The sequence below is a fragment of the Micrococcus sp. Alg238-R198 genome (assembly GCF_900537135.1).
In the GTDB taxonomy this organism is placed as follows: Bacteria; Actinomycetota; Actinomycetes; order Actinomycetales; family Micrococcaceae; genus Micrococcus; species Micrococcus luteus.
This window is the reverse complement of record NZ_UNRH01000005.1, coordinates 56,138-112,260: the sequence shown is the minus strand read 5'-3', so window position 1 is coordinate 112,260 and position 56,123 is coordinate 56,138. Positions and strand designations below refer to the sequence as shown.

Here is a 56,123-nt window from a genome sequence, read left to right as displayed (position 1 = left end):
ATCGCGGACGTGCCCGCCTTCGTGGCCCCGGGCGGCGCCGTGGACGCCGAGGCCCGCCGCCGCGGCCAGACCGTCTACCTGCCCGACGGCCGGGTCCCCCTGCACCCGGAGGTGCTGAGCGAGGACGCCGCCTCCCTGCTCCCCGACCGCGAGCGCCCGGCGTTCGTCTGGACGTTCCTGCTGGACGCCGCGGGCGCCGTCGTCGAGACCGGCCTCGAACGCGCCCGCATCCGCTCCCGGGCGCAGCTGACGTACGGGCAGGTGCAGGCCTTCCTCGACGCACAGCCGGGGGCGCAGGCGCAGACGACGCCGCGTCCCGGGGTCACCGACGCGGACCGGGCCGCCGCCGAGGGGTGGCCGGCCGAGGTGCGCGACTCGCTGACGCTGCTGCCGGAGGTGGGCCGACGGCGGGCCGCGCAGGAGGCCGCCCGCGGCGGCGCCTCCCTGAACCTGCCGGACCAGGAGGTCCGTGTCACCGAGGACGGGGCGCACGAGCTCGTGCACCGGGCGCCGCTGCCGGCGGAGGAGCACAACGCCCAGCTCTCCCTGCTGACCGGCATGGCCGCGGCCGAGCTGATGCTGGCCGCCGGGGTCGGGATCCTGCGCACGATGCCGGCGCCGGACGCCGAGGCCGTCGCCGCCTTCCGAGAGCGCACACGCGCCCTGGGCGCCCCGTGGGACGAGGGCCAGGACTACGGCGCCTACCTGCGTTCCCTCGACCCCGCCGACGCGCGGCACCTGGCGGTGCTGCACGCGGCGACCGGGCTGTTCCGCGGCGCCGGGTACACGGCCTTCGACGCGCAGGCCGAGGACCCGGCCCTGCGCACACCGCCGGATGAACCGGCCCAGGCCGCGCTCGCCGCCCCCTACGCCCACGCCACCGCTCCGCTGCGCCGGCTCGTGGACCGCTTCGTCCTGGCCCTGTGCCACGCCCATGCCATCGGCGCCCCCGCCCCCGCATGGGTCCGCAGCGCCCTGCCCGCGCTGCCCGCCCTCATGGCGGACTCGTCGCGCCGGGCCTCGGCCGCCAGCCGGACGGCGGCGGACCTCGTGGAGGCGGCGGCGCTCGAGTCCCGCGTCGGCGCGGAGCTCGAGGGGATCGCGGTGCGCGAGGCGAAGGACGGCACGGAGGTGTGGCTGCTCGACCCGGCCGTGAGCCTGCGGGTGCCGGGCAGCGTCCCGGCGGGCACCCGGGTGCGCGTGCGGATCGAGGGCGTGGACCGCGCCTCGGGTGCGATCACGGCCGCGGGGGTAGACTGGCCGCACAGCTCACGCTGACCCAGGATGACCGGTCGCTCTCTGATCACCCTGACCCGCCGCCCGCGCCCCTGACGCCCGGGACGGCACCATGACCTGCCGGATCCGGCACGGCCCGCCTCGCACGGCGCGCCCGGCCCGGTTCCACGGGGCGCCGCCCGTCGGCCGCTCCGCGTGCTTGCCTCGCGATCGGCTTCCGCTTGAACCGCGCGCACGGCGGAGCCGGGCCTCCCGCCCGCCGTGACGACGCCCGACCAGGAACGCGAGTCGCCATGACCCAGAACTCCGAGCACACCCCCGCCTCCGCCGACCTCGACCCGACGGTCGCCGCGATCGCGGAGGACATCGTCACCGAGGACGCCGTGCCCGTGGCCCCCGAGCAGACCTTCGCCGACTTCGGGGTGCACCCCGCGATCGTCGAGGCCCTGGAGGCCAAGGGCATCGTCCATCCCTTCCCCATCCAGGCCATGACCCTGCCGGTCGCCCTCGGCGGCCACGACATCATCGGCCAGGCCAAGACCGGCACCGGCAAGACCCTCGGCTTCGGCATCCCCGCACTGCAGCGCGCCATCGGCCCGGGCGAGCCCGGCTGGGACGGCCTCGAGGCCAAGGGCACCGCGGGCGCCCCGCAGGCCCTGATCGTCGCCCCGACGCGCGAGCTCGCCGTCCAGGTGGCCGGCGACCTCACGGCCGCCGCGGCCCGGCGCCCCCTGCGCATCGCCACCATCTACGGCGGCCGCGCCTACGAGCCGCAGATCGAGGAGCTGCAGCGCGGCGTCGAGATCGTCGTCGGCACCCCCGGCCGCCTCATCGACCTGATGCGCCAGCGCCACCTGCGCCTGGACCTGGTGAACACGGTGGTGCTGGACGAGGCCGACGAGATGCTGGACCTCGGCTTCCTCCCCGACGTCGAGACCCTGCTCGCCGCCGTCCCGGCCGTGCGTCAGACCATGCTGTTCTCGGCCACCATGCCGGGTCCCGTGGTCGCGATGGCGCGCCGCTACATGACGCAGCCGACCCACATCCGCGCGGCGGACCCGGAGGACGAGGGCCTGACGAAGAAGGACATCCGTCAGCTCGTCTACCGCGCCCACCACATGGACAAGGACGAGCTCGTGGCCCGCGCCCTGCAGGCCGAGGGCCGCGGCCGGACCATCATCTTCACGCGCACCAAGCGCACGGCCGCTCGCGTGGCGGACGAGCTGACGGCGCGCGGCTTCGCGGCCGGCGCGCTGCACGGCGACCTCGGCCAGGGCGCCCGCGAGCAGGCGCTGCGCGCGTTCCGCAACGGCAAGGTGGACATCCTCGTGGCCACCGACGTCGCGGCGCGCGGCATCGACGTCGACGACGTCACGCACGTGTTCAACTTCCAGGCGCCGGAGGACGAGAAGACCTACGTGCACCGCGTGGGCCGCACGGGCCGCGCCGGCAACAAGGGCGTGGCGGTGACCCTCGTGGACTGGGAGGACATGCCGCGCTGGTCCCTGATCGACAAGGCGCTCGGCCTCGGCCAGCCCGAGCCGGTGGAGACCTACTCCTCCTCCCCGCACCTGTTCTCCGACCTCGGCATCCCGAAGGGCACGAAGGGCCGTCTGCCGCAGGCCAAGCGCGTGCTCGAGGGCCTCGAGGGCGAGACGCTCGAGGACCTCGGCGGCCCCGAGGCGAAGCAGCGCGACGGCGGCCGCGGACGGGGTCGCGACGGCGGCCGTTCCCGTGACGGCGAGCGCGGCGGCCGAGGCCGGGGCGGGCGCTCCGGCGAGGGCCGTGACCGGGCGCGCGGCGGAGGCCGTGGCGAACGGAACCGGGGCGGCCGCTCCGGCGAGGGCCGTGACGATGCACGCGGCGGAGGCCGCGGCGAGCGCTCGGGCCGCGGGCGTGGTGAGGCACCCGCCGAGCAGCGCGCCGAGGGCCGGGGCCGTGGTCGCGGCGAGGGCCGCGAGCGCACCGCCTCGCGCTCCGAGACCCCCGCGGCCCGGACGTCGGAGCCGGTGGCCGGCGTCGAGCTCACGGAGGCCCGCCGGGCCGAGCGCGCCGAGGCCCGGGCCGAGGCCCGTCGTCGCCGGGGCGGCCGCTCCCGCACGCGGCGCCGCAACGGCGAGGTCGTGGACGGCTGACCCTCCCTTCCGGGCCCCCGGGAGTCTTCTGCACGAATGACCCTTCCGACCGCCGTGCAGGCGGCCGGAAGGGTCATTCGCGCAACGGATCCTCCGCCGTCGCCCGGGCCGTCCGGGTTCAGCCGCGGATGATCGCCGTGCCGGTGCCCTGCCGCTCGATCTCGGCGAGCACCTCCGCGCCCGTGGTGTGCTCGCCGATCGGATTGGGCTTGCCGGTGCCGTGGTAGTCGGACGAGCCGGTGACGAACAGTCCGTGCCGGTCCGCGAACGCGCGCAGCCAGGTGCGCTCCTCCGCCGGGTTGTCCCGGTGCTCGACCTCGACCCCCGCCAGTCCGGCCTCGGCCATCTGCTCGAACACCTCGTCGCCCACCACGCGGCCCCGCATGCGCGCCCGGGGATGCGCGAACACCGGCACCCCGCCGGCGGCCCGGATGAGCGCGACCGCCTCGGCCGGGTCCGGGGCGAAGTGCGGCACGTAGTACTTGGACCGGCCGGCGAGGATCTCCCGGAACGCCGCGGACCGGTCCGGGACGGCCCCGATCGTCACGAGGGCGTCGGCCAGGTGGGGCCGGCCGATCGTCGCGTTCTCCGCCGCGTGCTCCTGGACCAGCTCCCACGTGATCGGGAAGTCCGCCCCCAGCCGCCGCACCATCTCCTGCGCCCGGATCAGCCGCGCGTCGCGGGCCAGGCCGACCTCCCGCAGCAGGGCGGGGTCCTCGGGGTCGTGCAGGTAGCTGAGCACGTGCACGCTCACGCCGTCGGCGGAGGTGCAGGACATCTCCATGCCGGGCACGAGCGTCAGTCCGGTCTCCCGCGCGGCCTGGGCGGCCTCGGCCCAGCCGGCGGTGGTGTCGTGGTCGGTGAGCGCGAGGCCGTCCAGCCCGGCCCGCGCCGCCGCACGCACCACGTCGGCCGGCGGCTCGGTGCCATCGGACTCGGTCGAGTGCGTGTGCAGGTCGTAGCGGGCCATGGCGGCCATGGTACCGAGACCCGCGCGCGGCGGCCCCGACCTGCCCGCGCCCACCGGTGCCATGATGGAGGGCATGACCGATGCCGCACAGCACCCCGCCCAGACCACCCCCGACCAGCCCGCCGCCACCCCCGAGGCGGGCGCCGACGGCACCGGCGCGGTGAACCCCCAGCCGCTGGCCGAGCGCGTCGACAACCGCTCGCAGCGCCCCGCCTCGAACGCCTTCCGCGACTTCATGGCCTCCGGCTGGGCGCCCTCGTCGCAGGCCCTGCCCGATCCCGACGCCTCTGCCCCGTACGCCGCCCGGCGGCGGGCCGCCGTCTCCGCGCGCTTCCCGGGCGAGCGGATCGTGGTGCCGGCCGGCCGCCTCAAGGTCCGCTCGAACGACACCGACTACCGCTTCCGCGCGCACTCCGCGTTCGCCCACCTGACGGGCCTCGGCGTGGACCACGAGCCGGACGCCGTGCTCGTGCTCGAGCCCACGGACCCGGGCGCCGGCGACGACGGCACGGACCACACCGCCACCCTGTACTTCCGTCCCCTGGCCGGCCGGGACACCGAGCAGTTCTACGCGGACTCGCGCTCGGGTGAGTTCTGGATCGGCCCCCGCCCGACCCTGGCCGGCCTGGCCGCCCGCACGGGCCTGCGCACGGCGGGGCTCGAGGAGCTCGAGTCCGCCGTCACCAAGAACGTGGCCGCGGACGGCACCGCGGTGCGGCTGCTGGCCGAGACCGACCAGGACGTGGACGCGCTGCTGGCCGCCGTCCGGACCGAGGCCGGCGTGGACCTGGCCGCCGCGGCCGAGGCCGACACCCAGACCGCCGAGTTCCTCTCCGAGCTGCGCCTGGTGAAGGACGCGTGGGAGGTCGAGCGGATGCGCGCCTCGGTGGCCGCGACCATCGCGGGCTTCGAGGACGTCGTGCGGGCCCTGCCGCGCGCCGTGGGACACGACCGCGGCGAACGCGTGGTCGAGGGCGCCTTCTTCGCCCGCGCCCGCCTCGAGGGCAACGACCTGGGCTACGACACGATCGCGGCCTCCGGCAACAACGCCACGATCCTGCACTGGATCCGCAACACGGGCGCCGTGCGCCCGGGTGAGCTGCTGCTGCTCGACGCCGGCGTCGAGGACGACTCCCTCTACACCGCGGACATCACCCGCACCCTGCCCGTGTCCGGCACGTTCACGGACGTGCAGCGCCGCATCTACCAGGCGGTCCTCGACGCCGCGGACGCCGCCTTCGCGATCGTGCGCCCCGGCATCCGGTTCCGCGAGCTCCACGCCGAGGCCATGCGGGTGCTCGTCGACCGCCTCGACGGCTGGGGCCTGCTGCCGGTCTCGGCCGAGGTCGCGCTATCGGACGAGGGCCAGCACCACCGGCGCTGGATGCCCCACGGCACCTCGCACCACCTCGGCCTCGACGTGCACGACTGCGCGCAGGCCAAGCGGGAGCTCTACCTGGACGGCGTGCTCGAGCCGGGCATGGTCTTCACGATCGAGCCGGGTCTGTACTTCAAGGAGGAGGACCTGGCCGTCCCCGAGGAGTACCGCGGCATCGGCGTGCGCATCGAGGACGACATCCTCGTGACCGAGGACGGGGCCGAGAACCTCTCCGCGGTCCTCCCCCGCACCCCGGACGAGATCGAGGCCTGGATGGCGCGGCTCCAGGCGTGATCCGGCGCGGAGGGCGCCCCTAGGGTTCGGACCATGGGTATCGACCTGACCACCGAGCTCACCGCCCTCCGCGACCGCCTCCTCTCCGCCGAGGCGGAGCACGCCGACCTCATCTCCCGCGTCCGGGAGCGCCACCGGGCCTCGGCCCGGAACCTCGTGCACTACGTCGCCCTGCGCGGCACCGACCTGCGGCCCCTGCAGGAGGCGCTCAGCGACGCCGGACTGTCCTCTCTGGGCCGCATGGAGGCCGGCGTGCTGGGCCACGTGGACGCGGTGCTGGCCGCCGCCCGCGCGCTCGACGGCGACCCCGCCCCCGCGCCCGAGGACGACGCCCTGACCTCCGCCGAGGGCCGCGCCATCCTCGCCCGCAACGCGGCGAGCCTGCTCGGTCCGGCCCGCGGCGACCGGGACGCGCGCATCATGGTGACCATGCCCTCCGAGGCCGCCACGGACCCAGAGCTCGTGGCCCGGATCGCCGAGGCCGGCATGGACCTGGCGCGCGTGAACTGCGCCCACGACGACGAGCAGGCGTGGGCCGCCATGATCGCGGCGGTCCGCCGGTGTGCCGGTGCGGGCCGGCCCGCACCCCTGGTCGCGATGGACCTGGCCGGGCCGAAGGTGCGCACCGGCCCCATCGAGCCGGGACCGCGCGTCGTGAAGGTGAAGCCCGCCCGGGACCCCTCCGGGATCGTCACCGAGCCCTCCCGCGTGTGGCTCGCCGCCGGGCCCCACGACGCCGTGGCCGCGACGGACGGGCCGGACGGCGCCGTCGTCGTGCCGCTGGCGGCCCCGGAGGGGAGGACCCTGGCGGGCCTGCAGCGCGGCGACGAGATCGAGCTGACCGATGCGCGGGGTGCACACCGCAGGCTGGAGGTCGAGCAGGTGGACGGCGAGGGCGTGCTCGTGCGGGCGGAGAAGACGGTCTACTGGGCGACGGGCACGGCGCTGACGACGCCGCACGGACCGCTCGAGGTGGGCCAGCTGCCCCCGCTCGAGCAGTCCATGCGCGTGCACGAGGGCGAGCAGATCGTGCTGACCCGCTCGCTCGAGCCGGTCCCGGCGGTCGACGCGCCGCCCTACCGGATCGGCCTCACCCTGGCGCAGGCGTTCGCGGACGCGGAGGTCGGCGACCGGGTCTCCCTCGACGACGGACGGATCGGCGCGCGGATCACGGCGGTGTCCGACGACGAGATCACCCTCGAGGTGACCCAGGCCGGCCCGCGCGGGGCGAAGCTCAAGGCGGAGAAGGGCGTGAACTTCCCGGACACGCACCTGGCCATCCCGGCCCTCACGGACGAGGACCTCGCCCACATCCCGTTCGCGGCCCGCCACGCGGACATGGTGAACATGTCCTTCGTCCGCTCGGCCGAGGACGTGGCCCAGCTGATCGATGCGCTCGAGGCCGAGGACGCGCCGGACGTGGACATCACGCTGAAGATCGAGACGGTGGAGGCCTTCCGTCAGCTGCCGCGGATGCTGCTCGAGGCGATGCGCTGGCGGGACGTCGGGGTGATGATCGCCCGCGGCGACCTGGCGGTGGAGGCCGGCTTCGAACGCATGGCCGAGCTGCAGGAGGAGATCCTGTGGCTGTGCGAGGCCGCGCACGTGCCCGCGATCTGGGCCACCCAGGTCCTCGAGTCCCTCGCCAAGACCGGCCTGCCCTCACGGGCGGAGATCACGGACGCCGCGATGGCGCAGCGGGCCGAGGCCGCGATGCTGAACAAGGGCCCGTACATCGACCGCGCCGTCACCGTCCTCGGCGACATCCTGGGCCGGATGCACGGTCATGCGAGCAAGAAGCGCGACATGCTCCGGCGACTCGAGTCCTGGTCCCTCTGACGGGGCTCAGCCGCGCGGTTCGTCCTGGGGCCGGGGCGGGTGGCCGCCGCGCGCCTCGATGAGCTTGGCGACCTCCTCCGGGGGCAGGGTCACGCCGTAGGAGCGGTCCAGGCCGGTGGGCGCGGTGTCCGCCTCCGGAGTGGGCCGGGCCGACGCCTTGGCTCCGCCGGGGGCCGGCGCCGCGTGGGACCCGCCCGACGACGGCGCGGCGGCCGGGGTGGCCTGCACGGACCCGCCCCCGGCCTCCTCCGCGGCGGGGGCGGGCGCCGGCTGCGGGGCCGGCTGCGGCGTCGGGGCCGCGGCACCGCCCAGGCCCAGCTCCTGGCGGGCGCGGGCGGCGTGGTCGAACGCGACCACGAGGTCGAAGGCCGTCGGCACGACGGCCTGCGAGGACGCGAAGCCGTGCTGGCCCCGACGCATCGCGAAGCCGATCACGCCGAAGATCAGCCACACCGCCAGGCCCAGCAGCATGGAGGTGAGGATCTGCCCCGGGCCGGCCTCGGGGGCCAGCAGGTAGAGGAACATGCCGATCAGTCCGCCGAAGAACACGCCGCGCACACCCGCGGACAACGCCACCTGGGCGTAGTTCAGCCGGCCGCGCACCCGCTCCACGACCCGCAGGTCCTTGCCCACGATCGACACGGCGCTCACGGGGAAGTCCGTGGCGGCGAGGCGGTCCACCTGCTCGCGCGCCTGCGCGTAGGTGGCGTAGGTGGCCAGCAGCTCTCCGCGGGGCAGGCCCTGCTCGGCGCCGGGCTGAGGGTTGGACATCATGAACGACATGGACCCATTGTGCCCGGCCCGGCGCCCGGGCGGGCGGCGGTCCGCCGTACGCGGACACGGAGCCGCGGTCCGGCACGCCGTAGGCTGGGTCGGTGAGCTCCCCCAAGATCTTCGTGGCCCGCCTGCTGGGCCTGGACGTCTTCGACCCCCTCGGCGACCGCCTGGGACGGCTGCGCGACGTCGTCGTGCTGGACCGCGGCCCCGCCGCAGCCCCGTTCGCCACCGGCCTCGTGATCGAGGTCCCCGGCAAGAAGCGCGTCTTCGTCCCGATGACGCGGGTGACGTCCATGGACTCGGGCCGGATCATCACGACCGGGCTGATCAACCTGCGCCGGTTCTCCCGCCGTGGCGCCGAGCAGATGGTGGCCGCCGACCTCTTCGACCGGAAGGTGCGCCTCTCCGACGGGTCGGGCGAGGCCTTCCTGGAGGACATCGGGCTGGAGCAGCAGCGCAACGGCGACTGGCTGGTCTCGGACCTGTACGTGCGCCGCATCGTCGGCCGCGGCCCCTTCGGCCGCGCCCAGCGGGGCGAGCACCTCCTGCTGAACTGGGACGAGGCCCGCTGGACGGCGCAGGCCGACCCGCAGGGGGCCACGAGCTTCCTCGCCGCGCACGAGGACCTCAAGCCCGCCGACCTGGCGGACATGCTCCACGACATGTCGGAGAAGCGCCGCGTCGAGGTCGCCAGCGAGCTGCAGGACGAACGCCTCGCGGACGTGCTCCAGGAGCTGCCCGACGACGACCAGGTGCAGATCCTCTCCCAGCTGGACATCGACCGCGCCGCCGACGTCCTGGAGGAGATGGACCCGGACGACGCGGCGGACCTGCTCCACGAGCTGCCCGACTCCCAGCAGGAGCTGCTGCTCGAACGCATGGAGCCGGAGGACGCCGAGGACGTCCGGCGCCTGCTCGAGTACGAGGAGGGCACGGCGGGCTCGCTCATGACCCCCGTGCCGGTCATCCTCCCCCCGGAGGCCACCGTGGCCGAGGCCATGGCGACCATCCGACAGCAGGAGATCTCCCCCGCGCTGGCCTCGCTCGTGATCGTGGCCCGGCCGCCGTTGGAGACGCCGACGGGCCGGTTCCTCGGCGTCGTCCACTTCCAGCGCCTGCTGCGGTACCCGCCGCCGGAGGCGATCGGCAACATCATGGACAAGGATCTCGAGGCCGTCTCGGACCTCGCCCCCATCGCCCACGTGACCCGCGAGCTCGCGACCTACAACCTCACGTGCATCCCCGTGGTGAACGAGCAGGACCGCGTCGTCGGGGCCGTGAGCGTGGACGACCTGCTCGACCACATCCTGCCCGACGACTGGCGGGCCATGGACCTCGACGACGCCGAGACCCGCCCCGCAACCTGACCCCGCGGCCCGCCGCCGCACGACACCGGAGGTGTGAGCATGACCCAGACCGCGCGAGACCTGCGCCCGGGCCGCGGCACCGGCCTGGACACCCCGCTGAGCGCCAGCGGGCGCCGCGTGCCCCGGCTGGCCCCGAACCCGGACGCCTTCGGCGAGGCCACCGAGGGCATCGCCCGCTTCATGGGCACCCCGCAGTTCCTCGTCTGGATGACGCTGTTCTGCGCCGCCTGGCTGGGCTGGAACACGTTCGGCCCGATGGAGTGGCGGTTCGACTCCGCCGAGCTCGGCTTCACCGCGCTCACGCTCATGCTCTCCCTCCAGGCGTCCTACGCCGCACCCCTGCTCCTGCTGGCGCAGAACCGCCAGGACGACCGGGACAGGGTCGCGCTGCGCGAGGACCGTGACCGCGCCGAGCGCAACCTCGCCGACACCGAGTTCCTCACCCGCGAGATCGCCGGTCTGCGGCTGGCCGTCCAGGAGGTCGCCACGCGCGACTTCGTGCGCGGCGAGCTGCGCGGCGTCCAGGACGACCTCAGGGACGACCTCCGCGAGGCGCTGCGCGCCGAGCTGCGGGAGGAGATCCGGGAGGAGATCCGGGAGGAGCTGCGCGCCGGCCTCCCGGGCGCCGGCCTCCCGGGCGCCGAGGCTCAGCCCCGCAAGAGCAAGAAGTCCAAGGGCCGGGGCCGGGACGCGCGGCGCGGCGACGCCGGCGCCGAGCCCACGACCACCACGCTCGCGACCCTCGCGGCGCAGGAGGCCCAGGAGGCCCGCGAGGCCGGGGGGTCCGGTCCGGTGACCGGTCCCGCCGGCGGTGCGGGCCCGGTGGACGGGGGCGGCCGATGAGCGCCCTGGGCCTGCCCGTGCCCGAGGTCCGCACCGACCTCGAGCGCCGGGTGCTGGAGCGGCTCGCCGCGGTCCAGGACCCCGAGATCCGCCGCCCGATCACCGACCTCGGCATGGTGGAGTCGGTCGTGGAGACCGCCCCGGGCGTCGTCGAGGTCGCGGTGCTGCTCACGATCGCCGCGTGCCCCCTGCGCGGGACGATCCAGACGGACGTGGCCGCCGCCGTCGCCGACGTGCCCGGCTGCGGGTCCGTGGACGTGCGCGTCGGGGTCATGGAGCCCGAGCGCCGCCTGGCGCTGCAGGACGCCCTGCGCGCGGCCCGGCCGACGAACCCGTTCGGGAAGGACACGCTCACGCGCGTCCTCGCGGTGGCCTCGGGCAAGGGCGGCGTGGGCAAGTCCTCGGTCACGGCCAACCTCGCGGTCGCGCTCGCCGCGCGCGGGCTCGCCGTCGGCCTGATCGACGCGGACGTGCACGGCTACTCCATCCCCGGGCTCCTGGGCGTGACCGCCACCCCGACCAAGCTGGACCGGATGATCCTGCCACCCGTGGTGCGGGACGTGAAGGTCATCTCGATCGGCATGTTCCTCGACGCGGACCGGCCGGTGGCCTGGCGCGGGCCGATGCTGCACCGCGCGCTCGAGCAGTTCGTCACGGACGTGCACTGGGGCGACCTGGACGTGCTGCTCGTGGACCTGCCCCCGGGCACCGGGGACATCGCGATCTCGACGGCGCAGCTGCTGCCCGCCTCGGAGCTGCTCGTGGTGACCACGCCGCAGCACGCCGCCGCGCAGGTGGCCGCGCGCGCCGGTCAGCTGGCGGAGCAGACGGGGCAGACCGTGGCCGGGGTCGTGGAGAACATGGGGCCGATGACCCTGCCGGACGGCACCGTCCTGGATGTGTTCGGGACCGGCGGCGGCGCCGAGGTGGCGGAGCGGCTGTCCGGGGTGCTGGGCACCCAGGTGCCGCTGCTGGGCACCGTTCCCCTGGACCCGGCGCTGCGCGCGGGCGGCGACGCCGGCGAACCCGTGGTGATGTCCGCGCCGGAGAGCCCCGCGGGCCGGGCGCTGACGCAGATCGCGCAGCGGCTGGCCGTGCGGCCGCGCGGGCTGGCCGGGCGGCGCCTGCCGGTCACCCCCCGCTGACCTCGGGGGCCGGCGCCCCGGTCAGGGCCCCCGGCGCGCGCGACGGCGTCAGGTCGCGTCGACGTCGAAGGGGGCGGGCGCCAGCCCGAGCAGCTCGAGGGGGTCCGGCTCGGTCTCGACGGCGGCAGGACGCTCCTCGGCGAGGGCCTCGGCGCGGCCGGAGGCCATCAGGGCTGCGGCGGCGCCGCCCACGGCGGCCGCCCCGGCGGCGGGCGCGGTCGACCGGGTCTGTGCGGCGGCGACGGACTCCGCGGCGGCGGTGCTGCCGCCCCCGGCGGGGCGGCGGAAGAGCGTCCGCGGATCCATGTCCGCCAGGTCCTGGTGGGTGAGGCCGCCGTGCACGTCCTCGGCGCTGATGCCCGTCGCCTGCGCCGCCCGGGACGCGGGCGTGGACGAGCCGTCGGCGGGCTCGCGGAGCGCGTCGCGGATGATGCGGCGCGGGTCGTACTGGCGGGGGTCGTACTTGCGCCAGTCCACCTCGTCGAAGTCCGTGCCGGTCTCCTCCTTGAACTGCGCCTTGGCACCCTCGGCCTTGTCGCGCATGACGCGCAGCCAGTCGGTGAAGGCGCGCGTGTACTCGGGGAGCTTCTCCGGCCCGAGGATGACGATCGCGAGCACCGCCAAGATGATGAACTCGCTGCCGTTGATACCTAACACCCTCCGAACTCTACTAGAGCGGCACCGCCCCACAGCCCGGAGCCGCGGGGGCGGGGCGGCTCAGCCGCGGGGGCGGGGCACGGCGTCCGCGATGCGTTCGAGGCCTCGCTCCAGGCGCTCCTCGACGGCGTCTCCGCCGCCCAGCTCGAGCACCCGTGCCCGCTCGGAGACCAGCAGGTGGGTGAGGACCGCGTCCGCGCGCTCGTCCGGCAGGGTGGCCTCCACGCGGTAGGCGGCCTGCGGCGTGGTCAGCTCGGCCGTCCAGCCGTCCTCGCCCCCCGCCGGGACGATCCGGTAGACGCCGCCGCCGGCCAGTCGACGCTCCTGCGCCCCCGTGCTCAGGGGCGCGGTCGAGGCACAGCCCTCCGGGGCGGCTCCCACGATCCGGGGTCGGCACTCGCGGACGGTCACGGTCGGCTCGTCCCGACCCCAGCCGACGACGACCTCCACGTCCTCGGCCGTCTGGGCGGTGTCCACGGTGAGCGGCTCCAGGCCGGCCCCCACGAGGGAGGGCACCGTCCAGCCCTGACCCCGCAGCTCCGCGACGGTGCCGCGCCGGTCCGTCGACGCGGTCCCGGCTGCCGGCAGGGCGACGGTGTCCGTCGGGGTCGGGGCCGTGCGCACGGCCGTGGCGCGGGGCGCGCCGGCCACCCAGACCGCGGTGAACAGCCCGCCGAGCAGGACGACGAAGGTGAGCAGCCCCACCACGAGGCGGCCGGAGACGCCGCGGGCGCGCAGCACCGGGGCGACGACGGCGCCCGCCGGACGCTGGTGCACCGTGCGGGCGGCGTCGAGCACGCGGGCCCGGGCCTGGACCGTGGCGCGGCACTCGGGGCAGCGGTCCAGGTGGCGGGCGATGCGCGCCCGGGACGCGGCGGGGAGGGCGCCCTCGAGGTAGGCGTCCATGTGGCGCTGGGTGTGTCGACGTCCCATGCGGCCACCTCCTCGGTCCTCGCGTCCTCGGCCCGGCGAACGGCCTCCCACATGGCGGGAGCCGGTTCGTGCCATCTCCCATCATCGGCCCGCCTCCTGGGAGAACTCTGGGTCGCGGCCGCGTGCCGACCCGTACACTGGCCCGCGTCGCCCGTGCCGCGGGCGAGGTCCCGCCGTCGTCGTCCCGGAGTCACCCATGAGCGCCCTGCAGCCCCAGCCCACCGACAAGCACGCGTCCTGGGCCTGGTCGGAGAGCCGGGCCACCGAGGACGACGTCGTCCTGCGCGCCCGCGAGCGCGCCGCCGAGCTGGACGTGCCGCCGGTGAGCGAGGGGACGGCGGCCCTGTTGACGGTGCTGGCGGCCACGCGTGCCCCCGCGGCGGTCGTGGAGGTGGGCACGGGCGCCGGCGTCTCGGGCCTCGCCCTGATGCGCGGTCTGCCCGAGCGCACGGTCCTCACCACCGTGGACCCGGACGCGGAGGCCCAGCGCGCGGCCCGCGAGGCGTTCTCGGAGGCCCGCCTGCCCACGAGCCGCACCCGCATGATCACGGGGCGCTCCCGGCTCGTCCTCCCCCGGCTCACGAGCGGCGCCTATGAGATGGTCCTGGTGGACGGGGACCCGGCCGCGCGTCAGTTCGACGTCGAGCAGGCCGCGCGCATGCTCGCCCCCGGCGGCGTGCTCGTCGTGGTGGACGCCCTCGACGGCGACCGCGTTCCCCGGCCCGCCGTGCGCGACGAGTCCACCGTGTCCGCCCGGGCGGTGGACCGCCTCATCCGGGAGGACGAGCACTGGCTGTCCGCCGTCGTCCCCTCCGGCACGGGCGTGCTGATCGCGGTGCGCCGCTGATCCGCGGCGTCGCCGGGAACGCGGACGCCCCGCGCACCGTGACGGTGCGCGGGGCGTCCGCGTCGAAGGGGTCCGGGCTCAGGCCTGGATGACGCCCTCGAGGCACTCCTTGAGCTCGCGGGCCTCGTCCGCGTTGATCTCCAGCACGAGACGGCCGCCGCCGTCGATCGGCACGCGCATGATCAGGCTGCGCCCCTCCTTGGTCACTTCCATGGGACCGTCCCCGGTGCGGGGCTTCATGGCGGCCATTGCGACTTCCCTTCTGGATGATGTTCCCGTCACGGCGTCCGGCGACCGCGGGAGCGGGCGCTGTCCGGACGCCTCCGGCGCCCCCGCACGCGAGCGTGCGCGAGGCCGGTCACATCACCATTATCGCGGATTCCGCGTGCTCGCGCCAAACGATGGCCCGCACCGAGCCCGGCCCGCGACTCAGGCACGCCCCGCCGGATCGCTCCGGGACGGGTCGGCGGCCTCGAGCTCGGCCACCCGGGCCCGCAGGGCGGTCACCTCGTCCTCGCACTGCGCCAGGGCGTCCCGCAGCCGCAGCAGGACGGCGTCCACCTGGTCCCGCTGGTAGCCGGGCACCGCGACGGCCAACCGCAGCAGGTCGACATCCGCCGCGCGCGGCCGCTCCGGCAGCAGCACGGGGTGCCCCGGCGTCCGCCCGGCCGGGTCGTCGGCCCGGAGCGTGAGCCGGCCCGCGAGGGCGGCGGCCAGGGCCGCCAGCACGACGACGAGCACGGCCACCAGGACGATCCACTGCGGCCCGCTCACGCGTCGGCCCTCCCCGCCGAGCGGAGCACGCACGCGACGGCCTCCTCGGCCGTGTCCACGAGGTGGAACAGGTCCGGGTCCTCGGGCGAGATCATGCCGCGCTCCACGAGCGTGCCGCGGATCCAGTCCACGAGCGGGCTCCAGAAGCCGCGGTCCACGAGGACCACGGGAAAGCGGGTGACGGTGCCGGTCTGCACGAGGGTGAGGGCCTCGAAGAGCTCGTCCAGGGTGCCGAGGCCGCCGGGCAGCACGATGAACCCCTGCGCGTACTTGAGGAACATGACCTTGCGGACGAAGAAGTAGCGGAAGTCCACGCCCACGTGCACCCAGGGGTTCAGGCCGGTCTCGAACGGCAGATCGATGCCCAGGCCCACGGACTCTCCACCGGCCTCGTGGGCACCCCGGTTGGCGGCCTCCATGGTGCCGGGCCCCCCGCCGGTGATGACCGTGTACCCGGCCTGGGCCAAGCGGCTCCCGACCTCGTGGGCCAGGGCGTACTCGGCGCTGCCCTCGGGCGTGCGCGCCGAGCCGAACACGGAGACCGCGGGACCCAGCCCCGCGAGGGTGCCGAAGCCCTCGACGAACTCCGCCTGGATGCGCAGGACACGCCAGGCCTCGGACGTCGTCGAGGTGACGTCGGCGGCGGGGCGTGCGGCGTCGCCGGGCCGCCGGCCGTCGAGGAGGAGCTGGTCGAACGTGGGGGTGTGCGCCGCCTCCCCGCGCAGGACCTGCCCGCCGCGACGGACGTGCTCGGGTTCGGCGACGTCGCCGTCGAGGGGGTGCTCGTCTGGGGCCATGGCGCCAGCCTAACGAGCCGGCGGGCCGCCAGGGCCGGCGTCCCACGGCGCACCCCGCCGGGTGTGGCGTGCGCTATATTCCATTGGCATGACGCAGATCACGCCTGAGCAGCCCCACGGCGCCCACCTCCTCGACGAGGCCGGCACGCGGCGCCGTCGCGGTGCCGCAGGCGACGACCTGATCGTCCTCGAGGGCGTGAACAAGCACTTCGGCGACTTCCACGCCCTCCGACAGATCGACCTGCGGATCCCGCGCGGCCAGGTGGCGATCGTCCTCGGCCCGTCGGGCTCCGGCAAGTCGACCCTGTGCCGCACGATCAACCGGCTCGAGACCATCGACGACGACGGCGGCCGCATCCTGATCGACGGGCGGCCGCTCCCCAGCGAGGGCCGGCAGCTCGCCCAACTGCGCGCCGAGATCGGCATGGTCTTCCAGTCTTTCAACCTCTTCGCGCACAAGTCGATCCTGGAGAACGTGACCCTCGGGCCCATCAAGGTGAAGGGCAAGCGCCGGGCGGACGCCGAGCGGCACGCCATGGAGCTGCTCGAGCGCGTGGGCGTGGCCCAGCAGGCGAGGAAGATGCCGGCCCAGCTCTCCGGCGGGCAGCAGCAGCGCGTGGCCATCGCCCGTGCCCTGGCGATGGAGCCGAAGGCCCTGCTCTTCGACGAGCCGACCTCCGCCCTCGACCCCGAGATGGTGCAGGAGGTCCTCGACGTCATGGTCCAGCTCGCCGAGGGCGGCATGACCATGGTCGTGGTCACCCATGAGATGGGCTTCGCCCGCAAGGCCGGGGACCGCGTGGTCTTCATGGCCGACGGCGCCATCCTCGAGGACACCGACCCCGACACCTTCTTCACGAACCCCCGACACGAGCGTGCCCAGGACTTCCTGGGCAAGATCCTCGCGCACTGACCCCGTCCCCCGTCGCACCCCACCGCACCGAACCAGAGGAGAGCACCATGCTCCGCACGAAGCTCCTGACCCTGTCCGCCGTCACCGCCGCGGCCGCGCTGTCCCTCACCGCCTGCGCGCCGTCGTCCTCGCAGGGCGGCGGTGGCGACGCCGCCGGCTCGTCCTCGGCCGGCGAGTCGACGTCGTCCGGCTCCGGCGAGAGCCTGCGCATCGGCATCAAGTTCGACCAGCCGGGCCTGGGCTACCGCGAGGGCTCGGCCCAGCCCACCGGCTTCGACACGGACGTGGCCCGCTACGTGGCGGACAAGCTCGGCGTGGCCGAGCAGGACATCGAGTGGGTCCAGACCCCGTCTGCGAACCGGGAGAACGCCCTGGAGAACGGCGAGGTCGACATGATCTTCGCGACGTACTCCATCACGGACGCCCGCAAGGAGCGCGTCGCCTTCGCGGGCCCGTACTTCGTGGCCGGCCAGGACCTGCTGGTCCGCGCGGACGACACCGCGATCACCGGCCCCGAGGCCCTCGACGGGAAGAACCTCTGCTCCGTCACCGGCTCCACCTCGGCCCAGAAGATCAAGGACCAGTTCGCCTCCGGCGTGAACCTGGTGGAGCAGGGCGGCTACGCCGAATGCGTGACCTACCTCGAGTCCGGCCAGGTGGACGCCGTGACCACGGACGACATCATCCTCGCGGGCCTGGCCGCCGCCGACGCCAACAAGGGCAAGTTCAAGGTCGTCGGCAACACCTTCACCACGGAGCGCTACGGCGTCGGCCTGCCGAAGGACTCGGAGCGCTGCGAGGACATCAACGAGGCGATCAAGGAGATGAAGGACTCCGGCGAGTGGAAGAAGGCCCTCGAGTCCAACACCGAGGGCACGGGCTACACCTACGACGAGACGCTGAACTCCGGCGAGGACGCTGAGTTCGAGCCCTGCGCCTGACGGCCTCCTGCGCCGGGTGGGCCGAGGGCGTGACCTGAACCGTCACCCTCGGCCCGCCCGGCGGCTCCCCTGCCCGTCAGCCCTGTCCCGACCCTCGGAGAAGACATGGAATCGATCTCCTCGCTCCTCGCGGACTACGGCGCGGACATCCCGCTCGCGTTCTGGACGAACATCAGGCTCGCGTTCCTCGCGACCCTCGGCTCGTTCGCCCTCGGCGTGGTGCTCGCCCTGTTCCGCATCTCGCCCGTCCCCTCGCTGCGCGCCCTCGGCACCGGCTACGTCAACGTGGTCCGCAACACCCCGCTGACGATCATCATGCTGCTCGGCGTGCTCGCCGTCTGGGGGCAGCTGAAGGTCAGCTTCTCGTCCGACTTCACGCTGAACTTCTTCATCTACGCCGTGATCGCGCTCTCGCTCTACCACGCGGCGTTCATGTGCGAGGCGATCCGCTCCGGCGTCAACACCGTCCCGCTCGGGCAGGCCGAGGCCGCCCGCTCCATCGGCCTGGGCTTCCTGCCCGCGGCCCGCCACGTGATCCTGCCCCAGGCGCTGCGCGGGGCCATCACCCCGCTCGGCAACACCGTGATCGCGCTGACCAAGAACACCACCGTCGCCGCCGCGGCGTCGGTGGCGGAGGCCTCGGGCCTGATGAAGCGCATGATCGAGTTCAGCCCGGACGTGATGGTGGCGATCTTCCTGACCTTCGCGATCGGCTTCTGCCTGATCGTCATCCCCATCGGCCTGCTGACCACGTGGGCCTCGGAGAAATGGGCGGTGGCCCGATGAGCGCCCAGGCCTCCGTCCTCTTCGACGCCCCGGGCCCGATCGCCCGCCGGCGGATCCTCCTCGCCAACCTCGTCGCCCTCGCCGCGGTCCTGACCGTGGCGGTGCTCGTCCTGATCCAGATGAACGCCACCGGCCAGCTCTCCGGCCGCCGCTGGCTGGCCGCCGTCGACGGCGACGCGTGGCGGAACTACTACCTGCCGGGCCTGCAGTTCACCCTGCAGTCCGCGGGCATCGCCGTGGTCACCTCCGTGGTGTTCGGCCTGGTGTTCGGCTTCCTGCGGCTGGCCCCGTTCGGCCCGATGCGCTGGCTGGCCGCCGTCGTCGTCGAGTTCTTCCGGGCCGTGCCGGTGCTCGTGATGATGGTGTTCTTCTACCAGCTGTTCGCGCAGGTCGCGCGCACCGGGGCGATCCAGCCCCAGGACGGCCCGTACTACGCGGTGATCGCGGCGCTGACCCTGTACAACGGGTCCGTGATCGCGGAGCTGGTGCGCTCCGGGGTGCGCTCGCTGCCGCGCGGCCAGCGCGAGGCGGCCGCGGCGGTGGGCATGACGAGCATGCAGTCCCTGCGGCTCGTGGAGGTGCCCCAGGCCCTCATCGCCATGCTGCCCTCACTGCTGAGCCAGTTCGTGGTGATCCTCAAGGACTCGGCGCTGGGCTACCTCATCGGCTTCTTCGAACTCCTGCAGTACGCCCGCCAACTCGGCTCCGGCAACGGCAACATCCTGCAGTCCCTCGTGGTGGCCGCGGTGATCTTCATCGTGATCAACTTCCTCCTCACCTGGGCGGCCACCCGGCTCTCGCGGCGGCTGTCGTCGCGGACGGCCGGCGACGCCAGCACCCCCACGACCCCGCTCGTCGGGGCGTCCACGGCCACGGCGGCCTGACCCGGCGGCGGGCGCGGCGGGCCCGCGGGTCCGGCGGGTGGCGGCGGCCGACGTCGTCGGGTCAGCCGGCCAGCCAGGCCGCGAGCGCCGCGAGGCACGCGTGGACCGCCTCGCGGGGCACGTGCTCGTCGTCCGTGTGGGCCAGGAGGGCGTCGCCGGGGCCGAAGTTGACCGCGGGCACGCCCAGCTGGGAGAACCGCGCCACGTCCGTCCACCCGTACTTGGGCTGGGGCTCTCCCCCGACGGCGGCGACGAACGCGGCGGCGGCCGGCCGGTCCAGACCGGGGCGGGCGGCGGGCGAGGCGTCGTCGATCCGCACCTGGGCGTCCCAGTCCACACCGGCCCCCTCCAGCACCGCGCGGACGTGCGCGTGGGCCTGGTCGAGGGTCTTGTCCGGAGCGAACCGGTAGTTCAGGTCCACGGACGCCTCGTCCGGGATGACGTTGCCCGCGACGCCGCCGGCCACGCGGATCGCGTGCAGCCCCTCCCGGTACTCCAGGCCCTCCACCGTGACCGTGGCCGGCTCGTACGCCGCCAGGGCGGTGAGCACGGGGGCCAGCTTGTGGATCGCGTTGTCGCCGCGCCAGGCGCGGCCCGAGTGCGCCGCGACACCGGAGAAGGTGACGCGGTACCGGCACGTGCCGTTGCAGCCGCCCTCCACGACGCCGTCGGTCGGCTCGAGCAGCACCGCGAAGTCGCCCTCCAGCAGCTCGGGGGCCTGGCGGGCCACGCGGGCGAGGCCCGAGAGGTCCGAGGAGACCTCTTCGTGGTCGTAGAACACCCACGTGACGTCGTGCACGGGGGTCGGGCCGTCCGCGCGGCCGAAGCGGCCGGCCAGGGCCAGCTGCACGGCGACGCCGGACTTCATGTCCACGGCTCCGCGGCCGTACAGCACGTCCCTGTCCCACGCCGAGGGCACGGTCCCGCGCGAGCCCGGCACGGTGGGCAGGGGCACCGTGTCCAGGTGCCCGGCGAGGATCACGCGGGTCGGCCGCCCCAGAGCGGTGCGGGCGACGACGGCGTCCCCGAACCGCCGCACCTCGAGGCCGCCGAGGGCGCGCAGGGCCTGCTCGACGGCGTCGGCCAGCGGCCCCTCCTCCCCCGAGACGGAGCGCACGTCCAGCAGGATGGCGGTGAGCGCCGCGACGTCGAGGTCCGGATCGGCGAGGTCGGGCAGGGGCACGGGGGTGAGACTCATGTGTCCAGTCTACGGACGGGCCTCTCGCCGCCCTGCAGCGTGCCCCGGCCGCTCATTAGGCTGAGGCGCATGACCCAGACCGCTGCACAGCAGCCCTCCCCCCGTCTCGTCTCCGGCCACGGCCTGGCCACCACGGCCGCCGACGGCGCCGTCCTGGACGTGTGGTTCCCCGCGCCCGTGGCCGGTCCGCTCTCCGCTGCGGACGCCTCGCTGCGCGACACCCTGCGCGCCCTCGCCGCGGACGACGCGGACCGCGGGACCACGCAGGCCGTCGTCGAGCTGGAGGTCGACCTGGACGCCGCCCCGGCCTCCACCGCGGACGCGTGGCTGCGCCTGCACGTGCTCTCGCACCGCCTGGTGCGGCCGAACGAGCTCAACCTCGACGGCGTCTTCGGGCTGCTCACCAACGTGGTGTGGACGAACCACGGACCCTGCGCGGTCGCGGACTTCGAGCTGACGCGGGCGAGGCTGCGTGCCCGCGGCGCCGTGCAGGTGTACGGCGTGGACAAGTTCCCGCGCATGACGGACTACGTCGTGCCCTCCGGGGTGCGCATCGGCGACGCGGACCGGGTGCGCCTGGGCGCCCACCTGGCCGAGGGGACGACCGTGATGCACGAGGGCTTCGTGAACTTCAACGCGGGCACCCTGGGGCATTCGATGGTGGAGGGCCGGATCTCGGCCGGAGTCGTGGTGGGCGACGGGTCCGACGTCGGAGGCGGCGCGTCCATCATGGGCACGCTCTCCGGCGGCGGCACCCAGCGGATCGTGATCGGCGAGCACGTGCTGCTCGGCGCGAACTCCGGCGTGGGCATCTCCGTCGGCGACGACTGCGTGGTCGAGGCCGGTCTGTACGTCACCGCAGGCACGCGCGTGAGCGTGCTGCAGGACGGCGAGGCGGCGCGGACCGTGAAGGCCGTGGACCTCTCCGGCGTGCCGAACCTGCTGTTCCGCCGCAACTCCACCACGGGCGGGGTCGAGGCCCTCCCCCGCGCCGGCCGGACCGTCGAACTGAACGCGGCGCTGCACGCGAACTGACCCGGCACACCCGGCCCTCCCCTCCCCCGTTCCTCCCCGCGTTTTCCGCCGCGTTGGGGGGCGATTTCCGGTGGTATCCCGCCGGGATAACGCCCAGTATCGCCCCCGGAACTCCCCGGCGGCCCGGGGGCGGGAAGACGACGACGGCGGCACGCGGCGCGGGCCGTCGGCTCCTGCACAGCGGCGCTCGCCCCGCGCGTCGTCCCCGTGCCGCGGCCAGCGCGCCCCGGGCGCCCCGCCGGCGTCGTCCGATGGGTGCATGCCGCGCGTCGTGACTCCTCTGCCGCCCGACCAGCCCGCCGTGCTGTTGGCCACGGACCTGGCCCGACTGGGGCTGCCGCCCGACCGCGCCCGCCGGTCGGACCTGGAGCGGGTCGGGCAGGGCTTCCACCGGCAGCGGGCACGTCCTGGCACGGGCTGGGCCGACCTGGGCCTGACCGAGCCCGGGCACGGCTTCTCCCCCGATCACCTCGCCGCGCTTCTGCGCCGGCGCCCGGATGCCGTCCTCTCCCACGAGACCGCGGCCCACCTGCACGGCCTGCCGATGCCCGCGCGAGCCTGGCGGCGGCGCGACCCGGCGACGGGCGAGCTCGAGGCCGACCCGCCGGTGCACCTCACCGTGGCTCGGGGGACACGACGCGTCCGGCGGGCCGGGCTGATGGACCACCGCAGGCCGCTGGCGCCCGAGTTCGTCACGCACGTGCACGGCCTGCGCGTCACCACCGTCGATCGCACCTGGCTGGACCTGTGCTCCCTGACGCCCCCGTGGACGTTCGAGGACCTCGTGGCCGCCGGCGACCACGCCGTCAGGCACCCGTGGACGCCCGCGGGCCGGACGGATCCGGCCACCACGATCGCCGCGCTGCGGTCCGCGCTGCGCGCGTCCGGACGCTTCCATGGCCGCCCGGCCGCCCGGGAGGCGCTGGATTCCGTTCGCGTCGGGGCGGACTCGCCGCCCGAGACCCGCCTGCGCCTCGCCCTCGTGGCCGGCGGGCTGCCGGAGCCGGAGCTGCAGGCCGCGCTCGAGCCCGGGGACCCCTTCTCCCCCGTGGCCGACCTGGCCTACCGTCACGTGGGCCTGGCCCTGCAGTACGACGGTGCGGGGCACCGCACGCGGGAGCAGCAGGCGCGCGACGCCCGCCGGGACCGCTACGGCCAGGCGCGCGGCTGGACGACGCTCCGCGTCACCTGGGCGGATGGGCGCGAGGACTTCCGTGGCGTCGTCGCGGTGGTCCGACGCCGCCTCGGCCCCTCCGCCTCGACGTGAGCACGCTCCGGCGAACGCATTGGGGGCGGTTTCGGGTGGTATTCCGTCGGAATACCACCCGAAACCGCCCCCCAACGCAGGGTCAGCGCCCCCGGGTCAGCGCTGCGGGTACTGGCGCAGCTGCTCGCCCACGTAGATCTGGCGCGGGCGGCCGATCTTGGTGGCCGGGTCCTCCATGAGCTCGCGCCACTGGGCGATCCAGCCGGGCAGGCGGCCCAGGGCGAAGAGGACGGTGAACATCTTCTCCGGGAAGCCCATGGCCTTGTAGATCACGCCGGTGTAGAAGTCGACGTTCGGGTAGAGCTTGCGCTCCACGAAGTAGTCGTCGGCGAGGGCCTTCTCCTCGAGGCGCTGGGCGATCTCGAGCAGCTCGTCGTTGCCGCCCATCTTGCCCAGGATGTCCTCGGCGGTCTTCTTGATGATCTTGGCCCGCGGGTCATAGTTCTTGTACACGCGGTGGCCGAAGCCCATCAGGCGGACGCCGTCCTCCTTGTTCTTCACCTTCTCCATGAAGTCCTCGGGCGTGATGCCCTCCGACTTGATCTTCCGGAGCATGTTCAGCACGGCCTCGTTGGCGCCGCCGTGCAGCGGGCCGTAGAGGGCGTTGATGCCGGCGGACACCGAGGCGAACAGGTTGGCCTGGGTGGAGCCGACCAGGCGCACCGTGGAGGTGGAGGCGTTCTGCTCGTGGTCGGCGTGCAGCATGAGCAGCAGGTCGAGGGCCTTGACCACGTCCGGGTCGATGTCGTATTCCTCGGCCGGCACGCCGAAGCACAGGCGGAGGAAGTTCTCCACGTAGTTCAGCGAGTTGTGCGGGTACATGAACGGCTGGCCCAGCGACTTCTTGAACGCGTAGGAGGCCAGCACCGGCAGCTTGCCCAGCAGACGCACGGTGGAGATGTGGACCTGCTCCGGGTCGTGCGGGTCCAGGGAGTCCGGGTAGAACGTGGACAGCCCGGACACGGAGGAGGACAGCACCGGCATGGGGTGCGCGTCCCGCGGGAAGCCGTTGAAGAACAGCTTGAGGTCCTCGTGCACCATGTTGTGGCGCAGGATGTTGGTCTCCCAGGCCTCCAGGGTCTCCTTGGACTCGGGCAGCTCGCCGTAGATCAGCAGGTAGGCCACCTCCATGAAGGAGGAGTGCTCGGCGAGGTCCTCGATGGCGTAGCCGCGGTAGCGCAGGATGCCCTGGTCACCGTCGATGAACGTGACGGCCGACTTGGCGTTCGCCGTGTTCATGAAGCCCGGGTCGTAGGTGACGTCGCCGGTCTCCTTCAGGAGCGGGGCGATGTTGATGCCGTTGTTGCCCTCTGTGGCGTACTCGACGCCCAGGTCCAGGCTCTGCTCGCCGACGGTCAGCCGGACGGACTCGTGATGGGTCACGGGTGTGCTCCCTCGTCTTCTCTTCTCGATGGCCCGGGTTCGCGCGCCGATGTGGGCGCGCCCACACAGGGACGACTCTGCTCCAAACTATCAAGGACCGGCCCGGGGCGCGCGGTCGTTTCCCCCGACGACGGCCCGCGGCCCCGGCTCAGCCGGTCCGCGGCCCGCGGGCGGTGAGTCTCGCCGCGGCCCGGGCGACCGCCTCGTCCGTGGCGGTGATCGCGACGCGGACGTAGCCGTCGCCGCCGTAGAACACGCCGGGCCCGGCGATGATGCCCAGGTCCGCCAGGTCGCCCAGCAGATCCCACGAGTCCTGCGCCGTGGCGTCGGCCGGGTCCAGGTCCGCCCGCCGGGTCCACAGGTACAGCCCCGCCTCGGAGTGGTCCACCGTGTGGCCGGAGGCCTCCAGCGCGGTGCGCAGCGCGTCCCGACGGCGGCGGTAGCGGTCCTTCTGCTCCGCGACGTGCGCGTCGTCGGCCAGGGCCACGGCCATCGCGTGCTGCACCGGGGCGGGCACGATCATGCCCGCGTGCTTGCGGGTGTTGACCAGGGTCGCCACGAGCTCCGGATCCCCCGCGGCGAACGCGGCGCGGTAGCCGGCGAGGTTGGACTGCTTGGACAGCGAGTAGACGCTCAGCAGGCCCGTCAGGTCGCCGCCGGAGACCTCGTCGGACAGGATGCAGGGCACGACGGCCCCGTCCCACGCGTCCCAGCCGAGCTCGGCGTAGCACTCGTCCCCGCACACCACGGCGCCCACGGCACGGGCGGCGTCGACCGTGCGGCGCAGCGCCGCCGCGTCCAGCACGGCGCCGGTGGGGTTGGCCGGCGAGTTGGTCCACACGAGGCGCACCCGCTCACGCACCTCGGGCGCCAGCGCGTCGAGGTCGTCCGCGGCCACGGCCTCCGCCCCGGCCAGCAGCGCGCCCACCGCATAGGTGGGGTAGGCGGCCTCGGGGTGGACGACGACGTCGCCTGCGCCGAGCCCGAGCAGCGTGGGCAGCCACGCGATGAACTCCTTCGACCCGACCGTGGGCACCACGGCCGCCGGGTCCAGCCCGGGCACCCCGCGGCGCCGGGCGTACCAGTCGACGACGGCGCGACGCAGGGCGTCCGTGCCGTGCGTCGTCGGGTAGCCGTGCGCGTCGGCGGCCTCGGTCAGGGCCCGGCGGATCAGCGCCGGCGTCGGATCCACCGGCGTTCCGATGGACAGGTCCGCGACGCCGTCCGGGTGGGCGGCGGCACGCTCACGGTAGGGGGTGAGCGTGTCCCACGGGTAGTCCGGCAGCGTCAGCATGGGGCTCAGGCGTCGGCGTTCTGCAGGGGCAGGGCGGAGATGATCGGGTGGTCCTTGGCGATCATGCCCAGCTTGGCGGCCCCGCCCGGGGAGCCCAGGTCGTCGAAGAACTCGACGTTGGCCTTGTAGTACTCGGCCCACTCGTCGGGGGTGTCGTCCTCATAGTAGATGGCCTCGACGGGGCACACCGGCTCGCACGCACCGCAGTCGACGCACTCGTCCGGGTGGATGTAGAGCATGCGCTCACCCTCGTAGATGCAGTCCACGGGGCATTCGTCGATGCACGCCTTGTCCTTGACGTCCACACACGGCAACGCGATCACGTAGGTCATGGCTGACCGTCCACCTCTCTCTGGGCACGGGGTTGCGGGGCTGCGGTCCAGGGTACTCGCTCCCCCGGACGCGTTTCGCGGGCGGTCACAGTGGCCCGGCGGGGGCGCGTGGCGGCCTCGGCGGCCTCCGCGGGTCGGCGGTCCAGCCGCCGGCCCGCGGCCAACAGGACCATACCGAGCACCGGCTGGCCGACGTTCCAGGCCACGGAGGCGACGACGGCGCCCGGCGCCGCCGCCCACAGGCCGGCCGTCCAGGACAACCCCAGGGCGTCGTCCACCGGCAGGCGCTGCAGGGCCAGGACGGCGGTGAACGCGCCGGCGACGACCGCGGCCCCCGCCGGCAGGGCGCGCCCGCCGCGGCCCGCGCGTCGGACCATCCACCAGCGCTGCGTCGAGCCGACGAGCACGAGCGCCAGCACCGCCCCCCAGGGCAGGGCCCAGCCGCCCGGCAGGGAGGCCAGGTTCAGATGGACGGCGGTGCCGAGCGCGCCGGCGACGACGCCGAGCAGCGCCCCGCCCACCACGTCGGCGGGCCGGGCGCGTCGGCGGGGGCGGTCAGGCACGGGCGCGGGCGCGCGCGGCCTTCAGGCGCTCGTTGGCGTCCAGGACGACCTTGCGGATGCGGATGTCCTCGGGGGTGATCTCCACGCACTCGTCCTCGCGGGCGAACTCGAGGGACTCCTCGAGGGTGAGCCGGCGCGGGGGCGTCAGGCCCTCGAACGACTCGGAGGAGGCCGCACGCATGTTGGTGAGCTTCTTCTCCTTGGTGATGTTCACGTCCATGTCGTCGGCGCGCGAGTTCTCGCCCACGATCATGCCCTCGTACACCTCGGCACCCGGCTGCACGAAGAAGGTGCCGCGCTCCTGCAGGTTGATCATGGCGAACGGCGTGGCGGAGCCCGCGCGGTCGGCCACGAGGGAGCCGTTGGTGCGGTACTCGATCTCGCCGGCCCACGGCTCGTAGCCGGCCGCGTAGGAGGAGGCGATGCCCGCGCCGCGGGTCTCGGTGAGGAAGCGGGTGCGGAAGCCGATCAGGCCGCGGGCCGGAACCAGGAACTCCATGCGGATCCAGCCCGTGCCGTGGTTGGACATCTCCTGCATGCGGCCCTTGCGGGCGGCCATGAGCTGCGTGACCGCGCCCATGAACTCCTCGGGGATGTCGATGGTCATGCGCTCCATCGGCTCGTGGACCTTGCCGTCCACGGTCCGGGTGACCACCTGCGGCTTGCCCACGGTGAGCTCGAAGCCCTCGCGGCGCATCTGCTCCACGAGGATGGCCAGGGCGAGCTCGCCGCGGCCCTGCACCTCCCACGCATCCGGGCGTTCGGTGGGGAGCACCTTGAGCGAGACGTTGCCGATCAGCTCCTTGTCCAGGCGGTCCTTCACCTGGCGGGCCGTGACCTTGGCGCCCTTGACGCGGCCGGCCAGCGGGGAGGTGTTGATGCCCACGGTCATGGAGATGGCCGGGTCGTCCACCGTGATCAGCGGCAGCGGCTTCGGGTTCTCCGCGTCGGTGAGGGTCTCGCCGATCATGATGTCCTCGATGCCGGCGACGGCGACGATCTCGCCCGGGCCGGCCTCCTCCGCGGGCACGCGCTCGAGGCCCTTGGTGGCCAGCAGCTCGGTGATCTTCACGGTCTTCAGGGCGCCGTCCTGGCGGGCCCACGCGACCTGCTGGCCCTTGCGGAGGGTGCCGTTGAAGATGCGCAGCAGCGCGAGGCGGCCGAGGAACGGGGAGGCGTCCAGGTTGGTGACGTGCGCCTGGAGGACCTCGCCCTCGGTGTAGGACGGGGCCGGGATGTGCTCCATGATCACGTTGAAGAGGGCCTCGAGGTCCTCGGCCTCCGGCAGGGCGCCGTCGGCGGGCTGGGTCAGGGAGGCGCGGCCGGCCTTGCCCGAGGCGTAGACGACGGGGACGTCCAACACCGAGTCGAGGTCCAGGTCCGGGTCCTCCTCGGCCAGGTCCGAGGCCAGGCCGAGCAGCAGGTCCATGGAGTCGGAGACGACCCCGTCGATGCGCGCGTCCGGGCGGTCCGTCTTGTTGACCACGAGGATCACGGGCAGCTTGGCCGCGAGGGCCTTGCGGAGCACGAAGCGGGTCTGGGGCAGCGGGCCCTCGGAGGAGTCCACGAGCAGCACGACGCCGTCCACCATGGACAGGCCGCGCTCCACCTCGCCGCCGAAGTCGGCGTGGCCGGGGGTGTCGATCACGTTGATGGTGACGGTCTCGCCCTCGGGGGCGGACGGGCCGGAGTAGAACACCGTGGTGTTCTTGGCGAGGATCGTGATCCCCTTCTCCTTCTCCAGGTCCCCGGAGTCCATGACCCGCTCGGCGACGTCGCCGTGCGTGTTGAAGGCACCGGTCTGGCGCAGCATGGCGTCCACCATCGTGGTCTTGCCATGGTCCACGTGGGCCACGATGGCCACGTTGCGCAGATCGGAGCGGCGGGTTTCGGTCGAGGTCATGGGCGTCCTGTCCGGTTCGACATCAAAGGGGTGGAGGCGCACGACGACGGCGGCCCCCGTGCGATTGTACGCGCAGGGGCCGCCGTGGACAGGCGGGCCGGTGGGCCCGGGGCCGGCGGCGGGACGCGCCCGCCGCCGACCCGCGCGGTCAGTAGACGCCCTCGCCGAGGGAGGCGAGGAACTCGCGGCGCTCCTGGCGACGCTCCGCCTGCTGGTCCGGGTCCGGCACGGGCGCCGCCGCCAGGAGGCGACGGGTGTACTCCTCCTTCGGACGGTGGAGCACCTCCTCCGTGGGGCCCTGCTCCACCTGGCGGCCGTCCTTGAGGACGAGCACCTTGTGGGCCAGCATGTCCACCACCGCGAGGTCGTGGGACACGAACAGGCACGCGAACTCGTAGCGCTGCTGCAGCTCCGCGAACATGTCCAGCACGGCGGCCTGGACGGACACGTCGAGGGCCGAGGTCGGCTCGTCCGCGATGAGCACCTGGGGGTCCAGGGTCAGGGCGCGGGCGATCGAGATGCGCTGGCGCTGACCGCCGGAGAGCTCGTGCGGGTACCGGTTCACCACGGAGCGCGGCAGACGCACCGCGTCCAGCAGCTCCTCGGCGCGGGCGAGGCGCGAGCGCCGGTCCCCCACCTTGTGCACGACCATCGGCTCGGTGATGATGTCGCCGATCGGGAACCGCGGGTCCAGCGAGGCCGCCGGGTCCTGGAAGACCACGCCGATGTTCTTGCGCAGGGCGCGCTGCTCGGCCTTGGGCATCGTCGCCAGGTCGTGGCCCTGGATGCGCAGCGAGCCCTCCGCGATGGTGAGCAGGCCGAGGACCGACTTGGCGATGGTGGACTTGCCCGAGCCGGACTCGCCCACCAGGCCCAGGATCTCGCCCGGGGCCACCTGGAAGCTGACGTCGTGGACCACGCGGTTCTTCTTGCCGCGGTGGTCGTACTCGAGGTGGAGGTTCTCCGCCTCGATCGCGTACCGGGCCTGCGTCTGCGTGGCCGTGACCGGCTCCGGCTCTGCCACCTCGAGGGGCTCGCCGAGGCGCGGCACCGCCGAGAGCAGCTTCTGGGTGTACGGGTGCCGGGCGTGCTGGAGCACCTGGTGCACCGAGCCCTGCTCCACGAGCTCGCCGTGGAGCATCACGCACACCCGGTCCGCCATGTCCGCCACCACGCCCATGTTGTGCGTGATGAGCAGGATGCCGGTGTTCATCTTGTTCTTCAGGGAGCGCAGCAGCTCCAGGATCTCGGCCTGGACCGTCACGTCGAGCGCCGTGGTGGGCTCGTCCGCGATGATCACCTTCGGCGAGCAGCTGATCGCCATCGCGATGACGATGCGCTGGCGCTGGCCGCCCGAGAACTGGTGGGGGTACTGCTTGAGCCGGGTGGCGGCGTCGGGGATGCCCACCATGGTGAGCAGCTCGACGGCGCGCTTGTCCGCCTCGGTGCCGTAGGCGATGCCGTGCAGCTCGAGGGCCTCCGTGAGCTGGTCGCCCACGGTGAGGACGGGGTTCAGGGCCGTCATGGGCTCCTGGAACACCATCGCCACCTCGTCGCCGCGGATGTCGCGCAGCTGCCCCGGGGTCATGGTGAGCACGTCGCGGCCGGCCAGCTGCACGGAGCCGGTGATGTCCGCATTGCCCGGGAGCAGGCCCATGGCGGTGGCGCTCGTGACGGACTTGCCGGAGCCGGACTCGCCCACGAGGGCGACGACCTCGCCGGGCTTGACGTCGAACGTCACGCCCTTGACCGCGTGCACCTCGCCGAACTCGGTCGCGAACTTCACGTCCACGTCGCGGAAGGCGAGCACCGGCTCGCCGCCCAGGTCGTCGTGGCGGGCCACGACGCCCATCGCGCTCGTCGCGGGGCCCGGAGGCACGCCGCCGTCGCCGGAGGAGCCGGGCACGGCGGCGCCGCGCGCCTCGAGGTCGGCCGACGACGCCGCGTGCGAGCCCTGCCCGCCGGCGGTCACGTCGTTCTCGTTCTTCTTGCCGAACATGGATCGGCCTTTCTTGTCGTTCGCGCTCATCGCTGACCGTCCTCGTCCGCGTCGGAGATCCGTGCGGATCCGCCGGCCTCCTCCGCGGGGGCCTCGATCCGGCCGGCCGTCGGGGCCGCGGCCAGACCGCCCGCCGTCGTCGCACCGGCCTCGGTGGCGGCCGCGCGGCGGCCGAAGAAGCGGGGCCTGCGGTGGGCGCCCGCGCCCTGGCGCGGGTCGAAGGCGTCGCGCAGGCCGTCGCCGAGGAAGTTCACGGACAGGGCGATCGCGAGGATGATCATGCCGGGCCACCAGAACAGCCACGGACGGGTGGTGAACGCGTTCTGATAGTCGGAGATGAGCAGGCCCAGGGACGAGTCCGGCGCCTTCACGCCGAAGCCGAGGAAGGACAGCGAGGTCTCCAGCAGCACCGCGCCCGCGATGGCGAACGTCGCGTTCACGACGATCACGCCGATCGTGTTGGGCAGCAGGTGCTTGAAGATCAGGCGGCCCGGCTTGGCGCCCATGGCGACGGCGGCCGCCACGAACTCCTTCTCGCGCAGGGACAGGACCTCGCCGCGCACGAGGCGGGCCAGGGACGTCCAGGACACGAGGCCGAGCACCACCGCGAGCGGGAGGATGCCCATCTTCATGCCGCTGGCCATCTGGCCGAGCACCGCGGCGAGCACGAGCAGCGGGATGACGATGATCAGGTCGGTCAGGCGCATCAGCACGGAGTCGACCCAGCCGCCGAAGTAGCCGGACACGGCGCCGACGACCGCGCCGATCACGGTGGAGAGCAGGCCCACGATGGCCGCGATGATCATGGACTGCTGGGTCCCGCGCATCACGAGGGCGAAGTAGTCCTTGCCCGTGGTGTCCTGGCCGAAGGGATGCTCGCCCCAGCGGATGCCCTCGCCCCCGAAGGCCTGCGGCACGACCGAGAGCGTCGGGCGACCGCCGTTCACCACGGACGCCGCGGCCGTGTAGGACTTGTCCCACCAGCCGGGGATGCCGGCGAAGCCGATGGAGGAGAACGCCATCAGCGTGATGAAGACCAGCACGATCAGGGAGATCATCGCCGCCTTGTGGCGGAAGAACCGCTTGCGGACCAGGGCACCCTGGGAGTAGGACTTCCCGGCCTTGGCGCGGAGCTTGGCGTCCTCCGCCTCCGCGAGGTCGAAGATCTGCTTCTCGTCGAGCTGCGCGCCCGTCGTCGAGGAGTTGTTGGTGGTCATCTGGCTCACACTCGAATCCGGGGGTCGAGGACGGCGTAGAGCACGTCCGCCACGAGGTTCATCAGCACGGCGGCGGTGCCCGTCACGAGGAAGAACGCCATCACGGGCATGGGGTCCACGTCGCGCAGGCCGGTGGCGAACAGCTCGCCCATCCCCTTCCAGCCGAACACCTGCTCCGTGATCACGGCGCCGCCGATCAGGCCGGCGAAGTCGAAGGCCATGATCGTGGTGATGGGGATCAGGGAGTTGCGGAACGCATGCTTCAGGATCACCTGGCGCTCCGGCAGGCCCTTGGCGCGCGCGGTGCGGATGTAGTCCTGGCGCGAGACCTCGAGCATGGAGGAGCGCGTATACCGCGAGTACGTGGCCACCGAGATGATGGTCAGCAGGATGGTGGGCAGCAGCAGCTGCGCACCGCGGTCCAGGAACACCACCCAGAAGTGGGCGTCCAGGTTCGGGGTGCCCGAGCCGATCGTGGAGATCGGGCGCGGCTTGACCTTCAGGAAGGTCGGCCAGTAGTTCATCAGGTGCTCCGCCACGATCGCCACGCCCATGATCAGGGCGGTCACCAGCGAGGCGGACACGGCCGAGCCCTTGGAGAAGCCGCCGAGCAGGCGGCCCACCAGGATGGCCACCAGCACGAGGATGACGCCGAGGCCGGCCAGCAGCAGCGCGGACGGCGTCCGCCACAGCAGGCTGTAGGTGGCGTAGTAGGAGACGAGGCCGATCGCGGCCGTGACCAGGGCGGCCTTGAGGACCGATCGGTTGCGCAGACCGGAGATCACCGCGGTGGCGCCGACGGCGGCGGCCAGGCCGATGACCAGCTGCACGACCGGGCCCATCTGCGGATGCCGCCAGAAGTCGACGGCGAACAGCACCCAGCCGGCGAGCAGGATGAACGCGGCGGTGGCGCCGAACGTGAAGGCGCGCCGCTTGAGGTCGCCCGCCATGACGGCCTGCAGGACCAGGCCCGCGAGGACGGCGACCCCGATGAGGAGGGGCCAGTTCAGCTCGGGGCTGCGGATCCAGTCGTTGAACCGGATCCCCATGTACTCCTTCAGGAGCACGGCCGCCCAGAACACGGGCAGCGAGAAGAAGAGGAAGATCAGGAACGTGACCACGTAGTCGAGGCCGGAGTACTGGCGGATCGCGGTGACGATGCCGATCGCGATGCCGATGATGATCGCCAGGACGGTCGCGAGCACCACGAGGCGCAGCGTGGAGGCCGCGGCGTTGCTCAGCAGGTCACCGACGGACTGACCGTTCCGGCTGAGGCCGAGGTCGCACTGACCGGTGACGCAGCCGCCGATGCCCTGGAGCCAGTCCCAGTACCGGGCGTACCAGGGCTGGTCCAGCCCCATGAATTCGGTGCGGGCGGCGATGAGGGTCTCGCGGTTGGGGTTCTGTGACTCTCGCAGGTCCTGGAGGGGGTCACCCGAGTGGGCCACGAGGAAGAAGAGCAGGATCGACGCGCCGAACAGCACCAGGAGGGAGCTGCCGAGGCGCTTGAGGATGAATTTCAGCACAACAGGGGGTGACCTTCCGTGCGAGTGCAAGGGAAAGGGAGGGGTGCGGGTTCGCCGCGGTTCACGGCCAGAGCCCGGCCGGTGCCCGGCCGGGCTCTGTCCTCGATCCCGACGCCGGCGGTCCGCGGGAGGCGGACCGCCGGGTCAGAGGTCAGCGGGGCGTCACTCCTGGACGCGGACCCACTGCTCCACGTTCCACAGCGCACCCGACTGGGCGGCGGTGTCGCGCACGTTGGCGACGTCGGCCTTGTGGCCGACCAGACCCGGGTGAGCGTACAGCGGGATGGCCTGGAAGTCCTCCCAGAGCAGCTTCTCGATGGTCTTGACCTGCTCGAGCTGCTCGTTCTCGTCCAGCGAGGTGGCGAGCTTGTCCCAGGCCGCGTCCACCTCGGGGTTGTTGTAGCTCTGCTGGTTCTGAGCGCCGTCCGACTGGTAGATGTTCGCGCCGGAGGCCTTCTGGCCCGAGCCGGCCCAGGCGTAGAGGGCGGCGTCGTAGTCACCGGCCGGCATGACCTCCTTGAAGAACACCGGCGAGTTGGCGTCCTGCACGTCGAAGCCGGCCTGGTCGCAGGAGCTCTTGATGAGCGCGACGGTCTCGGTGCGACGCTGGTTGCCCGCCTGGTAGCCGAGGCGGACCGTGGGCGTGGAGACGCCCGACTTCTCGACGAGCTCCTTCGCCTTCTCGATGTTCGGCTCGTCCATCTCCTTCGGGTAGGCCTCGTCCACGACCTCCTGGTACTTGTCCTGGAAGGGGAAGACCTCGCGCAGGTTCATGACCTGGGCGTCCGCATAGATCGGCTTGATCAGGTTGTCCACGATCTGCTGGCGGGGCAGGCAGAGGGCGAAGGCCTCGCGCAGCTCCGGGGAGTCCGCGAAGACGGAGCCCTCGCCGCGGTTGTAGTCCACGTGCTCCCAGGTCAGCTGGTCACCGGTCTGGACGTTGACGTCCTCGCCGAGGCCCTCGAGCTGCTGGAGGGTGTCCACGGTGGCCTGCGGCTCGATGACGTCGAGGTCGCCGTTCTGCAGGGCCTGCACGTGGGTCTTCGGGTCGGCGAAGCGGAGGACGAGCTCCTTGGTGGCCGGCGGGGTGCCCCAGTACTCAGGGTTGGCCTCGAGAGTGATGGACTGGCCGGCCTGCCAGCCGCCGTCCTTGAACTTGTAGGGGCCCATGGAGGGCACCAGCGAGGCGTCCGGCAGCTCGCCGGGGCTGAAGTCCCAGCCGTCGTTCCAGAACTCGGCCGCCGGGGTGAGCGCCTCGACGTCCTTCTCCTTCGCAGCGGTGACGAGCTCCTCGAAGCTCATGCCCGCCTCCTTGGCGACGATGTGCGCCGGCAGCGCGGTGCTGATGAGGATCTCCCAGTCCGCGTAGGGCTCCGGGTAGGTGACGGTGAACTCCTTGCCGTCGGCCTCGCCCTCGGGCGCCTCCGGGATGTACTTGCCCTGCTCGAAGGAGATCGAGTCGAACAGCGGGGTCTCGGAACCCTCGGCCTTGACCGTGTCGTTGTTCGCGGCCCAGTGCACGATGAAGTCGCCGGCGGTGACGGGGGTGCCGTCGGACCACTTGGCGTCGTCGCTGATGGTGTACTTCACGGTCAGCGGGTCGTCCGAGGTCTTCTCGTACGTGCCGAAGTCCTCGTTCGGGATGATCGAGCCGTCGGTGCCGAAGTACCAGAAGGACGAGAACATGCGGTCCGCGACGGCCGAGTTGTACGTGGTGTACGTGTTCGACTGCAGGCCGTTGTAGGACAGGAAGTCGTCGGCGCCCACCGAGTAGGCGATGGAGCCGTCCTGGGTCTTGACGTCGCCCAGGTCGGCCATCTCCGGCCCGGAGGCCTCGGCGGTGAGCTTCTGGCCCTTGTCCCCTTCGATGACGTTGCCGGCGCCCGAGTCGCCGCCCTGGCTGGCGCCGGAGCCGTTGCTGGATTCGCCTGCGTTGCCGCCGCCCGGGGCGCACGCGGAGAGGATGAGGGCCGAGCCGGCGGCCAGGGCCGCGGCAGCGGAGAGCTTCGTGTACTTCATGGAAGGTGCTTCCGTTCATGAGAGGTGCAAGGACGTCGCGCGCCCGCATCCCTGTGGGGATCCGATGGTGCGAGACGACCCCCGGGCCGTTCCGCCGAGACGGGACGTTCCGTGAGATGAACCACACTGTAGCGGGCACATTCCGATTCGCGAAAGTCCGGATCCGGATCAGTCTCAGCCGTGGCGCACAGCGGTCGCCGACACCCCGGCAGACCCCGGCACGGCGCCGCTCCGCCCGGGCGGCGGCGCGGTCAGCGACGACGGTCCGCCAACAGAGTCCGCACGGCCCACGCCCCGCCCATGCCATGGACGCCGGCGCCCGGCGGGGTGGAGGCGGAGGCCAGATACAGCCCGGCCCGGCCCGCCCGGTGCGGCCGGGGCGACGCAGTGGGGCGCAGGAGCGCGCGCGCTCCCGCGAGCGATCCCCCCGCGATGTCGCCGCCCACGAGGTTCGGGTTCCACACCTCCAGGTCGGCCGGGCGCATCGCGACCGCGGCCTGGATCCGGTCCCGGAAGCCGGGTGCGTGCCGCTCCACCTCCGCCTCGATCAGCGGACGGACGTCGCCGGGGTGGCCGTGGGGCACATGGGCGTAGGACCAGACGACCGTGTGCCCCCGGGCGGGCCCGGTGGCCCGTGTGGGGTCCGCCGCCTGCTGCTGACAGAGCATGACGAAGGGCCGCGCCGGCATCCGGCCGGCCGCGACGTCGTCCTCGGCCCGCCGGATCTCGGCGGCGGTCCCGCCCAGATGCACCGTCCCCGCGCCCGCGAGCCGGGCGTCGCGCCACGGGATCGGCCCGTCGAGCAGGAAGTCGACCTTGGACACGGACGGCCCGGGGCGCCACCGGCGCAGGGCCGCGGCGTAGCGCGGCGGCAGGCCCGTGCCGGCGACGCGCAGCACCTGGCGCGGGGTCAGGTCCAGCACGACGGCGTCCGCGGCGGGCAGCGCGCGCAGGTCCGTGACCTCGTGGCCCAGGTGCAGCCGCCCGCCGTGCGCCCGCAGCACCGCCACGAGCGACTCGACGATCGCCCCCGACCCGCCGCGCGCCACCGGCCAGCCCGAGCTCATCCCGAGCGCGCCGAAGAGCGCACCGAACGCCGCCGTCAGGGGCCGGCTCGAGGGCAGGATCGCGTGGGCCGCCGAGCCCGTGAACAGGGCGCAAGCGGCCGCCGTGCGGAACATCGCCCGGCCCAGCAGATCGGCCGGCCACGGGGCGCGCAGGCCGAAGCGGGCCATCGCCACCGGATGGGGCGGGGGTCGCAACACCGGGCCGAGCGCGCCCGCCAGGATCTCGTCGACGTGGTCGACCAGGGCCCCGTGCACGGCCCGCCAGGCCCGCGCGTCGACGCCGAGACCCACGGCGGTGGCCTCGAGGTCCCGGTGCAGGAGGGCGGCCGGCCCGTCCGGCAGCGGATGTCCCATCGGCACGGCCGGGTGCAGCCAGGCGAGCCCGTGGTCCGTCAGCCCCAGCTCCCGGAACACGGGGCTGGCGACGCCGAACGGATGGCCCGCCGCCCCGAGGTCCACCACGGTCCCCTCCCCCAGCACCGGCGCGGACGCGCACGCGCCGCCGGGCACCGGGGCCCGCTCGAACACGTCCACCTCCCAGCCCTCGCGGGCCAGCAGGGCGGCGGCGGTCAGGCCGTTGGGTCCGGCGCCCACGACGACGGCGCGGCCCGGCTCGACGCCCCGGGGCAGGGCGAATCCGGGGCCGGTGGCGGTTTCGGTCATGGTCTCCTCCTGTAGTCCCTAGGATGGTCGCACCCCGCCCGCCGCCCGTCAGGAGGCCCTCCCCCGTGGACCCGTTCTGGACCGCGCTCGCTCTCACGACGTTCGCCGGGCTGGCCACGGTGCTGGGCGGCGTCCTGGCGATCGTCGGACGCGCGCCCTCGGGCCGCGGGCTGGGGGCCGCCCTCGGCCTCGCCGCGGGCGTCATGCTCGCGGTCTCCTTCCTGGAGATGCTGCCGGCCGCCGTCGAGGGGCTGGGCGGGGCGGTCGGCCCCGCGGCGACCGCCGTCGCGGTGGCCGCCCTGATCCTCGGCGCAGGCTCCTACGTGCTGCTCGAGCGCGCCGTCCCCGACCCCGTCTCGGAGATGCCGGGCGACGTCGACGACCCGGCCGGCCTGGACCGGCGGCGGATGCTGCGCCTGGGCACGGTGACGGCCCTGGCGATCGGCCTGCACAATCTGCCGGAGGGCTTCGTCACCTTCGCCGGCACCCTGCAGGATCCGTCGGTGGGCCTCGCGCTGGCCGTCGCGATGGCCGTGCACAACGTTCCCGAGGGCGTGGCCGTAGCCGTGCCCGTGCGGCAGGCCACCGGATCGCGGCGCAAGGCCTTCGCGTGGGCCGCGTTCACGGGGATCGCGGAGCCGCTGGGCGCGCTGATCGGCTGGCTGCTGCTGGCCCCGTTCCTCACACCCGCGCTCCTGGCCGCCGTCTTCGCGGCCGTGGCGGGCGTGATGGTGACCGTGAGCCTCGACGCGCTGCTGCCCGCCGCCCGGGCGGCCGGGGGCCGCGCCGCGGCGCTGGGCGGCGTGCTGCTGGGCGTGGCCGCGATGGCCCTCTCACTGGACCTGCTCTCCTGAGCGCCGGGGGGCCGGTCAGTTCACGAGGGCCGGCTGCAGGACCGCCTCGGCCTCGCGCACCTCGCCGTCGGCGGTGCGCCACTGGACGGTGATCCGGTCCCCCACGTTGTGGTCGTTGACCAGGCGGGACATCCGGGAGGCGTCGTCGCCGACGGTCCGCCCCTCGATCTCGAGGATGACATCGCCCTCGACCAGGCCGATCTGCTCGGCGGCGGAGCCCGCGTCCACCTGCATGACCACGACGCCGACGTCGGGATCCGCGCCGACCATGATGCCCAGGGCGCCGTCCGCACCGATGCTCACGGTGTCCGTCTCCTCGCCCGAGAGGACCTGGTCCGCCACGTCGAAGGCCACCTCCAGCGGGATCGCGAAGCCGTCCACCTCGTCTGCGGTGGTCCCGTCGCTGGCTGCCACGGTCACGCCGACCACCTGGCCGGCGTCGTCCACCACCGGGCCGCCGGAGTAGCCGGGCACGACGTCCGCGTCCGTCTGGATCAGGCCGGACAGGCGCGCGTACTGATCGGTGCCCTCGGCCGCGGCCATGATCGAGCGGTCCGTGCCGAGCACGGTGCCGCGCACGGCCGTCAGATAACCCTGGCCTCCGCCGTTGCCGACGGCGGCCACCTGGTCCCCGCGCCGCACCGGGTCCAGCGAGACGCTGGCCACCGGCAGGTCTGAGACGCCCTCGACGTCGAGCACCGCGATGTCGTGCTCGGCATCGCGCCCGAGCACCGTGGCCGTGTGCCGCGCGCCGGTGTCCGCGACCACCACGTGCACCTCCGAGGAGTCCTCGACCACGTGGTAGTTGGTCACCGCCAGCCCGTCCGGGGAGAGCACCATGCCGGTCCCCGTGCCGGTGCGGGCGCCGAGGGCGGTCTCCACGAGGAGGATGCCCGGGGCGTCCGCGACCGGCTGGCCCGGGTCCAGGGACGAGCCGTCGTGGGCCGATGCGGACCAGTCCACCGTCACGCCGTCGTGGACGTGGGTCAGGCCCGCCGCGAGCTCGCCCGCCTCCCGTGCCGGGGCCTCGGCGGCGGGCACGGTCGGGGCGGAGTCCGCGGCGACGTCGACCATCCGGCCGGCGAGGAGCGCGGTGAGGCCCCCCGCCAGGACCAGCGCCCCGAGCACGCCGAACAGCGCGATGACGAACGCCAGGGGCGAGCGTCGTGCGCGCGGCGGCCAGCCCGGCGGCGTCACGCTCAGCCCCGGGCGGCCGCCAGGGCGGCCTCGTAGTCCGGCTCCTCGGAGATCTCGGGGACGAGCTGGGCATGACGGACCACGCCGTCGGCATCGACCACGACGACGGCGCGGGCCAGCAGGCCCTCGAGCGGACCGTCGGTCATGCGCACGCCGTAGTCGCCGCCGAACGACGAGCGGAACACAGAGCCGCTGCGGACGTGGTCGATGCCCTCGACCGAGCAGAAGCGCGCGGCGGCGAACGGCAGGTCCGCGGACACGGCCACGACGGTGGTGTCCCCGAGGTCCGCGACGCGGGAGTCGAACTCGCGGACGGAGGCGGCGCACACGCCGGTGTCCAGGGACGGGAAGATGTTCAGGATCACGCGGCGGCCGCGCAGCTCCCGCAGGGTCACCGGGGACAGGTCCGCCCCGGTGAGGGTGAAGTCGGGGGCGGGGGAACCCACCTGGGGCAGCTCACCGACGGTGTGGACGGGGGTGCTCTTCATGTGGGTCGTCGCCATGGGGACAGCCTAGGATGGGCGCGGCCGGACGGGAGCACTCCCCGCCCGGCTCGGCGGACGGCGAACACGGAGGGACCGACCATGACCGAGCCCATGACGTCCAACGTCACCGACACGGCCCTGCTGTTCGAGGGCGGGGGCATGCGCGCCGCGCTCACCTCGGCCGTGGTGGCGGAACTGCTGCGCGAGCGGATCCACGTGGACTTCGTGGCCGGCATCTCGGCGGGCTCGTCCAACGCCGTGAACTACCTGTCCCGCGACCCGGCCCGTGCGCGGCGCTCGTTCGTGGACTTCGCCGACGATCCTCGGTTCGGCAACTGGCTGAGCTTCGTGCGCGGCAAGGGCCTGTTCAACGCCGAGTACATCTACGAGCACGCCGGCCTGCCCGAGGCGGACCTGCCCTACGACTTCGCCACGTTCCGCGCGAACCCCGCCCGGCTCGTGCTGGGCGGGTTCGACGCCGCGAGCGGCGAGACCCGCTGGTGGGACCGCTCCGACATGACCACCCTGACCGACCTGATGGTCCGCGTCCGCGCGTCGTCCACGATGCCGGTCCTCATGCCCCCCGTGCACGCCGAGGGCACCGTGTTCGTGGACGGCGCCCTCGGCGTGGACGGCGGGATCCCGCTGACCGCGGCGGAGGACGCGGGGTTCGAGAAGGTCCTCGTGGTCCTGACCCGGGAGCGCGGGTACGTGAAGCGGCCCGAGCGGTTCCCCTCGTTCTATCAGCGCACCTTCCGGCGCTACCCCGCCGTCGCGGACGCGCTGCTCACGCGCTGGCGCCGGTACAACGCCACCCGCGAGCGCCTGTTCGAGATGGAGCGGCAGGGACGGGCCTATCTGTTCGTGCCCGAGACCATGCCCATCGCCAACGGCGAGCGGTCCGTGGCCAAGCTGGCCGCCGCCCACGAGCTCGGCCTGGACCAGGTGCGCCGCGAGATGCCCGCGATCCGCGCGTTCCTGGGGCTGCCGGCGTCCCGCTGAGCCGCGCCTGCTCCGAGCGGCGGGTCAGGCCTCGGCGCGGGCGGCCGAGTCCGGCAGGCCGAACACCGAGTCGAACGCATAGGCGTACACCGCGGCGTAGACGAGGAAGAACACGAGCAGGCCGGCCTCGATGAGGAACGCCTCCCCCAGCCCGATGCCGAGGATCAGCGCCACCGCGGGCACGAGGAACACGATCAGCCCGCCCTCGAAGCCGACGGCGTGGGCCACGCGCACCCACCAGGGCCGGCCCGTGATCCCGAGGCGGCGTTCGAGGGTCTCGAACACCGAGTTGAACACGATGTTCCACAGCAGGGCCACGGTCGAGGACACGACCGCCACGGCGAGCGAGGGCCCGCCGCCGTTGCCGAGCGCCGCCAGGATCACGGTGGTGAAGAGGATGGCGAGCAGCTCGAAGACCACCGCGTAGACCACGCGGCGCAGCAGGGGCGTCCGGAACACGCGGCGGCGCACGAGCGCGTCCCGGCCCCCCGGGCCCCGCGGCACGTCGGAGGGCGGCGTCGACACGGGGTCGACGCCCGGGCGGGCGCGGCGGGTCTCGGACACGGCGCCCAGCCTAGGGCTGGCACCGCGGGGCGCCGAATCCGGCGGAACCGGCCGCCCGCCGTCGTCGCTCCTCGATGAGGGGCGGGCGCGCCTTCACCGCGCCCCGGCCGCCTGCCTAGAGTTCGAGGCATGAAGCTCACCGATGACCTGCTGCAGAAGTTCAACGAACAGATCACCCTCGAGTTCGAGGCGTCCATGGTCTACCGCCAGCTCGCGATCGCCGCCGACGACCTGGACCTGTCCGGGATGGCCGCGTGGCTGCGGCACCAGGCGGACGAGGAGATCGTCCACGCGAACAAGTTCATCGACCACGTCGCCGACCGGGACAGCTTCCCGACGATCGGCGCCATCCCGGCCCCGCCCGTGCAGGCCGGCCTGTCGGCCCTGGAGATCTTCCGGGCCGCGCTCGCGCACGAGCAGAAGGTCTCCGAGGCGATCCGCGAGCTGTACCGGGCCACCGAGTCCGCGGGCGACCTCAACTCGCGCCCGCTGCTGAACTGGTTCCTGGATGAGCAGATCGAGGAGGAGGCCACCGTCTCCGAGATCGTGGGCCAGCTCGAGCTCGTCGGCGATGACGGCTCGGGCCTGCTCCGCATCGACGGCCGCCTGGGCTCCCGTCCCGTGGAGACCACCGAGAACGACGCCTGAGCCCACCGGCGGCCTCGTCGGCCGCGCACGCACCGGCCCGGTCCCCCACGGGACCGGGCCGGTGCGTGTCCGTCCCCGCCGCTATGCTCGACCTGCGCCCTGCCCGCGCACCGGCGCGCCCGTCGGCCCCACCCCAGGAGGAACCATGGTCGGACTCGTAGCCCTGCTCGACGACGTCGCCGCCCTCGCCCGCCTCGCCGCCGCGAGCGTGGACGACGTGGCCGCCGGAGCGGGACGCGCCGCGGCCAAGGCGGCGGGCGTGGTGGTCGACGACGCCGCGGTGACCCCGCAGTACATGGCCGGCGCGGCCGCCGCCCGCGAGCTGCCGATGATCTGGCGGATCACCAAGGGCTCCCTGCGCAACAAGCTCGTGTTCATCCTGCCCGCCCTGCTGCTGCTCGACTGGCTCGCCCCCTGGATCCTGCCGTGGCTGCTGCTGGCCGGCGGCACCTACCTGTCCTATGAGGGCGCGCACAAGGTGTGGGGCAAGCTCACCGGCCACGGGCATGCCGACGACGAGGAGCCCGCCGTCGAGCGGGGTCCGGAGGCCGAGGACACCGTGGTGCGCGGGGCCATCACCACGGACTTCATCCTGTCCCTGGAGATCATGGTCATCTCCATGAACGAGGTGGCCGACCTGGGCTTCTGGATGCAGGCGGCGATCCTGGCGGTGGTGGCCGTCGTCATCACCGCGGGCGTGTACGGGGTGGTGGGGCTGATCGTGAAGATGGACGACGTCGGCCTGCACCTGCACCAGAACGCCTCGACCTCCGGCGGCCGCTCGTTCGGCGCCGGGCTGGTCAAGGCCATGCCGCACGTGCTGCGCGTGGTGACCGTCATCGGCACCGTGGCGATGCTCTGGGTGGGCGGCCACATCGCCCTCGTGGAGCTGGACGCACTGGGCGTGCCGTGGCCCTACGCCGTGCAGCACGGGATCGTCGAGCCCGTCACACACGCCGCCGGCGCGTTCCTCGGCTGGCTCACGGAGACTGCGACGTCGGCTGTGTGGGGCCTGCTCTGGGGCTCGGTCGCGCTCGGGGTGGTCCTGCTCGTCGGACGCCTGCGCGGGAAGAAGGCCGCGCCCGCCCACTGATGCGGCGGCTGACGGGTCTACTCCCACCCGCGCCCGACGCCGAGGCCCGCAGACGCGCCGCTACGCACGGAACGTAGCGGCGCGTCTGCGGGCCTCGGCGCTGTCTCCGTCTCCCGACGGGCCCCGTCAGTCGGCGGTGAGGAAGGTGCGCACCGCGGAGACGAAGGCCTCGGGCTGGTCGGCGTGCAGCCAGTGGCCGGCGTCACGGACGGTGACGCGCACGACGCGCGGGAACAGCTCCTTCATCCGCGGCACGTCCTCGTCCTGGACGTAGTCCGACTCGGCGCCGGCCAGCCACAGGACCGGATGGTCGAACACGCGCGCCGGGTCCTCGGGGACCACCGGGTCCGGGAACGAGCCGATCTCCCGCAGGTGCTCGAAGAGCATGGCCACGTTGGGCTGCCACGCGAAGTGCCCGGCCGTGCGCCGCAGGTTCTGCAGCAGGAAGCCGCGCACCCGCGCGTCGTGGACGTGCTCGGCCATGGCCGCGTCGGCCTCGGCCCGCGAGTCGTACGCGTCCAGGTCCATGCGCAGCATGGTGCCCAGCAGGTGCACGAACTCGTCCGTGGCCTGCGGTGAGAGCCGCGGGGAGATGTCCTCCACGATCAGCCGGTCCACGAGCTCCGGGTGCCGCAGGGCGAGCACCATCGCGACCTTGCCGCCCATCGAGTGGCCCAGCAGGTGGACCGGCCCGTCGGCGGCGAGGCCGGCGCGCAGGTGGGCGGCCACCCGGTCCGCGATCTCGCGGTAGTCCACCCGGTCCGTCCAGGGCGAGGCGCCGTGGTCCGGCAGATCGATCAGCTCCACCGTGAAGTCGTCGCCCAGCTCCTTGGCCGGGCCGGTGAAGTTCCGGCCCCGGCCCATGAGGCCGTGCAGGAACGCGACGCCGCGCGGGCCCTCCCCGATGCGGGTGGAGGCCAGGGGGGCGTCGGACGGGTCGGAGGCGGCGGCGGTCGTGTTCACCCGACTCAGGCTAGCGCGGGACCGCGCCGGCACCTCCCCCGCCTTACAGTCATCTCGACCCTCTGAGATGGGCGCGAACAGTGTCATACTGACCAGAACAGCCCCGCCAGTCCGCCCCGGGAGGTCCCATGCCGGTCGCTGAGGTCCGCGTCAGCGTGGCCGTGTCCACGGCCGTCTTCGGCGTGCGCCCGGACCCGCACGGCGTGCCCCGCCTCTGTGTCGCCCTCGTCCCGCGGATGCGCGAGCCGTTCCTGGACCGGTGGGCGCTGCCGGGCGCGTGGCTCGGCGCGGACGAGGAGCTGGCCGACGTCGCCGCACGCGTGGCCGCCGAGTGCGTGCCCGGTCCCGTCCGTCGCCTCGAGCAGCTGGCGGCGTTCGGCGCCGTGGACCGTTCCCCCACCGGACGCGTCCTCACGGTGGCCCACTGGGCGCTCAGCCCCGTCCTGGACGACGACGGCGCCGCCCCGGCGTCCCGCCCGGACCCGGACGTGGCCGGGCTGCCCATCGGGGTCCATGTGCGCTGGCACCGGGCCGACGCGCCGCCCGCGCTGGCGTTCGACCACGCCCAGATCCTGGCGGCGGCCGTGGCGCGTCTGCGCGCGGACCTGCCGCGAGCCGGCGTCGGGCACGCGCTGCTGGGGCCCTCCTTCACCCTTGCCGAGCTGCGCGCCGTGCACGAGGCCGTCCTCGGCCGCGGCCTCGACGCCGCCAACTTCCGCCGCGCCACCCTCGCCGCCGGGACCCTCGAGGAGACCGGCGAGGTCCGCGGCGGCACCCCGCACCGCCCGCCCAAGCTCTACCGGTACCGGCCCGCCGGGCCCGGGACCGACCCCGATCCCGCCGGGCCGGATGCCCGCCGCTGACCACCAGCCCCGACCCAGGAGTCACCCATGACCACCCCGACCGGGACCACCGCCTCGGTGGCCCGCACCCTGACCCTGATCGACAAGGACGCCGCGCGCGGCTCCTCGTGCTCCCCCGACCTGACCCGCGGCCCCTGGGCGTTCGACGCCGGCCTGCCCGCCTACGGCCCCGGCGCATCGCAGGACGACGCCGTCCCGGCCGACGCCCCCGTGCAGGGCCGCATCCCCGAGGAGTACCAGCGGGCCTCCGACGAGGAGCTCCACGCCCGGATCAGCGCCGCGCGGCAGACGCTCGGCGAACGCGTCGTCGTGCTGGGCCACTTCTACCAGCGCGACGAGGTCGTCCAGCACGCCGACTTCGTGGGCGACTCCTTCCAGCTCGCGCGGGCCTCCCAGGGCCGGCCCGAGGCGGAGGCGATCGTGTTCTGCGGCGTGCACTTCATGGCGGAGACCGCGGACCTTCTCTCCACCCCGGACCAGGCCGTCATCCTGCCCAACCTCGCCGCCGGCTGCTCCATGGCGGACATGGCCGACCTGGACTCGGTCGAGGACGCGTGGGAGCAGCTCGAGGCGGTCTACGGCACCGAGCCGGACGACGACGGGCGCGTGCCCCTGCTGCCCGTGACCTACATGAACTCCTCCGCGGCCCTCAAGGGCTTCGTCGGCGAGCGCGGCGGCATCGTGTGCACGTCCTCCAACGCCTCGGCCGTGCTGGACTGGGCGTTCGAGCGTGCCCAACGCGTCCTGTTCTTCCCGGACCAGCACCTGGGCCGGAACACGGGCCGCGCCAGGGGGATCCCACTCGAGCAGATGCCGACGTGGAACCCCCGCCTGCCGCTGGGCGGGAACTCCGAGGACGCCCTGCGGGACGCGAAGGTCCTGCTGTGGCACGGCTTCTGCTCGGTGCACCGCCGCTTCACCGTGGCGCAGATCGAACAGGCCCGCGCCGAGCACCCGGACGTCCAGGTGATCGTGCACCCCGAGTGCCCCCTGCCCGTGGTGGAGGCCGCGGACTCCTCCGGGTCCACCGACTTCATCGTCAAGGCGATCCAAGCGGCGCCGGCCGGCTCGACCTTCGCGATCGGCACCGAGATCAACCTCGTGCAGCGCCTGGCCGCCCAGCACCCCGAGCACACGATCTTCTGCCTCGACCCCGTGATCTGCCCGTGCTCCACCATGTACCGCATCCACCCCGGCTACCTCGCGTGGGTGCTCGAGGAGCTCGTGGCCGGCCGCGTGGTCAACCGGATCACCGTGCCTGCGTCCGTCGCCGAGCCGGCCCGCACCGCGCTCGAGCGGATGCTGGCCGTCGCGCCGAAGCAGTCGGCCGCGCAGTCCGCCGGGGCCGGGACGTGACCCCGGCCGACCGCGCCCCGGCGACGCCGGCCCCGCAGCCGGACGTGGAGCGGATCGTGGCCGCCGCGCTCGCCGAGGACGCGCCCTGGGGTGATGTCTCCTCGGAGGCCTTCGTCCCGGAGCAGGCCCGGATCACCGCGCGCGTGGTGGCCCGCGAGCCCGGGGTGCTCTCCGGCACGAACGCCCTCGAGGCCGCCTTCCGGCTCGTCGACCCGGCCGTGTCCGTCACCCTGCACCTGGCCGACGGCGCCGACCTGTCCCCCGGCGCCGTCGTCGCCGAGGTCGCGGGCCCCGCCCGCTCGGTGCTGCGCGCCGAGCGCGTGGCGCTGAACCTCGTCCAGCGCCTGTCCGGGATCGCCACGACGACGGCCGCCCACGTGGCCGCCGTGCGCGCCGGCGGCGGGCACGCGCGGGTGGTGGACACCCGCAAGACCACCCCGGGTCTGCGCGTGCTCGAACGGCAGGCGGTGCGGGACGGAGGCGGGCACAACCACCGCTTCAGCCTCTCGGATGCCGTGATGCTCAAGGACAACCACCTGGCCGCGCTGGGGTTCGGCAGTGCCGGCGACCCGGGCGAGGCCCTCACCGCGGCCCTGCGCGCCGGGATGGCCCGCCTGCCGCACACCACCCACGTGGAGGTGGAGGTCGACCGGCTCGAGCAGATCCCGGCGGTGCTCGCCGCCGGGGTCGACACGATCATGCTGGACAACTTCTCGCCGGCCGAGCTGCGGGCCGGCGTCGAGCGCGTCGCGGGCCGCGCCGTCGTCGAGGCCTCCGGCGGGGTGAGCCTCGAGACGATCGGGGCGATCGCGGCCACGGGCGTGGACGTGATCTCGGTGGGAGCGCTGACCCATACCGTCCAGTCCCTGGACCTGGGCCTGGACGCCGTGGTCGAGGAGGTCTCGCCGCGCCGATGAGCACCACCCTCGACCTGGACCACGCGGCCACCGCGCCCGTCCGGCGCAGCGCGCTGGAGGCGATGTGGCCCGCCCTCACCGGCGTCTACGGCAACCCGTCCTCGGCGCACGAGGCCGGCCGGGCGGCGGCGGCCCTGCTCGAGGACGCCCGCGCGCGGGTGGCCCGCGCGATCGGCGCCCGGGCCGGGCAGGTCGTGTTCACCTCGGGCGGCACGGAGGCCGACGCGCTCGCCGTGCTCGGCACGGTGCGCGCCCGGATCCTCGCCGGACGCCCGGCGGGCCACGTGCTGACCACGGGGATCGAGCACAGCGCGGTGCGGCAGTCCTGTGACCAGCTGGCCCGGCTGCACGGCGTCGAGGTCGAGCACCTCGCGCTGGACCGTGACGGCCTGACCTCGGCGGACGACCTCGCCGCCCGCCTGCGCCCGGACACCGCGCTGGTCAGCGTGCACCTGGCCCACAACGAGGTGGGCACGGTGCAGCCGGTGGCCGAGCTGGCCGCCGTCGCCCGGGAGGCGGGCGTGCCGCTGCACGTGGACGCGGTGCAGGCCGCGGGGCAGATCCCGGTGGACGTGCGCGCCCTCGGGGCGGATCTCGTGGCGCTGTCCGGGCACAAGGTCGGCGGGCCCAAGGGGGTCGGCGCGCTGTGGGTGCGCCCGGGTCACGCCCTGGAACCGCTCGTGCCCGGTGGCGGCCAGGAGCGGGGCCGGCGGTCCGGGACGCAGAACGTGGCCGGTGCCGCCGGGTTCGCGGCGGCCTTCGAGGAGGCCGAGGCGGAGCGCGCCGCGGCCGCGGACGCGTGGTCCGGGCTGCGGGACCGGTTCGCGGCGCGCGTGCTCGACGGCGTCCGGGCGCTCGTGCCCGACGCGCGGCTGACCGGCCATCCCGCGCGGCGGCTGCCGCGTCACGCCTCGTTCGTGCTGCCCGGTGTGAACGGCGAGTCGGTGCTGGAGGAGGCGGCCCGCCGGGGCGTGCTGGCCTCGGCGGGGTCCGCGTGCTCGGCCCACGACGCCGAGCCGTCCCCGGCCCTGCTCGCGCTGGGCCTCAGCGAGGACGAGGCGCGCACGGCCCTGCGCTGCACGTTCGGCCCGGACGCCGACGCCCCGCTGCTCGAGGCCGCGGCGGACGCGATCGTCGACGCCGTCCGGACGGTCGCCGCCCTGCGCTGAGCGGCCCCGGGCCGGTCGACCCCGCTGCCGCCGGGGCCGGCGTCGGAAGTTCACCCGAGGGTCAGCCCGAGGCCACACACCCGGGGGCCTGGCCGAGTCCGGCCGTTCGCGCCTGCACGCCACGCTGCGCGCGGTCGACGAGGACGGGCTGGTGCTGCGCGGCCGCTTCGCTCGCGGGCTGACCCTGCGCTCCGGCTGGGTCGACGGGGCCGCCGACCACACCGCGAAGATCCTCGCGGACACGCTGCCCTCCGGCGCCCGCTTCGAGGTGACGTACGCGTTCGAGGACGAGGCCGGCCGCCTGGGCGAGTCGGCCGTGGCCCGCTTCACGACGGCGCCCGGCGAGCGTGGCAGGAGTACATGCCGATCGCCGACTCCACGGCCCTGCACCGCGGCTCCGGCCTCGCGCCCACCCGCATCCACCGCAGGATCCCCCGCGGCGCGACGCTCGACGTGTTCGCCCTGGACATGCGCACCCACAAGGGCGAGAACACCCAGCGTCTCGAGACCCACGAGACCCCGATCCTGGGCGAGGAACAGCTGCAGTGGCTCATCCGCGGGCTGCGCGCGGCGTTCACCGACTTCGAGCCGTTCTGGGAGTTCGTGGCCGGCCCCATCAACGCCGGATCGTCCGGCCCGAACACGCTGGACGGCACCTTCGGCCCGCGCCTGGACTTCGAGGCGCACGGGCCGGTCATGGGCTCGCCGCGCTCCGGCGAGCACCAGTACTTCGGCCACGTCGAGATCCCCGAGGACGGCCGCGAGTTCCGGGTGCGTCTGATCAACGCCGTCGGCCGGACGGTCTACTCGCGCACGCTGACGGCTGCCTGATCCGCCGTGCCGGCGGCGTCGGCGGACCGTCAGTCGGTGATCAGGCCCTCCTCGCGGAGCCAGTCCCACGCGACCTGGGTGGGCTCCTCGCCGTCGACGTCCACCCGGGCGTTCAGGCGCGCGGCCGTCGCGTTGTCCAGGCGCGCGGTCACGGGCGCCAGCAGGTCGGCGATCTCGGGGTGCTCGGCCAGGACCTCCTCGCGCACGATGGGGGCCGCGTTGTACTTCGGGAAGAAGCTCAGCGGGTCCTGCAGGGTCGTCAGGTCCAGCGCGGCGATCCGCCCGTCCGTGGAGTACGCCTCCCCGAAGGTGCACGACCCGTCCGCCACCGCGGCGAACACCGCCCCGATGTCCATCTGGCGCAGCCGGGATCCGGTGGGCCGTTCGATCCCGTAGGCCTCGAGCATGGGCAGGAACCCGTCGTTGCGGGCGGCGAATTCGGCGCTCACGCAGAAGGACTGGTCCTCCGTGGGGAGGTCCTTGATGTCCGCCAGGGTCTCCAGGCCGAGCTCCTCCGCCCGGTCCTGGCGCACGGAGAAGGTGTAGGTGTTGTCGAGTTCGGCCGGCGGCAGCCACACCAGGCCCTGCTGCGCGTCCTCGTCCCGGACCGCGGCCCACTGCGCCTGGGCGTCCGGGATCGGATCGGTGTGGCCCAGGTACGTGATCCAGGCCGTCCCCGTGTAGTCCCACTCGACGTCCACGACGCCTGCGACCTGGGCCTGGCGCGCACTGAGCGAACCCGGCATGTTGGTCAGATCCTCGACGTCGGCCCCCGCGGAGCGCAGCAGGATCGCGGTGATCTTGCCGAGCACGACGCCCTCGTTGAAGTTCTTGGAGCCCACCGCCACGTGGGCGCCCTCGAGGTCGATCCCGGCGACCTCGCCGGCGGGCGTGCCCGAGGGCAGGTAGCCGCCGGCGGTGCTCAGCCCGCACCCGGACAGGACCAGGGAGGCCGCCAGGCCGAGCGCGGCGAGCGCGGCACGAGCGGGGGTCCGGCCGCGGCGGCGGGATGGGATGGTCGCGCGCGAGGTGGTCATGCGAGCCCCCTCGGGGTGGCCAGCGTCTCGACGAGGCGGCCGATCCACTCGATCATCAGGGCGAGGGCGGCCACGAGGATCGCCCCCGAGACGAGCAGCGGGAAACGGAACAGGACGATCCCGGTCTGGATGAGCAGGCCGAGGCCGCCGGCGTCGATGAACGTCGCGAACGCCCCGGTGCCCACCAGCAGCACCAGGGCGGTCCGCAGACCCGCCATGATCACGGGCAGGGCCAAGGGCAGCTCCACCCGGAGCAGGGTCTGCACCGGCGACATGCCCATGCCGCGGGCCGCCTCGACGACGGTGGGGTTGACGCCCCGCAGCCCGGCCAGCGTGTTGGCCAGCACGGGCAGGAACGCGTAGAGGGACAGGGCCAGCACGGCGACCCGGAAGCCGAACCCCCACGCCATGGCGAGCAGGACGATCACACCGATCACCGGGGCGGCCTGACCGGCGTTGGCCAGCCCCATGGCGACGGGGGTGAACCGCCGGGCGGCGGGGCGGCTGAGCAGCACGCCGAGCGGGATGGCCGTCGCCACGACCAGAACGGTGGACACGCCGACGAGGGCCAGGTGCTCGGCGGTGAGGCGCAGGACGGTGGGCCAGGTCAGCAGCCGGGCCTCGACGTCGTCGAGGGCGGCCCCGCGCACCCAGACGGTCCACCCGATCAGCAGGGCGGCCACCAGCAGCGGCAGGCCGATCAGGAGCAGGCGGTCCTCGGCGGAGGCCGCACGCAGCCGGGCGATCATGGCCGAGCCTGCTCGTCGCCGGCGCGGGCGTGCGCGCGCAGTGTCGGATAGTCGAGCAGACCGATGACCGTGCCATCACGGACCACGGCGATCTCCTCCGCCGGGGCCGTGACCAGCGCCGCGAGGGCCTCGCTGATCGGGGTGGCCGCGTCGAGCACGGGCCCGCCCGGCAGCGGGCCCGTCGGGTGCGGTGCGATCGGGCGCAGCGGCAGCGAGTCGACCGACCGCAGCCCCAGCCGCTTGAGCCCCGCCCCCGACCCCACGAAGTCGGCCACGAACTCGGTGGCCGGCCGAGCCAGGACCTCTTCGGGGGTGGCGTACTGGGCCACGTGCGCGCCGGGTTCGAGCACCAGGATCCGGTCGCCCAGGAGCACGGCCTCATCCACGTCGTGGGTGACCATCACGATGGTCTTGCCCACCCTGGCCTGGATGTCGAGCATCTCCTGCTGCAGGCGCTGGCGGGTGAGGGGGTCCACGGCGCCGAAGGGCTCGTCCATGAGCAGCACGGGAGGATCCGCCGCGAGGCCCCGGGCCACGCCGACGCGCTGCTGCTGTCCGCCGGACAGCTCGCGCGGGAAACGGTCCCGATAGATCGCCGGGTCCAGGCCGACGAGCTCGAGCAGCTCGTCCACACGGTCGGCGATGCGCCGGCGGTCCCACTTGAGCAGGCGCGGCACCAGGCCGACGTTCTCGGCGACGGACAGGTGGGGCATCATCCCGCCGCCCTGCACGACGTAGCCGATCTGACGGCGCAGCCGGGTGGGGTCACGGCGTGTGATGTCCTCCCCGCCGATCAGGATCCGCCCGGAGGTGGGTTCGATGAGGCGGTTGATCATCTTCAGCGAGGTGGTCTTGCCGCAGCCGGACGGACCGACGAACACCACCGTCTCCCCCGCGGGGATGACGAGGTCCAGGGCGTCCACGGCGGGACGGTCCTGCCCCGGATAGAGCTTCGTCAGGGACTCGAGACGGATCTCGGCCCCGGCGTCACGGTCGGTGCTCATGCGCGCAGTCCCTTCGAGATGGTGAGGCGGCCGAGCAGCACGAGCAGCCCGTCCAGGACGAGGGCGACGACGACGATGCCGAGGGTGCCCACGAGGGCGTAGTTCAACGCGTTGGCGCCGCCCAGGGAGACCAGCCCCGTGAAGATGTACGAGCCCAGTCCGGGCCCCAGGACGTAGGCCGCGACCGCGGCCACGCCCATGCCGAGCTGGCCTGCGACCCGCATGCCGGTGAGGATCACGGGCCAGGCCAGCGGGAGACGCACCCGGGTGAACAGCGCCACCGGCCCCATGCCCATCCCCCGGGCGGCCTCCAGCACCTCCGGGTCCACGCCGCGCAGACCCACGAGCGCGTTGCGGAGGATGGGCAGCAGGGCATAGAAGACCACCACCACGACGGCGGGGACGGTCCCGATGCCCACCAGGGGGATCAGGACGCCGATGAGCGCGAAGGAGGGCAGGGTCAGCCCGACGGCGGTGAAGGCGTTCGCGATCGGGGTCAGGGCCTTGATCCGCGTGGCGATCACGGCCAGTGCGATGGCGAGCACGGTGGCGATGGCCAGCGCCTGCAGCACGAGCCACCCGTGCTGCCAGGCGCGGAAGAGGATGTCCGGCCAGCGTGAGGCGAGGAACTCGCTCATGCCGCCTCCACGCCGACAGCGCGCCCCTGGGCGGCCCGGGCGTCTGCGGGGTGGGGCAGGACCGTCATCGTCGTCTCCTTCGGTCCGGGTGGGGCGGGCGTGCTCTTGCACGCTACCCGAGACGGTGGCACTCCCTGTGTTCTACACCACGAAAGGGGTCACCGGCACCGCCACGGATGGCCTGCCGCCCGGGCGACGGGCAGGACGGCCTGCGCTAGCGTGTCGGCCATGTCTCGCTCCCACTCCGACGCCCTCGACGCGTCCGGCCCCGACTCCGGGGGCGCCGTCGCCGCGCCCCGCCGCCGCGTCGGCCTGCTGCCCCGCATCCTCCTCGCGATCGTGGCCGGCGTCCTCGTCGGCCTGGTCGCGCCGACCTGGCTCGTGCAGGCCTTCGCCACCTTCAACGGGCTGTTCTCGAACTTCCTGGGCTTCGTCGTCCCGGTGCTGATCCTGGCGCTCGTCGCCCCCGCCATCGGCGACATCGGCCGGGGCGCGGGGAAGCTCCTGGCCCTGACCGGTGGCATCGCCTACGGCTCCACCCTGTTCGGCGGCTTCGGCGCCCTGCTGGTCTGCCTGCTCGTCTTCCCGCTGATCCTCACCCCCGGGTCCTTCGAGGCGATGGCCAACCCCGAGGACGCGCTGCTCGGCCCGCTGTTCGAGGTGCAGATGGACCCGCCCTTCGGCGTGATGACGGCCCTGCTGCTCGCGTTCGTGCTCGGCATCGGCCTGACGACGCTGCCGCGCGGCGCCCTGCACGAGGGCTTCGACCAGCTGCGATCCATCATCGAGCGGGTCGTCATGGGCCTGATCGTGCCGCTGCTGCCCGTCTACATCTTCGGCGTGTTCCTGAACATGACCGCCGCCGGTGAGGTCTTCAAGGTCATCACCACGTTCCTCGGTGTGATCCTGCTGGTCTTCGGCCTCACCGTGGTGCTGCTGCTCATCCAGTACGTCGTCGCGGGCGCGATCGCGGGCCGCAACCCGTTCACGGCCCTGAAGACGATGCTGCCGGCCTACGCGACGGCCCTGGGCACCTCGTCCTCGGCGGCGACCATCCCGGTGACCCTGCGCCAGACCCTACTGCTCGGCGTGCGCCGGCCGATCGCCTCGTTCGTCGTGCCGCTGTGCGCGACGATCCACCTGGCCGGCTCCACGGTGAAGATCGTCTCGTTCTCCATCGCAGTGCTGTTCCTCTCGGGCCAGTCGATCGACATCCCGGTGTTCGTGGGCTTCATCTTCATGCTGGGCGTTACCATGGTCGCGGCGCCCGGCGTGCCCGGCGGCGCGATCGTGGCGGCCTCGGGCCTGCTGTCCTCGATGCTCGGCTTCACCGAGCCGCAGGTCGCGCTCATGGTCGCCACGTACATCGCCATCGACTCCTTCGGCACCGCCACCAACGTGACCGGTGACGCCGCCATCGCGCTGATCGTCGACAAGATCGCCGGGGACCGTCTCATCGAGGACTCCGAGGACGAGGGCCTGGATCACCGCGACGACGAGGAGGTCGCCACCGGCGCCGACGCCGGCTGACCCGCCCCGCACACACCACGGCCCCCTCCCTGTCAGAAGCTCTGGGAGGGGGCCGTCGTCGGGACGGGCGGTGTCAGCCGCGCAGGCCCCGCTCGGCCTCGGCGCGCACCGCGCGCCGCTGCCCCGGGGAGCGCACGACGACGTCGCTCATCTCCTCGAGCGTCTTGCCCTTGGTCTCGGGGACGAAGGCCGCCACGAAGGCCAGGGACAGCGCCGCCATGACCGCGTACAGGCCGTAGGCGAGGGTCAGGCCGATGTCCGCCAGCCACGGGAACGTGGTGGAGACGGTGAAGTTCGCCGCCCACTGCGCGGCGGCGGCCACGGCGAGCGCGCCGGCGCGGATGCGGTTCGGGAACATCTCGCCCAGCAGCACCCAGACCAGCGGCCCCCAGGTGGCGCCGAAGAACACCACGAAGGCGTTCGCGGCCACCAGCGCCACGGTGGACCACGGCTGCGGCAGGGACACGGACTCGGCGCCGCCGGTCTGCGCGAAGGAGAAGGCCAGTGCCATCAGGCCGAGGCTGACCGTCATGCCGGCGGAGCCGGCGATCAGCATGGGGCGACGGCCGACGCGGTCCACCAGGGCGATCGCGATGAGGGTGACGGCGATGTTCGTGACCGAGGTGATCACGGTGACCGTGAGGGCGTCCGACTCCCCGAAGCCCACCGAACGCCACAGGGTGGTGGAGTAGTAGAAGATCACGTTGATGCCCACGGCCTGCTGGAAGACGGAGAGCAGGATGCCGATCCACACGATCGGCTGCAGGCCCGCCGCCGGTCCACGCAGGTCCGCCAGCGACTCGCGGCGCTCCGAGTCCAGCGAGCGCCGGATGTCCTCGATCATCAGGTTCACCCGGTCCACACCGGTGAACTCGTGCAGGACCTCGGCCGCCTCGTCCGTGCGGCCGCGGGCGACCAGGTAGCGCGGGGACTCCGGCAGCTTCAGGGCGAACAGGCCGTACAGCACCGCCGGAACGGCCTCGGCCAGGAACATCCAGCGCCAGGCGTCGACGCCGAGCCAGAACGGCTGCGCCGCTCCCCCGGCCATCGTCGCGAAGAGCGCGCCCGTGAGGAGCGCGGCGAAGATGCCCAGGACGATCGCCAGCTGCTGGAGCGAGCCGAGGCGACCGCGCACATGGGCCGGGCTGACCTCCGCGATGTACGCCGGAGCGATCACGGACGCGGCGCCCACGCCCAGGCCGCCGACCATGCGCCAGACGATCAGGTCGACCACGCCGAACGCCAGACCCGAGCCGATGGCAGAGACCAGGAACAGCATCGCGGCGATCACCATCACGGGCACGCGGCCGCGGCGGTTGGCGATCGGCCCGGCGAACCAGGCGCCGAGTGCGCAGCCGATCAGCGCCGAGGAGACGGCGAAACCCGTGAGACCGGCGCCAAGGCCGAACTCCCCGGCGAGGGCGTCCACGGCGCCGTTGATGACCGAGGTGTCGAAGCCGAACAGGAAGCCGCCGAGCGCGGCGGCGACCGAGATGCCGACCACCTTGGCGTTGAGGCGAGACGTCGCGGCGCCGCCGGACCGGGTCGCTGTCATGGTGGGTCCTCTCTGGGGGGCGCCCGACGGCCCGCTGCGCGCCGGTGCGTCCGCACAGTGTGTTCTCCGCTCAGCGAGCGTGCAAGTCGCACAGCCCCTCGCCCCGCGCAGAGGAGGCGGCGGGGCAGAATGAGGGCCATGTTCGTCGTCCTGGGCCCCGCCCCCGCCTCCGTCGGCAGCCCCGGCACCTGGTGGGCCCTGGACGGGGAGGGCGAAGACGCCGCTCCCCTGGGATCCTGCGCCGCCGGGTCCGTGGCCGGGCTCGTGGCCGGTCTGCCCGCCCGCCTGGGCGTGGACCCGAGCACGGTCCGCTGGGTGCTCGCCGACGTCGGGACGGAGTACGCCGCCTGGCTGGCGGCGGGAGTGCGGGTGGATCGGTGCTGGGATTTGGCCCTCGTCCAGCGGATCCTGCGGCACGCGGCGACGGCGCCGGGCAGCGGGGTGCGTTACACGCCCGTGGCGCAGCTCGAGGTCGCCGACCCCACGGAGCCCGAGCGCCCCGCGCGGGTGCCCGCCGGTCAGGAGTCCTTCTTCGACCTGCCGGACGAGACCGGCCCTGCTCCGGACGTCACCGTGCTCGCGGCCGAGATGGCCGCGCAACGGGCCGCCGTCGAGGGCTCGGCCCACCCGCACCGGCTGCGGCTGCTCGCGGCGGCGGAGTCGCAGGGCGCACTCGTGGCCGCGGA

General features: G+C 73.7%; 52 protein-coding genes (2 of these 52 running past the window's edge). 25 read left to right on the top strand and 27 right to left on the bottom strand.

The annotated features are described in order from the left end of the window. On the top strand, window positions 1-1,278 hold the 3' portion of the coding sequence (locus G6R13_RS06615) for an RNB domain-containing ribonuclease (RefSeq protein ID WP_063189558.1). 288 nt of this gene lie to the left of the window's left edge; only the last 1,278 of its 1,566 coding nucleotides appear in the window; its start codon lies off the left edge, out of view; it ends in the stop codon at window positions 1,276-1,278. A 251-nt stretch (window positions 1,279-1,529) separates the two neighbouring features. After that, window positions 1,530-3,371: a DEAD/DEAH box helicase gene (locus G6R13_RS06610; RefSeq protein ID WP_134377036.1), complete on the top strand. Its 1,842-nt coding sequence runs from the start codon at window positions 1,530-1,532 to the stop codon at window positions 3,369-3,371. A 118-nt stretch (window positions 3,372-3,489) separates the two neighbouring features. Here G6R13_RS06610 and G6R13_RS06605 read toward each other — a convergent pair whose 3' ends face one another. After that, complete coding sequence (locus G6R13_RS06605; RefSeq protein ID WP_063189562.1) at window positions 3,490-4,350, bottom strand: PHP domain-containing protein; 861 nt, start codon at window positions 4,348-4,350, stop codon at window positions 3,490-3,492. A 64-nt stretch (window positions 4,351-4,414) separates the two neighbouring features. Here G6R13_RS06605 and G6R13_RS06600 point away from each other — a divergent pair, with 64 nt between their 5' ends. After that, complete coding sequence (locus tag G6R13_RS06600) at window positions 4,415-6,013, top strand: aminopeptidase P family protein (protein WP_144825233.1); 1,599 nt, start codon at window positions 4,415-4,417, stop codon at window positions 6,011-6,013. 33 nt (window positions 6,014-6,046) lie between these two features. After that, window positions 6,047-7,852: a pyruvate kinase gene (locus G6R13_RS06595; RefSeq protein ID WP_129866785.1), complete on the top strand. Its 1,806-nt coding sequence runs from the start codon at window positions 6,047-6,049 to the stop codon at window positions 7,850-7,852. 6 nt (window positions 7,853-7,858) lie between these two features. On the opposite strand, the gene G6R13_RS06590 is transcribed toward G6R13_RS06595, so the two are convergent. Further along, the gene (locus G6R13_RS06590; protein ID WP_049147247.1) at window positions 7,859-8,635 is read right to left on the bottom strand and encodes a general stress protein; all 777 of its coding nucleotides are present in this window, start codon (window positions 8,633-8,635) and stop codon (window positions 7,859-7,861) included. 92 nt (window positions 8,636-8,727) lie between these two features. On the opposite strand from G6R13_RS06590, the gene G6R13_RS06585 reads away from it, so the two are divergent. From G6R13_RS06585 to G6R13_RS06575, 3 genes are read left to right on the top strand one after another with little or no spacing between them, the layout of a single operon-like run. Next, complete coding sequence (locus G6R13_RS06585; RefSeq protein WP_036316492.1) at window positions 8,728-9,996, top strand: CBS domain-containing protein; 1,269 nt, start codon at window positions 8,728-8,730, stop codon at window positions 9,994-9,996. A 39-nt stretch (window positions 9,997-10,035) separates the two neighbouring features. Then, window positions 10,036-10,839 carry a DUF1003 domain-containing protein gene (locus G6R13_RS06580; RefSeq protein WP_205521336.1) on the top strand — a complete coding sequence of 268 codons (804 nt, stop codon included), beginning with the start codon at window positions 10,036-10,038 and terminating at the stop codon, window positions 10,837-10,839. Next, window positions 10,836-11,984 carry an Mrp/NBP35 family ATP-binding protein gene (locus tag G6R13_RS06575; protein ID WP_036316488.1) on the top strand — a complete coding sequence of 383 codons (1,149 nt, stop codon included), beginning with the start codon at window positions 10,836-10,838 and terminating at the stop codon, window positions 11,982-11,984. Before G6R13_RS06580 ends, G6R13_RS06575 begins: the two co-directional genes overlap by 4 nt. A gap of 48 nt (window positions 11,985-12,032) precedes the next feature. Here G6R13_RS06575 and G6R13_RS06570 read toward each other — a convergent pair whose 3' ends face one another. Together G6R13_RS06570 and G6R13_RS06565 are read right to left on the bottom strand one after the other, a co-directional pair. Next, complete coding sequence (locus G6R13_RS06570; RefSeq protein WP_036316486.1) at window positions 12,033-12,641, bottom strand: protein translocase TatA; 609 nt, start codon at window positions 12,639-12,641, stop codon at window positions 12,033-12,035. Between the two features lie 60 nt (window positions 12,642-12,701). Further along, window positions 12,702-13,574, bottom strand: a complete 873-nt coding sequence (locus G6R13_RS06565; RefSeq protein ID WP_036316484.1) for a zf-HC2 domain-containing protein — start codon at window positions 13,572-13,574, stop codon at window positions 12,702-12,704. Window positions 13,575-13,770: 196 nt separating this feature from the next. Here G6R13_RS06565 and G6R13_RS06560 point away from each other — a divergent pair, with 196 nt between their 5' ends. After that, a complete protein-coding gene (locus G6R13_RS06560) occupies window positions 13,771-14,421 on the top strand; it encodes a class I SAM-dependent methyltransferase (RefSeq protein ID WP_036316483.1) in 651 nt (216 codons plus the stop codon). A 78-nt stretch (window positions 14,422-14,499) separates the two neighbouring features. Here G6R13_RS06560 and G6R13_RS06555 read toward each other — a convergent pair whose 3' ends face one another. The 3 genes from G6R13_RS06555 to G6R13_RS06545 all read right to left on the bottom strand — a co-directional run bounded on the left by G6R13_RS06555 (window position 14,500) and on the right by G6R13_RS06545 (window position 15,992). Beyond that, window positions 14,500-14,670 carry a DUF3117 domain-containing protein gene (locus tag G6R13_RS06555; RefSeq protein ID WP_002855133.1) on the bottom strand — a complete coding sequence of 57 codons (171 nt, stop codon included), beginning with the start codon at window positions 14,668-14,670 and terminating at the stop codon, window positions 14,500-14,502. Between the two features lie 180 nt (window positions 14,671-14,850). Then, window positions 14,851-15,195, bottom strand: coding sequence for a hypothetical protein (locus G6R13_RS06550; protein ID WP_012751007.1), 345 nt, complete (start codon window positions 15,193-15,195; stop codon window positions 14,851-14,853). After that, window positions 15,192-15,992 carry a TIGR00730 family Rossman fold protein gene (locus G6R13_RS06545; RefSeq protein ID WP_036316481.1) on the bottom strand — a complete coding sequence of 267 codons (801 nt, stop codon included), beginning with the start codon at window positions 15,990-15,992 and terminating at the stop codon, window positions 15,192-15,194. The genes G6R13_RS06550 and G6R13_RS06545 overlap by 4 nt, the downstream gene beginning before the upstream one ends. A 178-nt stretch (window positions 15,993-16,170) precedes the next feature. Between G6R13_RS06545 and G6R13_RS06540 the strand changes: the two genes are divergently transcribed. The 4 genes from G6R13_RS06540 (at window position 16,171) to G6R13_RS06525 (ending at window position 19,516) form a co-directional block, all read left to right on the top strand. Then, on the top strand, window positions 16,171-16,905 hold the full coding sequence (locus tag G6R13_RS06540) for an amino acid ABC transporter ATP-binding protein (protein ID WP_205521339.1): 735 nt from the start codon (window positions 16,171-16,173) through the stop codon (window positions 16,903-16,905). A gap of 47 nt (window positions 16,906-16,952) precedes the next feature. After that, window positions 16,953-17,846, top strand: a complete 894-nt coding sequence (locus tag G6R13_RS06535) for a glutamate ABC transporter substrate-binding protein (RefSeq protein ID WP_134377038.1) — start codon at window positions 16,953-16,955, stop codon at window positions 17,844-17,846. Between the two features lie 105 nt (window positions 17,847-17,951). Next, the gene (locus tag G6R13_RS06530; RefSeq protein ID WP_036316476.1) at window positions 17,952-18,632 is read left to right on the top strand and encodes an ABC transporter permease subunit; all 681 of its coding nucleotides are present in this window, start codon (window positions 17,952-17,954) and stop codon (window positions 18,630-18,632) included. After that, window positions 18,629-19,516 (top strand): amino acid ABC transporter permease, encoded by an 888-nt coding sequence (locus G6R13_RS06525; RefSeq protein ID WP_036382705.1) that lies wholly within the window; start codon window positions 18,629-18,631, stop codon window positions 19,514-19,516. Before G6R13_RS06530 ends, G6R13_RS06525 begins: the two co-directional genes overlap by 4 nt. Window positions 19,517-19,577: 61 nt before the next feature. Here G6R13_RS06525 and dapE read toward each other — a convergent pair whose 3' ends face one another. Next, window positions 19,578-20,714, bottom strand: a complete 1,137-nt coding sequence (gene dapE / locus G6R13_RS06520; protein ID WP_159833309.1) for a succinyl-diaminopimelate desuccinylase — start codon at window positions 20,712-20,714, stop codon at window positions 19,578-19,580. Between the two features lie 69 nt (window positions 20,715-20,783). Here dapE and dapD point away from each other — a divergent pair, with 69 nt between their 5' ends. Both dapD and G6R13_RS06510 read left to right on the top strand, forming a co-directional pair. Then, window positions 20,784-21,749, top strand: a complete 966-nt coding sequence (gene dapD / locus G6R13_RS06515; protein ID WP_036382673.1) for a 2,3,4,5-tetrahydropyridine-2,6-dicarboxylate N-succinyltransferase — start codon at window positions 20,784-20,786, stop codon at window positions 21,747-21,749. A 271-nt stretch (window positions 21,750-22,020) separates the two neighbouring features. Beyond that, entirely contained in the window at window positions 22,021-23,016 is a 996-nt protein-coding gene (locus G6R13_RS06510) for an endonuclease domain-containing protein (RefSeq protein WP_240335715.1), read from the top strand. Window positions 23,017-23,112: 96 nt separating this feature from the next. On the opposite strand, the gene G6R13_RS06505 is transcribed toward G6R13_RS06510, so the two are convergent. The 10 genes from G6R13_RS06505 to G6R13_RS06460 form a co-directional block, all read right to left on the bottom strand. Continuing rightward, on the bottom strand, window positions 23,113-24,399 hold the full coding sequence (locus G6R13_RS06505; RefSeq protein ID WP_101965978.1) for a citrate synthase: 1,287 nt from the start codon (window positions 24,397-24,399) through the stop codon (window positions 23,113-23,115). 148 nt (window positions 24,400-24,547) lie between these two features. Further along, complete coding sequence (gene dapC / locus G6R13_RS06500) at window positions 24,548-25,693, bottom strand: succinyldiaminopimelate transaminase (RefSeq protein WP_159833315.1); 1,146 nt, start codon at window positions 25,691-25,693, stop codon at window positions 24,548-24,550. Window positions 25,694-25,698: 5 nt separating this feature from the next. Continuing rightward, entirely contained in the window at window positions 25,699-26,025 is a 327-nt protein-coding gene (gene fdxA / locus G6R13_RS06495; RefSeq protein ID WP_002855160.1) for a ferredoxin, read from the bottom strand. Next, the gene (locus tag G6R13_RS06490) at window positions 26,022-26,588 is read right to left on the bottom strand and encodes a hypothetical protein (protein ID WP_163721270.1); all 567 of its coding nucleotides are present in this window, start codon (window positions 26,586-26,588) and stop codon (window positions 26,022-26,024) included. Before G6R13_RS06490 ends, fdxA begins: the two co-directional genes overlap by 4 nt. Further along, window positions 26,581-28,491, bottom strand: coding sequence for a translational GTPase TypA (gene typA, locus G6R13_RS06485; RefSeq protein WP_061867044.1), 1,911 nt, complete (start codon window positions 28,489-28,491; stop codon window positions 26,581-26,583). Before typA ends, G6R13_RS06490 begins: the two co-directional genes overlap by 8 nt. A gap of 148 nt (window positions 28,492-28,639) precedes the next feature. Further along, complete coding sequence (locus tag G6R13_RS06480) at window positions 28,640-30,520, bottom strand: ABC transporter ATP-binding protein (protein ID WP_052833441.1); 1,881 nt, start codon at window positions 30,518-30,520, stop codon at window positions 28,640-28,642. After that, complete coding sequence (locus tag G6R13_RS06475; protein ID WP_044659397.1) at window positions 30,517-31,707, bottom strand: ABC transporter permease; 1,191 nt, start codon at window positions 31,705-31,707, stop codon at window positions 30,517-30,519. The genes G6R13_RS06480 and G6R13_RS06475 overlap by 4 nt, the downstream gene beginning before the upstream one ends. 5 nt (window positions 31,708-31,712) lie before the next feature. Beyond that, window positions 31,713-33,233 carry an ABC transporter permease gene (locus G6R13_RS06470; RefSeq protein WP_044659393.1) on the bottom strand — a complete coding sequence of 507 codons (1,521 nt, stop codon included), beginning with the start codon at window positions 33,231-33,233 and terminating at the stop codon, window positions 31,713-31,715. A gap of 162 nt (window positions 33,234-33,395) precedes the next feature. Continuing rightward, the gene (locus G6R13_RS06465) at window positions 33,396-35,252 is read right to left on the bottom strand and encodes an ABC transporter family substrate-binding protein (RefSeq protein WP_044659392.1); all 1,857 of its coding nucleotides are present in this window, start codon (window positions 35,250-35,252) and stop codon (window positions 33,396-33,398) included. Window positions 35,253-35,503: 251 nt separating this feature from the next. Continuing rightward, entirely contained in the window at window positions 35,504-36,982 is a 1,479-nt protein-coding gene (locus G6R13_RS06460) for an NAD(P)/FAD-dependent oxidoreductase (RefSeq protein ID WP_044659391.1), read from the bottom strand. 65 nt (window positions 36,983-37,047) lie between these two features. Here G6R13_RS06460 and zupT point away from each other — a divergent pair, with 65 nt between their 5' ends. After that, window positions 37,048-37,836 carry a zinc transporter ZupT gene (gene zupT / locus G6R13_RS06455; protein ID WP_044659390.1) on the top strand — a complete coding sequence of 263 codons (789 nt, stop codon included), beginning with the start codon at window positions 37,048-37,050 and terminating at the stop codon, window positions 37,834-37,836. A 15-nt stretch (window positions 37,837-37,851) separates the two neighbouring features. On the opposite strand, the gene G6R13_RS06450 is transcribed toward zupT, so the two are convergent. After that, window positions 37,852-39,033: a trypsin-like peptidase domain-containing protein gene (locus G6R13_RS06450; protein ID WP_044659389.1), complete on the bottom strand. Its 1,182-nt coding sequence runs from the start codon at window positions 39,031-39,033 to the stop codon at window positions 37,852-37,854. 2 nt (window positions 39,034-39,035) lie between these two features. Continuing rightward, the gene (gene tpx, locus G6R13_RS06445; RefSeq protein WP_044659388.1) at window positions 39,036-39,536 is read right to left on the bottom strand and encodes a thiol peroxidase; all 501 of its coding nucleotides are present in this window, start codon (window positions 39,534-39,536) and stop codon (window positions 39,036-39,038) included. An 81-nt stretch (window positions 39,537-39,617) separates the two neighbouring features. On the opposite strand from tpx, the gene G6R13_RS06440 reads away from it, so the two are divergent. Next, window positions 39,618-40,520, top strand: a complete 903-nt coding sequence (locus G6R13_RS06440) for a patatin family protein (RefSeq protein WP_041105041.1) — start codon at window positions 39,618-39,620, stop codon at window positions 40,518-40,520. Between the two features lie 24 nt (window positions 40,521-40,544). On the opposite strand, the gene G6R13_RS06435 is transcribed toward G6R13_RS06440, so the two are convergent. Next, entirely contained in the window at window positions 40,545-41,084 is a 540-nt protein-coding gene (locus G6R13_RS06435; RefSeq protein ID WP_041105039.1) for a PACE efflux transporter, read from the bottom strand. Window positions 41,085-41,213: 129 nt separating this feature from the next. On the opposite strand from G6R13_RS06435, the gene G6R13_RS06430 reads away from it, so the two are divergent. Next, a complete protein-coding gene (locus tag G6R13_RS06430) occupies window positions 41,214-41,732 on the top strand; it encodes a ferritin (protein ID WP_041105037.1) in 519 nt (172 codons plus the stop codon). A 145-nt stretch (window positions 41,733-41,877) separates the two neighbouring features. After that, window positions 41,878-42,825: a DUF808 domain-containing protein gene (locus tag G6R13_RS06425; RefSeq protein WP_049147473.1), complete on the top strand. Its 948-nt coding sequence runs from the start codon at window positions 41,878-41,880 to the stop codon at window positions 42,823-42,825. Window positions 42,826-42,951: 126 nt separating this feature from the next. On the opposite strand, the gene G6R13_RS06420 is transcribed toward G6R13_RS06425, so the two are convergent. After that, window positions 42,952-43,788 (bottom strand): alpha/beta fold hydrolase, encoded by an 837-nt coding sequence (locus tag G6R13_RS06420; protein WP_163721268.1) that lies wholly within the window; start codon window positions 43,786-43,788, stop codon window positions 42,952-42,954. A gap of 128 nt (window positions 43,789-43,916) precedes the next feature. On the opposite strand from G6R13_RS06420, the gene G6R13_RS06415 reads away from it, so the two are divergent. The 5 genes from G6R13_RS06415 (at window position 43,917) to G6R13_RS12295 (ending at window position 48,924) form a co-directional block, all read left to right on the top strand. After that, window positions 43,917-44,651, top strand: coding sequence for a DNA mismatch repair protein MutT (locus G6R13_RS06415; protein WP_159833325.1), 735 nt, complete (start codon window positions 43,917-43,919; stop codon window positions 44,649-44,651). 27 nt (window positions 44,652-44,678) lie between these two features. Then, the gene (gene nadA, locus G6R13_RS06410) at window positions 44,679-46,007 is read left to right on the top strand and encodes a quinolinate synthase NadA (RefSeq protein ID WP_078025869.1); all 1,329 of its coding nucleotides are present in this window, start codon (window positions 44,679-44,681) and stop codon (window positions 46,005-46,007) included. Continuing rightward, window positions 46,004-46,924, top strand: coding sequence for a carboxylating nicotinate-nucleotide diphosphorylase (nadC, locus tag G6R13_RS06405; protein WP_078025870.1), 921 nt, complete (start codon window positions 46,004-46,006; stop codon window positions 46,922-46,924). The genes nadA and nadC overlap by 4 nt, the downstream gene beginning before the upstream one ends. Beyond that, window positions 46,921-48,093 carry a cysteine desulfurase family protein gene (locus G6R13_RS06400; protein WP_159833327.1) on the top strand — a complete coding sequence of 391 codons (1,173 nt, stop codon included), beginning with the start codon at window positions 46,921-46,923 and terminating at the stop codon, window positions 48,091-48,093. The genes nadC and G6R13_RS06400 overlap by 4 nt, the downstream gene beginning before the upstream one ends. A 360-nt stretch (window positions 48,094-48,453) precedes the next feature. Continuing rightward, window positions 48,454-48,924: an alkaline phosphatase D family protein gene (locus G6R13_RS12295; RefSeq protein WP_060973549.1), complete on the top strand. Its 471-nt coding sequence runs from the start codon at window positions 48,454-48,456 to the stop codon at window positions 48,922-48,924. A 29-nt stretch (window positions 48,925-48,953) separates the two neighbouring features. Here G6R13_RS12295 and G6R13_RS06390 read toward each other — a convergent pair whose 3' ends face one another. The 4 genes from G6R13_RS06390 to G6R13_RS06375 are packed head-to-tail and all read right to left on the bottom strand — an operon-like array spanning window position 48,954 to window position 52,352. Then, complete coding sequence (locus tag G6R13_RS06390; protein ID WP_159833329.1) at window positions 48,954-49,961, bottom strand: glycine betaine ABC transporter substrate-binding protein; 1,008 nt, start codon at window positions 49,959-49,961, stop codon at window positions 48,954-48,956. Beyond that, window positions 49,958-50,710, bottom strand: coding sequence for an ABC transporter permease (locus G6R13_RS06385; protein ID WP_163721266.1), 753 nt, complete (start codon window positions 50,708-50,710; stop codon window positions 49,958-49,960). The genes G6R13_RS06390 and G6R13_RS06385 overlap by 4 nt, the downstream gene beginning before the upstream one ends. Continuing rightward, window positions 50,707-51,714: an ATP-binding cassette domain-containing protein gene (locus G6R13_RS06380; RefSeq protein WP_098092236.1), complete on the bottom strand. Its 1,008-nt coding sequence runs from the start codon at window positions 51,712-51,714 to the stop codon at window positions 50,707-50,709. The genes G6R13_RS06385 and G6R13_RS06380 overlap by 4 nt, the downstream gene beginning before the upstream one ends. Beyond that, complete coding sequence (locus G6R13_RS06375) at window positions 51,711-52,352, bottom strand: ABC transporter permease (protein ID WP_049145926.1); 642 nt, start codon at window positions 52,350-52,352, stop codon at window positions 51,711-51,713. The genes G6R13_RS06380 and G6R13_RS06375 overlap by 4 nt, the downstream gene beginning before the upstream one ends. A gap of 228 nt (window positions 52,353-52,580) precedes the next feature. Between G6R13_RS06375 and G6R13_RS06370 the strand changes: the two genes are divergently transcribed. Then, a complete protein-coding gene (locus G6R13_RS06370) occupies window positions 52,581-53,882 on the top strand; it encodes a dicarboxylate/amino acid:cation symporter (protein WP_163721264.1) in 1,302 nt (433 codons plus the stop codon). Window positions 53,883-53,955: 73 nt separating this feature from the next. Here G6R13_RS06370 and G6R13_RS06365 read toward each other — a convergent pair whose 3' ends face one another. After that, window positions 53,956-55,437 (bottom strand): sugar porter family MFS transporter, encoded by a 1,482-nt coding sequence (locus G6R13_RS06365; RefSeq protein ID WP_163721262.1) that lies wholly within the window; start codon window positions 55,435-55,437, stop codon window positions 53,956-53,958. A 138-nt stretch (window positions 55,438-55,575) separates the two neighbouring features. Here G6R13_RS06365 and G6R13_RS06360 point away from each other — a divergent pair, with 138 nt between their 5' ends. Then, a protein-coding gene (locus tag G6R13_RS06360) for a bifunctional 3'-5' exonuclease/DNA polymerase (protein WP_101965968.1) crosses the window boundary here: on the top strand, window positions 55,576-56,123 show its 5' portion. The gene runs 1,195 nt beyond the window's last position; the window shows 548 of its 1,743 coding nt (coding positions 1-548); its start codon is at window positions 55,576-55,578; its stop codon lies beyond the right edge, outside the window.

Bases quoted from the DNA above. Each gene is read 5' to 3' on its own strand.
- G6R13_RS12295 (WP_060973549.1), top strand. From the start codon at position 48,454: ATGCCGATCGCCGACTCCACGGCCCTGCACCGCGGCTCCGGCCTCGCG.
- G6R13_RS06595 (WP_129866785.1), top strand. From the start codon at position 6,047: ATGGGTATCGACCTGACCACCGAGCTCACCGCCCTCCGCGACCGCCTC.
- G6R13_RS06605 (WP_063189562.1), bottom strand. From the start codon at position 4,350: ATGGCCGCCATGGCCCGCTACGACCTGCACACGCACTCGACCGAGTCC.
- nadA (WP_078025869.1), top strand. From the start codon at position 44,679: ATGACCACCCCGACCGGGACCACCGCCTCGGTGGCCCGCACCCTGACC.
- G6R13_RS06460 (WP_044659391.1), bottom strand. From the start codon at position 36,982: ATGACCGAAACCGCCACCGGCCCCGGATTCGCCCTGCCCCGGGGCGTC.
- G6R13_RS06440 (WP_041105041.1), top strand. From the start codon at position 39,618: ATGACCGAGCCCATGACGTCCAACGTCACCGACACGGCCCTGCTGTTC.
- G6R13_RS06560 (WP_036316483.1), top strand. From the start codon at position 13,771: ATGAGCGCCCTGCAGCCCCAGCCCACCGACAAGCACGCGTCCTGGGCC.
- G6R13_RS06390 (WP_159833329.1), bottom strand. From the start codon at position 49,961: ATGACCACCTCGCGCGCGACCATCCCATCCCGCCGCCGCGGCCGGACC.
- G6R13_RS06575 (WP_036316488.1), top strand. From the start codon at position 10,836: ATGAGCGCCCTGGGCCTGCCCGTGCCCGAGGTCCGCACCGACCTCGAG.
- dapD (WP_036382673.1), top strand. From the start codon at position 20,784: ATGACCCAGACCGCTGCACAGCAGCCCTCCCCCCGTCTCGTCTCCGGC.
- G6R13_RS06555 (WP_002855133.1), bottom strand. From the start codon at position 14,670: ATGGCCGCCATGAAGCCCCGCACCGGGGACGGTCCCATGGAAGTGACC.
- dapE (WP_159833309.1), bottom strand. From the start codon at position 20,714: ATGAGTCTCACCCCCGTGCCCCTGCCCGACCTCGCCGATCCGGACCTC.
- G6R13_RS06425 (WP_049147473.1), top strand. From the start codon at position 41,878: ATGGTCGGACTCGTAGCCCTGCTCGACGACGTCGCCGCCCTCGCCCGC.
- typA (WP_061867044.1), bottom strand. From the start codon at position 28,491: ATGACCTCGACCGAAACCCGCCGCTCCGATCTGCGCAACGTGGCCATC.
- G6R13_RS06375 (WP_049145926.1), bottom strand. From the start codon at position 52,352: ATGAGCGAGTTCCTCGCCTCACGCTGGCCGGACATCCTCTTCCGCGCC.
- G6R13_RS06590 (WP_049147247.1), bottom strand. From the start codon at position 8,635: ATGTCGTTCATGATGTCCAACCCTCAGCCCGGCGCCGAGCAGGGCCTG.
- G6R13_RS06610 (WP_134377036.1), top strand. From the start codon at position 1,530: ATGACCCAGAACTCCGAGCACACCCCCGCCTCCGCCGACCTCGACCCG.
- G6R13_RS06430 (WP_041105037.1), top strand. From the start codon at position 41,214: ATGAAGCTCACCGATGACCTGCTGCAGAAGTTCAACGAACAGATCACC.
- fdxA (WP_002855160.1), bottom strand. From the start codon at position 26,025: ATGACCTACGTGATCGCGTTGCCGTGTGTGGACGTCAAGGACAAGGCG.
- G6R13_RS06385 (WP_163721266.1), bottom strand. From the start codon at position 50,710: ATGATCGCCCGGCTGCGTGCGGCCTCCGCCGAGGACCGCCTGCTCCTG.
- G6R13_RS06565 (WP_036316484.1), bottom strand. From the start codon at position 13,574: ATGGGACGTCGACACACCCAGCGCCACATGGACGCCTACCTCGAGGGC.
- G6R13_RS06380 (WP_098092236.1), bottom strand. From the start codon at position 51,714: ATGAGCACCGACCGTGACGCCGGGGCCGAGATCCGTCTCGAGTCCCTG.
- G6R13_RS06530 (WP_036316476.1), top strand. From the start codon at position 17,952: ATGGAATCGATCTCCTCGCTCCTCGCGGACTACGGCGCGGACATCCCG.
- G6R13_RS06370 (WP_163721264.1), top strand. From the start codon at position 52,581: ATGTCTCGCTCCCACTCCGACGCCCTCGACGCGTCCGGCCCCGACTCC.
- tpx (WP_044659388.1), bottom strand. From the start codon at position 39,536: ATGGCGACGACCCACATGAAGAGCACCCCCGTCCACACCGTCGGTGAG.
- G6R13_RS06600 (WP_144825233.1), top strand. From the start codon at position 4,415: ATGACCGATGCCGCACAGCACCCCGCCCAGACCACCCCCGACCAGCCC.
- G6R13_RS06465 (WP_044659392.1), bottom strand. From the start codon at position 35,252: ATGAAGTACACGAAGCTCTCCGCTGCCGCGGCCCTGGCCGCCGGCTCG.
- G6R13_RS06525 (WP_036382705.1), top strand. From the start codon at position 18,629: ATGAGCGCCCAGGCCTCCGTCCTCTTCGACGCCCCGGGCCCGATCGCC.
- G6R13_RS06400 (WP_159833327.1), top strand. From the start codon at position 46,921: ATGAGCACCACCCTCGACCTGGACCACGCGGCCACCGCGCCCGTCCGG.
- G6R13_RS06480 (WP_052833441.1), bottom strand. From the start codon at position 30,520: ATGAGCGCGAACGACAAGAAAGGCCGATCCATGTTCGGCAAGAAGAAC.
- G6R13_RS06475 (WP_044659397.1), bottom strand. From the start codon at position 31,707: ATGACCACCAACAACTCCTCGACGACGGGCGCGCAGCTCGACGAGAAG.
- dapC (WP_159833315.1), bottom strand. From the start codon at position 25,693: ATGCTGACGCTGCCGGACTACCCGTGGGACACGCTCACCCCCTACCGT.
- G6R13_RS06535 (WP_134377038.1), top strand. From the start codon at position 16,953: ATGCTCCGCACGAAGCTCCTGACCCTGTCCGCCGTCACCGCCGCGGCC.
- G6R13_RS06415 (WP_159833325.1), top strand. From the start codon at position 43,917: ATGCCGGTCGCTGAGGTCCGCGTCAGCGTGGCCGTGTCCACGGCCGTC.
- G6R13_RS06365 (WP_163721262.1), bottom strand. From the start codon at position 55,437: ATGACAGCGACCCGGTCCGGCGGCGCCGCGACGTCTCGCCTCAACGCC.
- G6R13_RS06580 (WP_205521336.1), top strand. From the start codon at position 10,036: ATGACCCAGACCGCGCGAGACCTGCGCCCGGGCCGCGGCACCGGCCTG.
- G6R13_RS06545 (WP_036316481.1), bottom strand. From the start codon at position 15,992: ATGGCCCCAGACGAGCACCCCCTCGACGGCGACGTCGCCGAACCCGAG.